General features: G+C 68.1%; 47 protein-coding genes, 1 tRNA gene and 2 pseudogenes (1 of these 50 cut by a window edge). 24 read left to right on the top strand and 26 right to left on the bottom strand.

Features of this window, described 5'->3' with window-relative positions; all coding sequences use genetic code 11:
• A protein-coding gene (locus HF877_RS08245; RefSeq protein WP_169620733.1) for a bifunctional GNAT family N-acetyltransferase/acetate--CoA ligase family protein crosses the window boundary here: on the top strand, positions 1-2,290 show its 3' portion. It extends 395 nt beyond the left edge of the window; the window shows 2,290 of its 2,685 coding nt (coding positions 396-2,685); the start codon falls outside the window, past its left edge; its stop codon occupies positions 2,288-2,290.
• Positions 2,291-2,379: 89 nt separating this feature from the next.
• Here the strand turns inward: HF877_RS08245 and HF877_RS08250 are convergent, their stop codons facing one another.
• The 3 genes from HF877_RS08250 to HF877_RS08260 all read right to left on the bottom strand — a co-directional run bounded on the left by HF877_RS08250 (position 2,380) and on the right by HF877_RS08260 (position 5,380).
• Positions 2,380-3,342, bottom strand: a complete 963-nt coding sequence (locus tag HF877_RS08250; protein WP_169620668.1) for a sigma-70 family RNA polymerase sigma factor — start codon at positions 3,340-3,342, stop codon at positions 2,380-2,382.
• A gap of 172 nt (positions 3,343-3,514) precedes the next feature.
• Entirely contained in the window at positions 3,515-4,993 is a 1,479-nt protein-coding gene (locus HF877_RS08255) for a class I SAM-dependent methyltransferase (RefSeq protein WP_169620669.1), read from the bottom strand.
• 27 nt (positions 4,994-5,020) lie between these two features.
• The gene (locus HF877_RS08260) at positions 5,021-5,380 is read right to left on the bottom strand and encodes a DUF3099 domain-containing protein (protein ID WP_169620670.1); all 360 of its coding nucleotides are present in this window, start codon (positions 5,378-5,380) and stop codon (positions 5,021-5,023) included.
• A gap of 73 nt (positions 5,381-5,453) precedes the next feature.
• Here HF877_RS08260 and HF877_RS08265 point away from each other — a divergent pair, with 73 nt between their 5' ends.
• Complete coding sequence (locus HF877_RS08265; RefSeq protein ID WP_169620671.1) at positions 5,454-5,693, top strand: DUF3039 domain-containing protein; 240 nt, start codon at positions 5,454-5,456, stop codon at positions 5,691-5,693.
• Here HF877_RS08265 and HF877_RS08270 read toward each other — a convergent pair.
• On the bottom strand, positions 5,663-6,958 hold the full coding sequence (locus HF877_RS08270) for a YihY/virulence factor BrkB family protein (RefSeq protein ID WP_240952122.1): 1,296 nt from the start codon (positions 6,956-6,958) through the stop codon (positions 5,663-5,665). The genes HF877_RS08265 and HF877_RS08270 overlap by 31 nt on opposite strands.
• Before the next feature lie 231 nt (positions 6,959-7,189).
• On the opposite strand from HF877_RS08270, the gene HF877_RS08275 reads away from it, so the two are divergent.
• On the top strand, positions 7,190-8,917 hold the full coding sequence (locus tag HF877_RS08275; protein WP_169620672.1) for a DEAD/DEAH box helicase: 1,728 nt from the start codon (positions 7,190-7,192) through the stop codon (positions 8,915-8,917).
• A gap of 98 nt (positions 8,918-9,015) precedes the next feature.
• Here HF877_RS08275 and HF877_RS08280 read toward each other — a convergent pair whose 3' ends face one another.
• Positions 9,016-9,216, bottom strand: coding sequence for a hypothetical protein (locus HF877_RS08280; RefSeq protein ID WP_169620673.1), 201 nt, complete (start codon positions 9,214-9,216; stop codon positions 9,016-9,018).
• A gap of 280 nt (positions 9,217-9,496) precedes the next feature.
• Between HF877_RS08280 and HF877_RS08285 the strand changes: the two genes are divergently transcribed.
• Positions 9,497-9,841 (top strand): DUF952 domain-containing protein, encoded by a 345-nt coding sequence (locus HF877_RS08285; protein WP_169620674.1) that lies wholly within the window; start codon positions 9,497-9,499, stop codon positions 9,839-9,841.
• Positions 9,842-9,940: 99 nt separating this feature from the next.
• Here HF877_RS08285 and HF877_RS08290 read toward each other — a convergent pair whose 3' ends face one another.
• Positions 9,941-11,314: an RNA polymerase sigma factor gene (locus HF877_RS08290; RefSeq protein ID WP_169620675.1), complete on the bottom strand. Its 1,374-nt coding sequence runs from the start codon at positions 11,312-11,314 to the stop codon at positions 9,941-9,943.
• A gap of 133 nt (positions 11,315-11,447) precedes the next feature.
• Positions 11,448-12,242 (bottom strand): polyphosphate--glucose phosphotransferase, encoded by a 795-nt coding sequence (gene ppgK, locus HF877_RS08295; protein ID WP_169620676.1) that lies wholly within the window; start codon positions 12,240-12,242, stop codon positions 11,448-11,450.
• Positions 12,243-12,409: 167 nt separating this feature from the next.
• On the opposite strand from ppgK, the gene HF877_RS08300 reads away from it, so the two are divergent.
• Positions 12,410-13,288 carry an inositol monophosphatase family protein gene (locus HF877_RS08300; protein ID WP_169620677.1) on the top strand — a complete coding sequence of 293 codons (879 nt, stop codon included), beginning with the start codon at positions 12,410-12,412 and terminating at the stop codon, positions 13,286-13,288.
• A 92-nt stretch (positions 13,289-13,380) separates the two neighbouring features.
• Here HF877_RS08300 and cei read toward each other — a convergent pair whose 3' ends face one another.
• Positions 13,381-14,064 (bottom strand): envelope integrity protein Cei, encoded by a 684-nt coding sequence (gene cei / locus HF877_RS08305; RefSeq protein ID WP_169620678.1) that lies wholly within the window; start codon positions 14,062-14,064, stop codon positions 13,381-13,383.
• A 381-nt stretch (positions 14,065-14,445) separates the two neighbouring features.
• On the opposite strand from cei, the gene HF877_RS08310 reads away from it, so the two are divergent.
• A complete protein-coding gene (locus tag HF877_RS08310) occupies positions 14,446-14,748 on the top strand; it encodes a DUF4193 domain-containing protein (RefSeq protein ID WP_169620679.1) in 303 nt (100 codons plus the stop codon).
• 148 nt (positions 14,749-14,896) lie between these two features.
• Here HF877_RS08310 and HF877_RS08315 read toward each other — a convergent pair whose 3' ends face one another.
• Positions 14,897-15,331 (bottom strand): DUF3093 domain-containing protein, encoded by a 435-nt coding sequence (locus HF877_RS08315; RefSeq protein ID WP_169620734.1) that lies wholly within the window; start codon positions 15,329-15,331, stop codon positions 14,897-14,899.
• 149 nt (positions 15,332-15,480) lie between these two features.
• Between HF877_RS08315 and dut the strand changes: the two genes are divergently transcribed.
• Positions 15,481-15,951 (top strand): dUTP diphosphatase, encoded by a 471-nt coding sequence (gene dut / locus HF877_RS08320; protein ID WP_169620680.1) that lies wholly within the window; start codon positions 15,481-15,483, stop codon positions 15,949-15,951.
• A 1-nt stretch (position 15,952) separates the two neighbouring features.
• The gene (locus tag HF877_RS08325) at positions 15,953-16,909 is read left to right on the top strand and encodes a DUF3710 domain-containing protein (protein ID WP_169620681.1); all 957 of its coding nucleotides are present in this window, start codon (positions 15,953-15,955) and stop codon (positions 16,907-16,909) included.
• Here the strand turns inward: HF877_RS08325 and HF877_RS08330 are convergent.
• The gene (locus HF877_RS08330; RefSeq protein WP_169620682.1) at positions 16,906-17,670 is read right to left on the bottom strand and encodes an alpha/beta hydrolase; all 765 of its coding nucleotides are present in this window, start codon (positions 17,668-17,670) and stop codon (positions 16,906-16,908) included. The genes HF877_RS08325 and HF877_RS08330 overlap by 4 nt on opposite strands.
• Before the next feature lie 133 nt (positions 17,671-17,803).
• On the opposite strand from HF877_RS08330, the gene HF877_RS08335 reads away from it, so the two are divergent.
• Together HF877_RS08335 and HF877_RS08340 are read left to right on the top strand one after the other, a co-directional pair.
• Positions 17,804-18,181, top strand: a complete 378-nt coding sequence (locus tag HF877_RS08335; protein WP_169620683.1) for an OB-fold nucleic acid binding domain-containing protein — start codon at positions 17,804-17,806, stop codon at positions 18,179-18,181.
• A gap of 81 nt (positions 18,182-18,262) precedes the next feature.
• Positions 18,263-18,931 (top strand): DUF3159 domain-containing protein, encoded by a 669-nt coding sequence (locus HF877_RS08340; RefSeq protein WP_169620684.1) that lies wholly within the window; start codon positions 18,263-18,265, stop codon positions 18,929-18,931.
• A gap of 21 nt (positions 18,932-18,952) precedes the next feature.
• Here HF877_RS08340 and eutC read toward each other — a convergent pair whose 3' ends face one another.
• The 4 genes from eutC to HF877_RS08360 form a co-directional block, all read right to left on the bottom strand.
• On the bottom strand, positions 18,953-19,726 hold the full coding sequence (eutC, locus tag HF877_RS08345; RefSeq protein ID WP_169620685.1) for an ethanolamine ammonia-lyase subunit EutC: 774 nt from the start codon (positions 19,724-19,726) through the stop codon (positions 18,953-18,955).
• Positions 19,723-21,135 carry an ethanolamine ammonia-lyase subunit EutB gene (locus HF877_RS08350; protein ID WP_169620686.1) on the bottom strand — a complete coding sequence of 471 codons (1,413 nt, stop codon included), beginning with the start codon at positions 21,133-21,135 and terminating at the stop codon, positions 19,723-19,725. The genes eutC and HF877_RS08350 overlap by 4 nt, the downstream gene beginning before the upstream one ends.
• A 148-nt stretch (positions 21,136-21,283) precedes the next feature.
• On the bottom strand, positions 21,284-21,937 hold the full coding sequence (locus HF877_RS08355; RefSeq protein WP_169620687.1) for a TrkA family potassium uptake protein: 654 nt from the start codon (positions 21,935-21,937) through the stop codon (positions 21,284-21,286).
• 34 nt (positions 21,938-21,971) lie between these two features.
• Positions 21,972-22,637 carry a TrkA family potassium uptake protein gene (locus tag HF877_RS08360; protein ID WP_169620735.1) on the bottom strand — a complete coding sequence of 222 codons (666 nt, stop codon included), beginning with the start codon at positions 22,635-22,637 and terminating at the stop codon, positions 21,972-21,974.
• Positions 22,638-22,817: 180 nt separating this feature from the next.
• Here HF877_RS08360 and HF877_RS08365 point away from each other — a divergent pair, with 180 nt between their 5' ends.
• The 5 genes and pseudogenes from HF877_RS08365 to dxs form a co-directional block, all read left to right on the top strand.
• Complete coding sequence (locus tag HF877_RS08365) at positions 22,818-24,815, top strand: APC family permease (RefSeq protein WP_169620688.1); 1,998 nt, start codon at positions 22,818-22,820, stop codon at positions 24,813-24,815.
• Positions 24,812-26,104, top strand: coding sequence for a TRAM domain-containing protein (locus HF877_RS08370; RefSeq protein WP_296551153.1), 1,293 nt, complete (start codon positions 24,812-24,814; stop codon positions 26,102-26,104). The genes HF877_RS08365 and HF877_RS08370 overlap by 4 nt, the downstream gene beginning before the upstream one ends.
• A gap of 128 nt (positions 26,105-26,232) precedes the next feature.
• Positions 26,233-26,697: a MarR family transcriptional regulator gene (locus HF877_RS08375; RefSeq protein WP_169620689.1), complete on the top strand. Its 465-nt coding sequence runs from the start codon at positions 26,233-26,235 to the stop codon at positions 26,695-26,697.
• Positions 26,698-26,759: 62 nt separating this feature from the next.
• The gene (locus tag HF877_RS08380; RefSeq protein ID WP_169620737.1) at positions 26,760-28,301 is read left to right on the top strand and encodes an MDR family MFS transporter; all 1,542 of its coding nucleotides are present in this window, start codon (positions 26,760-26,762) and stop codon (positions 28,299-28,301) included.
• Positions 28,302-28,458: 157 nt separating this feature from the next.
• A pseudogene (gene dxs, locus HF877_RS08385) lies at positions 28,459-30,333 on the top strand (1-deoxy-D-xylulose-5-phosphate synthase); the annotation flags it as partial.
• Positions 30,334-30,465: 132 nt separating this feature from the next.
• On the opposite strand, the gene HF877_RS08390 reads toward dxs, so the two are convergent.
• The 3 genes from HF877_RS08390 to HF877_RS08400 all read right to left on the bottom strand — a co-directional run bounded on the left by HF877_RS08390 (position 30,466) and on the right by HF877_RS08400 (position 35,410).
• Complete coding sequence (locus HF877_RS08390) at positions 30,466-31,863, bottom strand: sugar porter family MFS transporter (RefSeq protein WP_169620691.1); 1,398 nt, start codon at positions 31,861-31,863, stop codon at positions 30,466-30,468.
• 182 nt (positions 31,864-32,045) lie between these two features.
• Positions 32,046-34,187 carry a 3-hydroxyacyl-CoA dehydrogenase NAD-binding domain-containing protein gene (locus HF877_RS08395; RefSeq protein WP_169620692.1) on the bottom strand — a complete coding sequence of 714 codons (2,142 nt, stop codon included), beginning with the start codon at positions 34,185-34,187 and terminating at the stop codon, positions 32,046-32,048.
• 2 nt (positions 34,188-34,189) lie between these two features.
• Positions 34,190-35,410: a thiolase family protein gene (locus tag HF877_RS08400; RefSeq protein WP_169620693.1), complete on the bottom strand. Its 1,221-nt coding sequence runs from the start codon at positions 35,408-35,410 to the stop codon at positions 34,190-34,192.
• 353 nt (positions 35,411-35,763) lie between these two features.
• Here HF877_RS08400 and HF877_RS08405 point away from each other — a divergent pair, with 353 nt between their 5' ends.
• Positions 35,764-36,573 carry an oxygenase MpaB family protein gene (locus tag HF877_RS08405; protein ID WP_240952124.1) on the top strand — a complete coding sequence of 270 codons (810 nt, stop codon included), beginning with the start codon at positions 35,764-35,766 and terminating at the stop codon, positions 36,571-36,573.
• Complete coding sequence (locus tag HF877_RS08410) at positions 36,570-37,580, top strand: alpha/beta hydrolase (RefSeq protein ID WP_169620694.1); 1,011 nt, start codon at positions 36,570-36,572, stop codon at positions 37,578-37,580. The genes HF877_RS08405 and HF877_RS08410 overlap by 4 nt, the downstream gene beginning before the upstream one ends.
• A gap of 7 nt (positions 37,581-37,587) precedes the next feature.
• On the opposite strand, the gene HF877_RS08415 is transcribed toward HF877_RS08410, so the two are convergent.
• Genes HF877_RS08415 through HF877_RS08425 form a run of 3 tightly spaced genes read right to left on the bottom strand, consistent with a single transcriptional unit; the run spans position 37,588 to position 41,001 of the window.
• Positions 37,588-38,883 carry a ribonuclease D gene (locus HF877_RS08415; RefSeq protein WP_169620695.1) on the bottom strand — a complete coding sequence of 432 codons (1,296 nt, stop codon included), beginning with the start codon at positions 38,881-38,883 and terminating at the stop codon, positions 37,588-37,590.
• A 60-nt stretch (positions 38,884-38,943) separates the two neighbouring features.
• Positions 38,944-40,374 (bottom strand): wax ester/triacylglycerol synthase family O-acyltransferase, encoded by a 1,431-nt coding sequence (locus tag HF877_RS08420; protein ID WP_169620696.1) that lies wholly within the window; start codon positions 40,372-40,374, stop codon positions 38,944-38,946.
• A 54-nt stretch (positions 40,375-40,428) separates the two neighbouring features.
• On the bottom strand, positions 40,429-41,001 hold the full coding sequence (locus tag HF877_RS08425; protein ID WP_169620697.1) for a DUF3000 domain-containing protein: 573 nt from the start codon (positions 40,999-41,001) through the stop codon (positions 40,429-40,431).
• Between the two features lie 133 nt (positions 41,002-41,134).
• Between HF877_RS08425 and hemE the strand changes: the two genes are divergently transcribed.
• The 4 genes from hemE (at position 41,135) to HF877_RS08445 (ending at position 46,642) form a co-directional block, all read left to right on the top strand.
• Positions 41,135-42,232 (top strand): uroporphyrinogen decarboxylase, encoded by a 1,098-nt coding sequence (gene hemE / locus HF877_RS08430; protein ID WP_169620698.1) that lies wholly within the window; start codon positions 41,135-41,137, stop codon positions 42,230-42,232.
• Positions 42,229-43,587, top strand: coding sequence for a protoporphyrinogen oxidase (locus tag HF877_RS08435; protein WP_169620699.1), 1,359 nt, complete (start codon positions 42,229-42,231; stop codon positions 43,585-43,587). The genes hemE and HF877_RS08435 overlap by 4 nt, the downstream gene beginning before the upstream one ends.
• 5 nt (positions 43,588-43,592) lie before the next feature.
• On the top strand, positions 43,593-44,288 hold the full coding sequence (hemQ, locus tag HF877_RS08440) for a hydrogen peroxide-dependent heme synthase (RefSeq protein ID WP_169620700.1): 696 nt from the start codon (positions 43,593-43,595) through the stop codon (positions 44,286-44,288).
• A 62-nt stretch (positions 44,289-44,350) separates the two neighbouring features.
• Positions 44,351-46,642, top strand: a complete 2,292-nt coding sequence (locus HF877_RS08445) for a molybdopterin-dependent oxidoreductase (RefSeq protein WP_169620739.1) — start codon at positions 44,351-44,353, stop codon at positions 46,640-46,642.
• A 36-nt stretch (positions 46,643-46,678) separates the two neighbouring features.
• Here HF877_RS08445 and HF877_RS08450 read toward each other — a convergent pair whose 3' ends face one another.
• Positions 46,679-47,650 carry an L-lactate dehydrogenase gene (locus tag HF877_RS08450; protein WP_169620701.1) on the bottom strand — a complete coding sequence of 324 codons (972 nt, stop codon included), beginning with the start codon at positions 47,648-47,650 and terminating at the stop codon, positions 46,679-46,681.
• 90 nt (positions 47,651-47,740) lie between these two features.
• Between HF877_RS08450 and HF877_RS08455 the strand changes: the two genes are divergently transcribed.
• Positions 47,741-48,466 carry an HAD family hydrolase gene (locus HF877_RS08455; protein WP_169620702.1) on the top strand — a complete coding sequence of 242 codons (726 nt, stop codon included), beginning with the start codon at positions 47,741-47,743 and terminating at the stop codon, positions 48,464-48,466.
• Here the strand turns inward: HF877_RS08455 and msrB are convergent.
• From msrB to HF877_RS08470, 3 genes are all read right to left on the bottom strand, one after another.
• Complete coding sequence (gene msrB, locus HF877_RS08460) at positions 48,429-48,857, bottom strand: peptide-methionine (R)-S-oxide reductase MsrB (protein WP_169620703.1); 429 nt, start codon at positions 48,855-48,857, stop codon at positions 48,429-48,431. The genes HF877_RS08455 and msrB overlap by 38 nt on opposite strands.
• A 73-nt stretch (positions 48,858-48,930) precedes the next feature.
• Complete coding sequence (locus HF877_RS08465) at positions 48,931-50,181, bottom strand: glycosyltransferase family 87 protein (RefSeq protein ID WP_346765092.1); 1,251 nt, start codon at positions 50,179-50,181, stop codon at positions 48,931-48,933.
• Between the two features lie 73 nt (positions 50,182-50,254).
• Positions 50,255-51,814: an alpha/beta hydrolase gene (locus HF877_RS08470; protein WP_206036782.1), complete on the bottom strand. Its 1,560-nt coding sequence runs from the start codon at positions 51,812-51,814 to the stop codon at positions 50,255-50,257.
• A 224-nt stretch (positions 51,815-52,038) separates the two neighbouring features.
• On the opposite strand from HF877_RS08470, the pseudogene zapE reads away from it, so the two are divergent.
• Positions 52,039-53,053: pseudogene (gene zapE, locus HF877_RS08475) on the top strand (cell division protein ZapE).
• Positions 53,054-53,065: 12 nt separating this feature from the next.
• Here the strand turns inward: zapE and HF877_RS08480 are convergent.
• Positions 53,066-53,725 carry an N-acetyltransferase gene (locus HF877_RS08480; RefSeq protein WP_169620704.1) on the bottom strand — a complete coding sequence of 220 codons (660 nt, stop codon included), beginning with the start codon at positions 53,723-53,725 and terminating at the stop codon, positions 53,066-53,068.
• 346 nt (positions 53,726-54,071) lie between these two features.
• Between HF877_RS08480 and HF877_RS08485 the strand changes: the two genes are divergently transcribed.
• Positions 54,072-54,641, top strand: a complete 570-nt coding sequence (locus tag HF877_RS08485) for a 2-isopropylmalate synthase (protein ID WP_240952125.1) — start codon at positions 54,072-54,074, stop codon at positions 54,639-54,641.
• A gap of 114 nt (positions 54,642-54,755) precedes the next feature.
• Here the strand turns inward: HF877_RS08485 and HF877_RS08490 are convergent.
• A tRNA-Val gene (locus HF877_RS08490) sits at positions 54,756-54,830 on the bottom strand.
• Position 54,831 lies beyond the last annotated feature (1 nt).

Below are 54,831 nucleotides of genomic sequence, written 5' to 3' on the forward strand. Positions count from 1 at the left end.
CCTGCTCGAGCATCTCGCGGGTGCGGCAGCCGAGAACGGCCTGCACACCTTCGTCGCGGAGGTTCTCGCCGAGAACCGGCACATGATCACGGTGTTCCGCGAAGCGGGATACCAGGTCAGCCGCAGTTTCGAGGGCGGGGTGGTGCGACTCGAGTTCGCCATCGACCCCACCGAAGCGCTCGTCTCGGTGCGGAACGCCCGCGAACGCGCCGCCGAGGCGCGCAGCGTCCGCAACATCCTCGGCCCCGGCAGCGTCGCGGTGATCGGTGCGTCCACCGACAGCCGCAAGGTCGGTAATGCGGTGCTCGTGAACATGCTGCGCAGCGGGTTCACCGGACCGGTGTACCCGGTCAACGCGGAACACCGATCGGTGCGGGGGGTGCGCGCCTACCCCACGGTCCGCGACATCCCGGACGAGGTCGACCTCGCGATCGCCGCGGTGCCCGCCGAGTCCATCGACGCCGTACTCGACGACTGTCTCGCCAAAGGCGTCAAGGCGCTGCTCGTCGTCTCGTCCGGATTCGGCGAAACCGGGCCGGAGGGTCGCGACGCGGAACGGCGACTCGCCCTCGCCGCCCGCTCCCACGGCATGCGGCTGATCGGCCCGAACGCGCTCGGCGTGGCCAACAACGATCCGTCGATTCTGCTCAACGCGACCCTGGCACCGGTACTTCCGTCGCTCGGCAACGTCGGCTTCTTCTGCCAATCGGGCGCTCTGGGTATCGCCATCCTCGACGAGGCCGCGAAGACCGGGGTGGGCCTGTCGTCGTTCGTCTCCGCCGGCAACCGCGCCGACCTGTCCGGCAACGACCTGCTGCAGTACTGGGACACCGACCCGGCGACCGAGGTGGTGCTGCTGTACCTCGAGAGCTTCGGCAACCCGCGCAAATTCTCGCGGATCGCCCGCCGGGTGGCGCGCAGCAAACCGATCGTGGCGGTCAAGAGCGGACGCCATGCCGTACCGCCGGCCCTCGCGGCACGTACCGGCGAAATGGACGACACCATGGTGCGCAGTCTGTTCGAACAGGCCGGTGTCGTGCAGGTGGAATCCATTGCGCAACTGTTCGACTCGGCTCTGCTCTTCGGGTATCAGCCGCTCCCCGCCGGCCCGCGGGTCGCCGTCATCGGCAATTCCACGGCTCTCGGTGTGCTCGCGGTCGACGCCGCACGCGGTGAAGGACTCGTGGCACCGGAGTCGGTGGACCTCGGGCCGCAAGCGACCCCGGACGAGTTCGCCGAGGCCGTGGCGCACGCATTGGATTCGGCGAGCATCGATGCGGTGATCGCGGTGTTCGTGCCACCGGTCGCGGTGGACGTGCAACCGTTCGCCCAGGCACTGCGCGATGCGGTCTCCGGATCCGACAAGCCCGTGGTGACGACCTTCCTCGCCACCGAAGGCATCCCGGATGTTCTCGCCGTGCGCGATTCCGCCGGCAACCCCACCCGCGGGTCGGTGCCGTCGTACCCGGGGCCCGAGCGTGCGGCCAAGGCGCTCGCGCGGGCATGGCGTTATGCGAAGTGGCGCAGCAGGCCGCCGTCGCAGGTGGTGCGCCCGGCGGGGATCGATCCCGACCGGGCCCGCGCGCTCGTCCAGGGGTGGCTCGAGACCACTCCCGAGGGCAGGTACCTGTCCGACACGGAGGCGGCGCTGCTACTGGCGTGTTACGGCGTGCACGTCGCGGATTTCCGGGCGGTGACCACCGAGTCCGAAGCGGTCGCGGCGGCGAAGGAGATCGGTTTTCCGGTCGCCGTGAAAGCCACCGGGGCGCAGTGGCGCCATCGTCCCGACCTGAGTGGGGTACGGCTCGATCTCGTCGACGCGGAATCCGTGCGGATCGCGTACCGCGACCTTGCGGCGATGTCGGGCGAGCCGCTGCTGCACGTGCAGAAGATGGCGGTCAAAGGCATCGGATGTGCGATCCGCGTGCAGGACGATCCGTCGTTCGGCGCACTCATCTCGTTCGGCCTCGCCGGTGTCATCTCCGACCTTCTCGGCGACCGGGCGTACCGGGTGCTGCCCCTGACCGAGGACGAAGCGGCCGAACTGATCGACGCACCGAAGGCCGCACCGCTGCTCTCCGGCTACCGCAACGCGGCCCCGGTGCACAAGGCGGCGCTGGTGGATTTCGTCCAGCGGATCTCGGCTCTCGCCGACGATCTGCCCGAGGTGCGCGATCTCGTCTGTGAGCCGCTGCTCGCGTCCCCTGTGGGTGTGGAACTGACCGACGCCCACGTGCGGGTCGGCCCGGAACCGCACCCGCTCGATCTGGGGCCCCGGCGCCTGCGCTGACCGCCGATCCGCGGGGGCGCCCCACAGACAAGACGATCCCCGAGGACCCAGCCCGGTCCTCGGGGATCTTTTACCGCTGACGCGCCCGGTCAGCTGGCATATGCGCGAAGGCGATCTGCGCGTTCGCCCTCGCGAAGCTTGCTCATCACTTCGCGTTCGATCTGCCGGACCCGCTCGCGCGACAACCCGAACAGCTTGCCGATCTGGTCGAGCGTGCGGGGCTGTCCGTCGTCGAGGCCGTACCGCAGGCGGATTACCTGCTGCTCGCGCTCGTCGAGCGTGCCCAGCACGGTCCGGACGTCGCTGTGCAGCAGTCCCGCGATGACGGCGTTCTCGGCGGACGTGGCTTCGGCGTCTTCGATGAAGTCACCGAGCGGCGCCTCCTCGTCGTTGCCGACCGGCATGTCGAGGCTCACCGGGTCGCGGCTGTGGTCGAGCAGATCGGCGATCTTCTCGACCGCGATGCCCGATTCGCTCGACAGTTCCGCATCGGTGGCTTCCCGGCCGAGTTGCTGGTGCAACTCACGCTTGATCCGGGCGAGCTTGTTGACCTGCTCGACGAGGTGGACGGGCAGGCGGATCGTGCGGCTCTGGTCGGCCATGCCGCGGGTGATGGCCTGACGGATCCACCACGTGGCATAGGTCGAGAACTTGAAGCCCTTCGCATAGTCGAACTTCTCCATCGCGCGGATCAGGCCGAGGTTGCCTTCCTGGATCAGGTCCAGCAGGGGCATACCACGTCCGGTGTACCGCTTCGCGAGCGAAACCACGAGACGCAGATTCGCCTCGAGCAGATGGCTGCGGGCGGCCTGGCCTTCGCGAACGACGATCGACAGGTCGCGCTTCTTCGCAGCAGTGAGCCGCTTCTTGGTCTCGAGCACGTGCTTGGCATACAGACCGGCCTCGATCCGCTTGGCCAGCTCCACCTCGTCGGCTGCCGTCAGCAGAGCTGTCTTGCCGATCCCGTTCAGATAAACGCGGACGAGATCAGCGGCGGGGCTCTGGCTGTCGATGTCCGAATCGACGCGAGCGGTTGTTGCGGGGCGTGCCATGACGTGCCTCCTCATCGGTGGTGTCTTACAAGCTTCAACGCTCGGAAGCCCACCGATAGTTCCCGTAAGACTGTGAGCACGACCGCACTGACCTGCGGAAACCTGCCGCTCGTCCTGAGAAGTTCCTGAGAGATCGTCCAGGCGGAACCCGCCACCGCCGCAGACGCCGGAATCAGGCCGGTTCGACCAGTCCGTGCCGGACCAGACCCTGGACGAGCGAGACGGCGTGCGTTGTCAGCGCGTCCTCGTCTTCCCCGTGTGCGGCGGCAAGCAACGTCACCAGGTCCTCCAACGGCAATCCGTCGGCCCGGAATCCTGCGAGCAGCGCGGCGGCGAGGTCGTCGATCTCGTGTTGCCACCCGGGTCCGTTGCCGCGGTGCACGCGGACGACGGCTTCTTTCCAGCCCTCCGCGCCGGGAAGATAGACCCGCTCGAGGGCGGTGTCGGGCCGCAGAGTGAACCGCGCGCCGAGCACATCGTGGTTCCGGAGCCACTCGACGCGCCGGAAGTAGTCGATCGCCTCGTCCCCGAGGGAATCGGTGGATCCGTGCCGTAGGTCTTCGGCGAGCACGTCCGACGGGCTGTCGGTCCGCCTCAGATAGACGAATCCGAACCCGACGCCCTCGACGCCGTTGCGTTCGAAGTGGTCGAGCCACTGCTCGGCGAGGGCTGCACCGTCGGGGTCGCGCTCGTCGGCGTCGCCGTCGCGCAGCCACGTCCCCACGTAGAGCGCGGGGTCCGCGACGTCTCGCTGGACGACCCAGGCGTCGACGCCGTGCGCAGGGAGCCAGGAGGCGACGCGGACCCGCCAGTCCTCACCGTCGACGTGCACCCACGACGCGAGCATCGCAGCGGTTCCACCGGGGTTCAGATACCGGACCGCCTGCGAGACCATCAGCTTGCTGGCGCCGTCGAGATCCATCCCGGAGTCCCGGTAACTGTGCTCGACGTCGCCGGTGCTCACCACGAACGGCGGGTTCGCGACGATGCGATCGAATGTCCTGCCCGCGACCGGCTCGAACCACGATCCCTCGAGCAGTTCCAGGTCGATCTCGTTGAGCGCCGCGCCGGCGGCGGTGAGGGTCAGGCACCGCGGCGTGATGTCGGTTGCGGTCACCGTGTCCGCGTACTCGGCGGCGCGGATCGCCTGGACGCCACATCCGGTGCCCAGATCGAGCACCGATCCGACCCGGTCGGTGGGAGTGGCGTGGAGCAGCGACAGGGAGGCCTGCCCGACGCCGAGAACGTGGTCGGGGCGGGTGACGGTGGGGCGGAGAGAGCCGTCGAGGTCCGAGAGCAACCACCGCGTGCCGGTCCCGGCGTCGAACGGGCGGAGGTCGAGTGCGGCGCGCACGCCGTCACCGTCGCGTTCGAGTAGTCCGGCCCGGATCGCGGCGGCCGGGGACAGGGGAGCGAGCGCGCGTGCCACGTCGTGCTCGGGGCAGGTGTCCTGCAACAGGAACAGGCGCACGAGCAGGCCCAGATCACCGGCCCCGCGGGCCGCGCGGCGCGCCGGTACCGGCTCCCCGCGACCGTATGCGGCGTGCGCCTCGGGCCCGAGCAGTTCCCGCACGGCGTCGAGGTCGTAGCGGGATCGGTTCAGCGCCGTGCGCAGGGCAGGGCAGATCGACAGAAGCAGGTCGCGGTCCACCCCGGCATTCTCGCAGGGCGTCGTGCGTCAGCCGTCGATGACCCGGCGGTCGGGTGCCTCGATGGCGGGGTTCGTGTCGAAACGGCCGTCCCAGCGGCTCGGCTCGTCTTTGCTGCGCGGCGGCCGATCGTTGGCGATCAGCACGGCGACCCAGGGGAGCGGGATCGACAGGCCGATGATGGCCATCGATATCCAGGGGTTTTCGAAGACGCCGTACGCGATCGCCGCCAGGATGAGCGCGGGGATACGGAACGACATCAACGTGAGGTATTTGCGGACCCGCGCTCGGTGCTGGTCCTCGAGAGACGCCGACGCCTCCGTGATCAGAACCGGGTTATCGGGCGATCCGTGGTCGGGAGATCCACCGAAACCTGAAGTTCTTGCCATAGCCTCCACCTTCCCACGACAGGTCCCGAGATGCACACGCGCATCCTCGGCCGTCGTGCGGCATCATGGATACGTGAGCACGGATACCAAGGAACGGCCGGATACCACCCCCGACGAGACGACCGAGGACGATACTCCCAAGTTCTTCCACTACGTGAAGAAGGACAAGATCGCGGAGAGCGCGGTCATGGGAACCCACGTGGTTGCGTTGTGCGGCGAGGTTTTCCCTGTGACGCGATCGCCCAAACCCGGTTCGCCGGTGTGCCCCGAGTGCAAGAAGGTCTATGAAGGCCTCCGCAGAGGCGGCGAGTGAGCCTCGGGCTCGGTTCCGGCGCCCGGATCCAGCGGTAGTACATCGGCATCGTCGGCCGGGGGAGAACTCTCTTCCCCGGCCGCTTCTGCATATTCGGGTGCGGTGCTGTCCGGACGGGGCCGGTCGACTTTCGTGCCGCCCCGCTCGAGTTCCATGCACTCCCCGTCGGTGTCGGCTCGCTCGTGCCGGTCGATCGGGCACGCCTCGGGTTGCTGGTCTCCCGGGCGCAACAGATCGGAAATCCGGATCGGGCTGGCCGCGGTGAGCCGCCGCGTGAGGTTGGTGACCGGACCGAGTTCGGGTGACGGCACCTGATCGGCCTGCGCCGACAGCCACTCTTTCCACTGTTCCATCCTGGTCGCACGCGCCGGCCAGAACTCCTGAACGGTCGCGTTGAACTCGGCGCCCAGCACGACCGCGAATCCCAGGAAGAACGTGAACAGCAGGAACGCGATGGGCGCGGCCAGCGCTCCGTAGGTGTACCCGGTCGACGCGATGATCGTCAGGTACCAGCGCAGTCCCACGCTCGCGGCGATGAAGAACGCGCCGGCGACCAGCGCACCTCCGAGCAGTCGGTGCCAGGGCAGCGACTTCGGCAGGGCCACCTTGTAGAGCGTGGTGAGACCGAGGAGCAGCAGCAGTCCGACACCCGGGTAGTAGAACGTGTCGACGATGCTCGATCCGAGCGTGTACCAGGAGTCGGGCAGCAACCGGCCGATCATCGTCGGGCCCAGAGCGACGAGCGGCAGGGTGAACACCGCCAGGATGAGAAACATCACGTAGAGCAGCAGTCCGAAGATGCGCTGCCAGATCGGGTTGCGGTGGTTCTGCTGATGGTGGGCTTCCACGATCGAATCGACGAAGGTGGCAATCGCCGACGACCCCGCCCACAGCGACAGCACGAACCCGACGGACATCACGTCGGCGCGTCCGCGGTTGAGGACATCCTCGACCGTGGGCTGGATGATCTGGTCCACCACGCTGTCGCTGAACGCCGTACGGGTGAACGTGACGATCTTGGAGGTGATGATGTCCACCGTGTCGGGTCCGAACCATCCGCCCACGTAACCGAGGCTGCCGAGCAGCCCGAGCAGCAGTGGCGGCAACGACAGTGTCTGCCAGAAGGCCGCGGTTGCCGCCTTGCTGAAGATCGAGTGATTCCAGGACATCGCCAGGGTGTGGCCGATGACCTGCCCAGTCCGGCGTACCGCGTGCCGCAGGCGGCCGCGGGGCTGAGAGGTGGGGGATCGGGGTGTGTCGTTCATCTGCTTCCAGCATTCCCGACGACGTGCCGTCATGCGCGTAGCCGGGCCGGTAGGTGCAGGGAAAGTCTGCCACGATCCCGCCGGAGGTGATCGTCGGCGCGCGGTTCGTGACCGGGATCGGCGCGCGGAGACGTTAGGCTTCATGACGGTCGGCGTCCGGTCGAGGCGCACTGCGTCGCGGCACCGGCGGAGGTCGATCAGAGCTATGCGGACAAGGAGCACGAGAAACCGGTGAGCATCGAAACCGTCGGACAAGCTACGACCTCCGCCCCGGCGGGACAGCTGCGCGCCTGGCAGCGTCGCGCCCTGACCAAGTACCTGGCGACCAAGCCTCGTGATTTCCTGGCGGTGGCGACCCCGGGCGCCGGCAAGACCACCTTCGCGCTGCGTGTCGCGTCGGAACTGCTGCGCGACCGCACCGTCGATCAGATCACGGTGGTCGCGCCCACCGAACACCTCAAGCATCAGTGGGCGGCGGGTGCCGCGCGCGTCGGTATCGCCCTCGACTCGAATTTCTCGAACTCGACGGGCCAGACCTCGAGTGATTTCCAGGGTGTGGTCGTCACGTATGCACAGGTGGCCTCGCACCCCTTCAAACACCGGGTACGCACCGAAGCGCGCCGCACCCTCGTCATACTCGACGAGATCCACCACGGTGGTGACGCCAAGAGCTGGGGTGAGGGCATCCGTGAGGCATTCGGTGACGCCACCCGGCGTCTCGCGCTCACCGGTACCCCGTTCCGCAGTGACGACAGCGCCATTCCGTTCGTCACGTACGAGCCGAACGGTGACGGACTGATGCAGTCCAAAGCCGACCACTCCTACGGGTACGCCGACGCCCTCGCCGACGGCGTGGTGCGGCCCGTGGTGTTCCTCGCCTATTCGGGCGAGGCGCGGTGGCGTACCAATGCGGGGGAGGAGTTCACCGCACGCCTCGGCGAGCCGCTGAGCGCCGAACAGACGGCGCGAGCGTGGCGTACCGCTCTCGATCCCGAGGGCGACTGGATCCCGGCCGTCCTGCGGGCGGCGAACACCCGCCTGGAACAGTTGCGTGCCGGGGGGATGCCCGACGCCGGTGGGCTCGTCATCGCGACGGATCAGACAGTCGCCCGCGCGTATGCCCGAGCGCTCGAGGTCATCACCGGGGAGGCGCCCGCCGTCGTCCTGTCCGACGATCCCACCGCCTCGAAGCGGATCTCGGAGTTCAGCGCCAGCACCCAGCGCTGGATGGTCGCGGTGCGAATGGTGTCGGAAGGCGTCGACGTGCCCCGTCTCGCAGTGGGGGTGTACGCGACGAGCGCCTCCACCCCGCTGTACTTCGCGCAGGCGATCGGACGGTTCGTGCGTGCACGCCGCAAAGGCGAGACCGCCAGCGTCTTCCTCCCGTCCGTTCCGGTCCTCCTCGACCTCGCCAGCCAGCTCGAGGCTCAGCGCGACCACATTCTCGGCAAACCCCACCGGGTGAAGGAGGGGTTCGACGACGAGTTGCTCGCCGACGCCAACCGCCGTAAGGACGAGCCGGGGGAGGACGAGAAGGCGTTCCAGTCGCTCGGTGCCGACGCCGAACTCGATCAGGTGATCTACGACGGTTCCTCGTTCGGCACCGCCACGTTCTCCGGGAGCGACGAGGAAGCCGACTATCTGGGGTTGCCCGGCCTGCTCGACGCGGACCAGATGCGAGCCCTGCTGCGGCAACGTCAGGAACAGCAACTCGAGAAGCCGAAAGCGGTTCCCGCGCACGAACCTCCCCCTCAGGTCACGGAGCGGGTCGCGACCGCCGATTCGCTGGCGCAGTTGCGTCGTGAGCTCAATTCGCTCGTCGCGGTGGTACACCACCGGACCGGTAAGCCGCACGGGGTGATCCACGGGGATTTGCGCCGGCAGTGTGGAGGTCCGCCGACGGCGATGGCCAGTGTCGAGCAGTTGCGAGATCGGATCGCGATCCTGCGGACCTGGTGACAGACGGAGAGCCGGAACAGACGGAAGCGGGCGACCACATCTGCTGTGGTCGCCCGCTTCGGGTCGGATGTCGGAGCCGTGTGGCTCTCGACGGCGGATCAGACGGTCGCGTCGGATTCCTCTTCGGTGGCAATCGTCGCTCCGAGTTCACGGAGACGATCGGTGTGCTCGCTGGCGTGGTGGCCACAGAACAGCAATTCACCACCGGTCGGAAGGACGGCGCGCACGCGAGCGGCAGCATTACACCGATCGCAGCGATCTGCAGCGGTCAACTTCGGGCTGGTCAACGTACCGGGCATGACTCCTCCAAACTGGCTACCGCTGAAATCGGGTGCCTGGGGTCTGGTCCGCCGCGCCGGGGGTAGCGCGGTGGATCTACTCTGACAGACGTTTCGTTTCGATGCGTTGTTCCCCGGGGTGCCCAATGGTGGCGCGGTTCACGCATGGACCAGCGAAAAGGCCCCGACGTGGAGCTTTGTCCCAGGGTGTGTTCGCTGACAGCGCAGCGTCGAACCAGCGAGTCCCGGCAGCGCTGGGCTGCGGGGAGAGATTCGACACCGCTACGAGGACAATGAGCCGATGACCGACACTCTCCTCCACCTCTGCCCACGCGACGAGTGGGACCGGGCTCGGGACGCAGGCGCCCTGACGCCGCTGTCGCTGAGCGAGACCGGATTCGTGCACCTGTCGACGCCCGCGCAGGTGCATCTGCCCGCCAACCGGTTGTTCGCCGGCCGGACCGACCTGCTGCTGTTGCACGTGGACCCCTCGGCGCTCACCGACCCGGTGCGCTACGAGCCGGGTGTGCCCGAAGACCCCGAGTCGATGCGGTTCCCGCACCTGTACGGCCTGCTGCCGGTCGGTGCGGTCGTCGCCGTCACCGAATACCTGCCCGGCGCCGACGGCCGGTTCGCGCGACTGTGAGGGTCCGGCGTCGTCATCGGACTGCAGCGAGGGGCGTGCCGGAGTGAACAACGAGAACGAGGGCCACCCCGCGGGGTGGCCCTCGTTCTCGTTGTTCTGTCAGTCGAGGTAGTCGCGCAGTACCTGCGACCGGGACGGATGCCGCAGCTTCGACATCGTCTTCGACTCGATCTGGCGGATACGCTCGCGGGTCACGCCGTACACCTGCCCGATCTCGTCGAGCGTGCGCGGCTGCCCGTCCGTGAGGCCGAAGCGCAGCCGGACGACGCCGGCCTCGCGCTCGGAGAGGGTCTCGAGGACAGACTGCAGCTGGTCCTGAAGCAGCGTGAACGACACCGCGTCGACGGCGACGACCGCTTCGGAGTCCTCGATGAAGTCGCCGAGCTGGCTGTCGCCCTCGTCGCCGATCGTCTGGTCGAGCGAAATGGGCTCACGCGCGTACTGCTGGATCTCCAGCACCTTCTCGGGCGTGATGTCCATTTCCTTCGCCAGCTCTTCCGGCGTGGGTTCGCGTCCCAGATCCTGGAGGAGTTCGCGCTGGATGCGGCCGAGCTTGTTGATGACCTCGACCATGTGCACCGGGATACGGATGGTGCGGGCCTGGTCGGCCATCGCACGCGTGATCGCCTGCCGGATCCACCACGTGGCGTACGTGGAGAACTTGTAACCCTTGGTGTAGTCGAACTTCTCGACCGCGCGGATGAGACCGAGGTTGCCTTCCTGGATCAGGTCCAGGAACGCCATTCCGCGGCCGGTGTAGCGCTTGGCGAGCGAGACCACGAGTCGCAGGTTCGCCTCGAGGAGGTGGTTCTTCGCGCGGTTGCCGTCGCGGCAGATCCAGTTCATGTCGCGCCGCTGCGCGACGGGCAGCTTCTCGCCCTTCTCGGCGAGCTGTTGCAGACGGTAGACGGCGTAGAGGCCTGCCTCGATCCGCTTGGCGAGCTCGACTTCTTCCTCGGCGTTGAGCAGGGCGACCTTGCCGATCTGCTTCAGGTACGCGCGCACCGAGTCGGCAGAAGCGGTGAGTTCGGCATCCTTACGGGCCTGACGAAGCGCCTCGGACTCCTCTTCGTCCCAGACGAAGTCACCGGACGCCTTGTCCTTCTCGGTGGGCTCTTCCTCTTCCACCACGACATCCTCGGTGGTGGCGAGTTCTCCCTCGGAGATCTCGAGGTCGGCGAGATCGGCAACGCTGGTCGCGTCGAACTCTTCCTCGCCGGCCGCTCCGGCGGCCTTCTTCGCTGCGGCCTTCTTGGCGGGAGCCTTTTTGGCTGCGGCCTTCTTGGCAGGAGCTTTCTTCGCTGCGGCCTTCTTGGCGGGAGCCTTCTTTGCTGCGGCCTTCTTCGCTGGCGACTTGGCGCTCGGCGCGGTATCCGCGGCGGTGCCGTCAGCGTCGGCGGCGGCGCCCGAGGCGCCTGCAACGGGTGCGGATTCGTTCTCTGAATCAGCGGTGTGGATGTCGGTGGCTGCCACGTACGCCCTTTCGTGACGAGGTAGTGCGGCGTCGCGCCAGAGGTGTTCCGGCGGAGAGGTCTGTCGGGATCAGGCCGGTTCCGGCCGGCTGAGGACCATTGTAACGATTCCGTCCGGGGAGGATGAGCGCGACTCAGGGTGTTACGCCGGTTTTCGCTGCGTATGCGGCTCCGACGATCCCCGCCGCGTTGCGCAGTTCGGCGGGAACGACCGGAGTTCGGTTGGTCAGGAGCGGGATCCACTTGTGATGTTTACGGCTGATCCCGCCTCCCGCGATGAACAGGTCCGGCCACAGCAGCGCTTCGTAGTGCTCGAGAACGCGGGAGACTTCCTTGGCCCACTGCTTGTACGACAGACCGAGCTTGTCCTTGACCGAGGACGCCGCGATGTGTTCGGCCTCGCGCCCGCCGATCTCCATGTGGCCGAACTCGGTGTTGGGGAGAAGGACGCCGTTGTGCAGCACGGCCGAGCCGATGCCCGTACCGAAGGTGAGCAGGATGACCACTCCGTCGGTGTCCTTCGCCGCGCCGAAGCGATCTTCGGCGATCCCGGCAGCATCGGCGTCGTTGAGGATGGACACGTCCTGCCGTCCGAGTGCGCCCGTGAACAGTTCGTGCGCATCGGTGCCGATCCAGGACGAGTCGATGTTGGCGGCGGTGCGCACGACTCCCCCCATCAGGACCGACGGCAGGGTGACACCCACCGGGCCGGACCATCCGGCCTGGTCCGCGATTTCGGCAACCGTCGCGGCGACCGAATCCGGTGTCGACGGCTGCGGAGTGAGGATCTTGATGCGTTCACCGACGAGTTCCCCGGTGTCGAGGTCCACCACCGCACCCTTGATGCCACTGCCTCCGACGTCGACACCGAACCCCAGGTTCGACGACTGCACCGATTTCGACGAAACCGTCGGGGTGTCCTGGGTCATCACGTGTTCCTCTCGCTCGGATCGGCCCGGGGGAATCCGGACTGCGCCTGTGTCGCAACGATAGTGTGGTCCGTCGCGGCGCGGGGTCGCGAACCGGTGCATCTCCGTTTCCGCGGGCCGCGAGTGGTGCGCTGGTGTCCTGCGTGCGGGTGTGTTCGGATGAGGAGATGCCTGCCGAGCGAAACGCCACCCCATCGGAATTGTCCGCCCTGCGCGAGGTGGCCGTCACGGTTGCCCGGGAGGCCGCCGACCATGTCCGGGCCCGTCGCGGTGAACTCTTCGGCCCGCCCGGATCCGACGGCACCGATTCGGTCCGCACGAAATCCACGCATACCGATCCCGTCACCGTGGCGGACACCGAGAGCGAGGACCTGATCCGTGCCCGCTTGCGCGAGCTGCGACCCGGGGACGCGTTTCTCGGCGAGGAGAGCGGGAGCAGCGAGGTGGCCGGCACGGGGGAGACCGGAGTGTGCTGGGTGGTGGATCCGATCGACGGCACCGTCAACTTCGTCTACGGCATCCCGGCGTCCGCCGTCTCGGTCGCCGCGCAGGTGGACGGCCGATCGATCGCGGGGGCGGTCGTCGACATCACGTCCGGCGACATGTACTCGGCTGCCCTGGGCGCGGGCGCGACCCTCACGGACGCGCGCGGCACGGAGACGCCGCTGCGATGCAACCCGGTGACCGACCTGGGGATGTCGCTCGTGGCGACGGGCTTCTCCTACACTCCGGGCCGGCGCGCTCATCAGGGCGCGATAGTCGCAGCGCTCCTGCCGCGGGTCCGCGACATCCGGCGGATCGGCGCCGCAGCGCTCGACCTGTGCATGGTGGCCGCGGGTCGCGTGGACGCGCACTACGAGCACGGCCTCAATCCGTGGGACTGGGCGGCGGGTGCGCTCGTCGCGGCCGAGGCGGGCGCGACGGTACGGGTGCCCGAGGGTTTCGGCGACGCCGGAGAGATCACCGTCGCGGCGGCGCCGGGTATTGCGGTCGCTTTCAACGAGTTACTCGCCGAATTAGGCGCAAATGACGCCGCGCCGAATTGAGTATTCCGCCCGGTTCACCCGAATATGCTTTGTGTCGCGTCACGTCGAAATAGTGAGCGGCGTCCCCTTTTGCACTCGAAGTGAAAAAGTGATCAGCAACGGGCGTCGCGCGCGGCGGTGAGAAGGTCGATGTCGAGGGGCGCCGAACCCTCTCCGGCCGGGACCTCGCGGAGGGTCCGCAGGACCTCTTCCGCGTCCGCAGAGGGGGAGAGGTCCTTGAAGTACGTCCCGAGGGCGAAGTCGACGGTGTCGTCCCCGCGCTCGTCCAGGACCAGCTCGGCGCACGGTGCGAGCAGCCAGACCGCGCTCGCCGCGGCCTTACCGGACTCCCCGAACCGGATCTGTCCCTGGCACTGCATGTTCTGATCCAGGTACACGGGGTCGTTGCCGGCCTGAACATCCGGCGCGCTGGCGAAGCCGTAGTCGCTCAGCTGCGCAGCGACGTGTGTCGCCTGGCCACGCTCGCCGTTGGCGTTGAACACGCGAACGCGGGTGGCTGCGAGGGGCGCGGGCTCGACGTCGAGCAGAGTGGACCGATCGACGACGTCTCCGAGAGGTGCGGGCTCGGCGCCGTCCGGGCCTGATGCGCCGAGGGCCGGAGCGTTGCATGCGACGGTGGTGGTCACCGGCTCGACCGAGCTGAACACCGAGGTCCAGACGACGATGGTCGCGGCCGCGAGGACTGCCGCGGCGATCGCTGCCGGGAGTGTCCGGCGGTGACGGAACGGCCGGCCGCGCTTGTCGGTAGCGGTGCCTTGGGTGATCAGGGAAACCACGCCGCCCTGCCTCTCGTGTTCGTGCCGGTGATGGTGCGCACTCACTCTAGAGGGCGGCGCCTTCGGAAGGTGGAGGCCTCCGGAGGTGTCTGCCTTCGCGGGGAGGGAATGCCACGGGTTTCTGTGGTGTTGGTGACAATTGCTCGACAATTCCGGGCGGGCGGCGAAATTGATTGCATATTTCGGGTCCGCGTCGGCTATTGTTCGGCGGCCCGAGTCGTAGGAGTTGCACGACGCGGGTTCGAATGCACGTATTCGGGTATGTCCGGGGTTCCGGACTTATCCCAGGGAACTTCATGACACCGTCGAGCGTTGCCTTGGCCGGGAGCACCTTCGGTGCTTCTGCTGAGCGCCCGCACGAAGATTAGAAGGTAAGAGGACATGGCGACTGACTACGACGCACCGCGGCGGACCGAAAGTGACGAGGTGTCGGAGGATTCACTGGAGGAACTGAAGGCGCGGCGCAACGAAGCGCAGTCCGCTGTGGTGGACGTCGACGAATCGGATACCGCCGAGTCTTTCGAGTTGCCCGGTGCCGATCTGTCCGGCGAAGAGCTGTCGGTGCGCGTCGTGCCCAAGCAGGCCGACGAGTTCACGTGCTCGAGCTGCTTCCTGGTGCACCACCGCAGCCGACTGGCAACCGAGGAGAACGGCGTCCTGATCTGCCGCGACTGCGCAGCATGAGATCGCCCCGCGACTGCGCAGCCTGAGGTCGCCGCGCGGCCGCTCGGCATGACCATGCCGCGCGGCCGCTCCGTGTGACGACCTCAGGGCGCTGCGGCGACCGGGTGGTTGCGACCTGATGGTTGCTTCCCGCGGGTGCTCCCTGTGGCTACTTTCCTGTGGAAACGTCGCAGCCCAACGCTTCGAGCAACTCGGCGGGACGCCGGGTACTGATCAGCCAGTAGGGCGTCGGGTCGTCGGGATCGTCGAGTACAACCATCGCCATCGTCCCGACCCACGGCCGGTGCTGGACGAATGCGGCCGGATCGAGCTGGCGGCCGAGCGCAGCGCTCTTCGCCGACGCCGGAACCACCACACCGCGTGAGATGACCTCCACCGGTAGATGTGCGCGTCCCACGACCAGCTCCCCGTCGACCACTTCGACCTTGCTGCGAGAGAGCCAGATCAGAGCCCAGATCGGGAAGGGCAGCAGCAGCACGTACGGCAGCCACGCGTAGAGGCCCGGCGCTCCCATATGGAGTTCCGCCGCGAGCAACGCAGCGATGCCGAGCCCGATGGGCCACCACCACCACGGCACCCACATCTGTTCGGAGAAGGTCGGGGTGCCGGTGGTCCGGCCGGGGGTCGCTCCGGAGCGAGAGGATCGAGACACAGGCCCAGGATAGTCGCCCGTATCGGACGGCCTCGCGCCCGCAGCGGGGGACAGGCATCCGCAGAGTAACCTCGGTCCACGTGACCGACCTTCCGCGCATCCCGCTGCGTCGCCTCGACCCCGGGATCCCTGTGCCCACCCGTGCTCACCCCGGTGACGCAGGTGTCGACCTGTGCACGACCGCCGACCTGACTCTCCAACCGGGCCAGCGAGCTCTCGTGGGGACCGGCATCTCTGTTGCCCTGCCGATCGGTACCGTCGGGCTCATCCATCCGCGGTCCGGACTCGCAGCGAAGTTCGGTCTGTCGGTGGTGAACACCCCCGGGACGGTCGACGCCGGATACCGTGGAGAGATCAAGGTGTGCCTGATCAACCACGACACCGAAAACGCCGTCGAGCTGCGCCGCGGTGACCGGATCGCCCAGTTGCTGGTCCAACGCGTCGAACTCGCCGAGTTCGTGGAGGTCGACGAACTCGACGACACCGCACGCGGAAGCGGCGGATACGGATCGAGCGGCGGACACGCCGGTCTCGTGAAGGAAGGTTCCTGACATGTTCGGACGTCGCAAGAATCGTGGACCGGATACCGGTGCCGATCGCGCTGAGCAGTCCTACGCGGACGACGGCAGCTTCGGTGATGCCGGGTACGACGAGGCCGGGTACGACGAGGCCGGTTACGGCACTGGCGCGTACGACGAGGCGGGATACGACCACGCGACCGGTGCCGCCGGCGACGAAGGGCCCTTCGACATCACCGAGATCGACGAAGAGGACCTCACCGGTTCCCGTCTCGATCTCGGCTCCGTGCTGGTGCCCCTCCCGCAGGGAAGCCAGATCCAGGTCGAGATGGCGCAGAACGGTGCGCCGCAGAACGTTCACCTCGTCACCCGGTACGGGCGGATCACCGTCTCGGCGTACGCGGCGCCGAAGTCGCCGGGTCAGTGGCGCGAGGTCGCTGCGGAACTGTCCGAGACCCTGCGCAACGACAACGCGACCGTGAGTATGGAATCCGGTCCGTGGGGTAGGGAACTGCACGGTGTGACGCCGAACGCGGACCTCCGGTTCATCGGTGTGGACGGCCCTCGCTGGATGATTCGGTGTGTTGTCGCCGGTCCGGCCGGAAACGCCGGCGGGGATTCGGAACTGGTAGCACTCGCGCGATCCGTCGTCGCGGGGACTGTGGTGCGACGAGGAGCAGAGCCGTATCCGGTGCGCACGCCGTTGCCCGTCGTCCTTCCCGAAGCACTCGCGCAGCAGCTCGCTGCGGCAGCGCAGCAACAAGCCGCGGCGCGACAGCAACCCGCTCAGCAGCAACCCGTTCAGCAGGGAGCCGCCCCACAGCAGCAACGCGGTCCGCAAGGCGCCCCGGCTGCGCCTCCGGCGCCGCGTCAGGGTGGACCCGCACCGCAGGCGCGCGCAGGAACGAACCCGCCGCCGCCGAGCACGCGGCAGCCGCAGCCGCCTCGCCGCGGCGAGTCCGGCTCCGCTATGCAGCAGCTGGGCTTCTAGCCCGTACCGCCGGTCCGGTCCTCACGCGGGGCCGGGCCGGCGCACGCCTGGTCGAGCGCCGTCAGGCACATCGTGCCGAGCCGGCCCGGATCCGCGCCGATGTCGGCCAGTCGGAGGCTCCCCAGCGCGGCACGCGGAATCTCCCGCGCCCATTGCTCCGCCGTCTCGAACGGATGGACCGCATCGTCGACGGCCGCAGCGATCCCGACCGGCACCTCGAGAGCGCGCAGCCTGTCCACGTCGAGCGCGTGCATACCGGCGGCTTCCTCGAGCGCCGACGGCAGGTCGGGCCACTGAGCCTTCCAAGATCGGGTCAGCTCTGTGGCAAGCCAGGAAGGACTCGACGCCGCCATCGCGGCCGTCACCGCGTCCAAACCGTGAGCACGGAGTTCCGACGCAGTCCATCGCGCGCTCGCCGCGGCAGGCGCCGCGGCAGGATCGCCGGTCCACGCGGGCAGGGCCGCGAGCACTCCCGCAGCGAGATCCGGATGCTCCGCCGCCCACTGCAGGGCGACCGCGGCCCCGATCGACACTCCACCGACCAGGATCGGGCCGCTGCGCGCGGCAGCATCCATGGCGCGGACGTAGCTGCGCACGACTCCCCGAGGGTCGGGATCGACCGCCACGACGTCGATTCCCCGGGAACGCAGCGCGCCCCGGAAGACGCGGCCGACGAAGTTCGCATCCGAGCCGGTGCCGGGCAGAACGACGGCGACGGTGACAGTGCTGAGATCGATGGTGGAGGGCACAGTGCGGGGCATGTCACAATCCTGCCGAATGCTCGAAACCGGACCACAACTCGGTGTGCTTGTGCTTGCCCGGAATCGGTCTACAGTGGCGGTCGAACGACAACTTCGGGCACGCACATGTGCCCACCGTGTACAGGAGCGCGCCATGCCACCCGCCGCGGCCGGTTACCTACGCCGGCTCACTCGTCGGTTGACCGAGGATCTCGAGGAACTCGACGCAGAAGAGATGGCCGAGTCGTCTCATTCGACCGGCGCGCTTCCTGTCGTCAAGTGCACCCGCGGCCAGGAAGTGACCATGTTCGGCCGGCTCCGCAGCGTGGAGTCCTGCTCGAAAGCAGCCGCCCCGACAGTGCAGGCGGAGTTGTTCGACGGCACCGACTCCATCCTTCTGGTCTGGATCGGACGCCGCCGTATCCCGGGTATAGAAACCGGCAAGACCCTGCTCGTACGGGGGCGAGTCGGTGAACGCGACGGGCGACGGGTGATCTACAACCCCTACTACGAATTGCGCGGCCCGGCCTGACCGGGCGCGGACCGTGAGGCGCGAAGGGGCTCCGCACGTCCGCGACCGGGGTAGCCCCGGGAATATGGCACTCTCGTAGGAGTGAGCGACATCAGGCAGCAGACGATGCTGGAACAACTCGGTGGCATCAGCGGGTTGGTGTATTCGACGCTGCCCGTCCTGGTGTTCGTGCCGGTGAACAGTTGGTGGGGCCTGACGGCCGCGATCTGGGCGGCCGTGGCTGTCGCCTGCGGTGTCCTGGCGTGGCGGCTGATTCGAGGCACCCCTATTCAGCCCGCGATCTCGGGTTTCATCGGCGTCGCGGTGTGCGCGTTCATCGCGTATCGCACCGGTGATGCCAAGGGGTACTTCCTCTTCGGGATCTACGCCAGCCTGATCTACGGCGGAGCATTCGTCGTATCGGTGCTGGTCCGCAGGCCGCTCGTGGGCGTGGTCTGGGGGATGCTGAACGGGCAGGGCTCACGGTGGCGGTCGCACAAGGACGCCGTCCGTGCGTACGACATCGCGACCGTCGCGTGGGCACTGGTGTTCCTGGCGCGCTATCTGGTCCAGAACCACCTCTACGACGCCGACGAAACCGGCTGGCTGGCCGTGGCCCGCATCGGAATGGGCTGGCCGCTCACCGGCCTGGTATTGCTGGTGACCTTGTGGGCGGTACGCAAAGCCGACCGTCTCGTCGAGCCGGCTCCCGAAGCCGAGGAACCGGGGGAGACCCCGATTCCTCCCTCGGGCCGCCACCGCGAGGTGTGACTTCGCCCGGACGAGACAGCGCTACAACGCGCGGTGTTCTCCGTCGGGCAACGCCGGACCGCGGGAACCGTCCTTGAGCATGACGCCCGAGGCGCCGAGCCGCCGCGCACCGTCCACGAGTGCAGCAATCACCCGCGCGGCCCCCTCACATGTCATCCCGCCGGGCGGATGGATGTTCGACACACAGTTCCGCTCGGAGTCGCGGCGCCCCGGCTCGGGGTGATGCGTGAGGTAGACGCCGATACTGTCGGCGCTCGACAGTCCGGGGCGCTCACCGATGAGCACCAGCATGGTCGTGACGCCGAGCTGTGCGCCGATGTGGTCGCCGAGTGCGACCCGCGCCTGCGTGGCGATGACCGGCGGCGCGAAAGTCGGCCCGGGAAGCGCACGCACGATCGCTGCGACGAGCGCGGGGCCGTGGGCCAGGAGCGCGGTCGACGACAGGCCGTCGCACAGAGCGATCCCCACGTCGGCACCGCTGTGGGGAAGTGCGGTCCCGTCCTCTGGCCGGCGTCCCAGGTCGGGGCGGCGGAGATAGACGTCCCGGGTGGCGGCCGCGCTGCGCACCGTCAGAGGCGCACCGAGACGCGGGCGTCCGGGCAGATCATCGAATTCGAGCGCCTCCAGCTGCTGTGCGAGGGACTCCACGTCGAGAGGTGCATGAACGGCATCGCGGGCCGCCGCATGCGCCGCGACGAACTCGAGGTGCCGCCGCGTGGGCAAGCCGTTGCCGGCCCGTCCCAGTCCGATGCGGGCCTGCGTGTGGCGCCGGAGTGCCTCCCACGCGTCCGTCACAGCGCCCCTCCGAGTGCTCGCAGCGGCGAGGCCGCCATATCGACGGGCAGGATGCGCCCGGAATCGTCGGCCAAGCCCTGTGCCCGCAGCCGTTCCTCGAATTCGGGGCTGGGCCGCAGACCCATGACCTCCCGCGCATACAGCGCGTCGTGGAACGAGAGCGACTGGTAGCCGAGCATGACGTCATCCGCTCCCGGCACCGTGATGACGAACGCGGTGCCCGCGACGCCCAGCAACGTGAGCAGGGTGTCCATGTCGTCCTGGTCGGCCTCGGCGTGATTGGTGTAGCAGACGTCGACTCCCATGGGCAGGCCGAGGAGCTTGCCGCAGAACTGGTCCTCGAGCCCTGCCCTGATGATCTGTTTGCCGTCGTAGAGGTACTCGGGTCCGATGAAACCGACGACGGTGTTGACCAGGAGAGGATCGAGCTCACGCGCCACCGCGTACGCGCGGGCCTCCAAGGTCTGCTGATCCACTGGGCGTCCGCCGGCGCCCAGGTGTGTGCCCGACGAGAGCGCCGAGCCCTGACCGGTCTCCAGATACATCACGTTCTCGCCGACCGTTCCGCGGCGCAGCGCCCGCGCCGCCTCGTTGCCTTCACGCAGGAGGGCGAGATCGACTCCGAATCCGCGGTTGGCGCCTTCGGTGCCCGCGACCGACTGGAAGACCAGATCGACCGGCGCGCCCTGCGCCACCAGGTCGATGGTCGTCGTGATGTGGGTGAGTACACACGACTGGACCGGGATGGAGAACCGCTGCCGGATGTCGTCGAGCAACCGCAGGAGGTCGCCCACCGCGCGCGGGGAGTCGCTCGCGGGGTTGATGCCGACCACCGCGTCACCGCATCCCATCAGCAGGCCGTCGAGCACCGCCGCCGCGACACCGTGCGGGTCGTCGAGCGGATGGTTCGGTTGCAACCGGGTCGACAGTCGTCCCGGGAGGCCGATGGTGGTGCGGAAGGCACTCGTGACGGTCGCTGCCCGCGAGACCGCGATCAGGTCCTGGTTGCGCATGATCTTGCTCACCGCCGCGACCATCTCCGGGGTCAGCCCCGGCGCGAGTGCCCGCAGCGCGGGGGCAGGGTCCGGCTGCGCCGCGACGGTGAGCAGGTGGTCGCGGAAGCCGCCGACCGTCAGATGCGCGACGGGCGCACACGCGTCGGCGTCATGGGAGTCGATGATCAGACGGGTTACCTCGTCGGTGTCGTACGGAACGATCGCCTCGGTGAGAAATGCCGACAGCGGCACGTCCGCGAGCGCCCACTGAGCCGCCGCACGCTCGGCGTCGGAATGCGCGGCGCACCCGGCGAGTTCGTCGCCCGACCGCCGCGGCGACGCTTTCGCCAGGAGATCCACGAGACCCTGGAATTCGTATGCGACACCGGCGATCTGCTGCCGATACACGGTCATGGTTCGGTCACCTCCGAAGTCCCTCGGTCACGCCTCGGCGGCATGGTCGGCACAGCGTACCGAGGTGCGCCGTGCAGCGCCGGTCGGGTGAGGGCCGGAACCGGGACCAGGCACGGGAATCGTCCCGGGGTCCCGGCGGAGTGGGAGGCTAGACGCCGACGGCCGCGCGCAACTCGTCTTCGACATCCTGCGCAGCGACGAACAGCAGTTCGTCTCCCCCCTCGAGTGGGTCGTCGGGTTGCGGCACGATGACTCGTTCACCGCGAAGAATCGTCACCAGCGCGACGTCCCGCGGCAACTGCAGCTTGCGCACCGGCTTGCCTGCGAGCGCGGTGGTGTCGGGCAAGGTGATTTCGACGAGGTTCGCACCCCTTCGCAATGTCATCAATCGCACCAGATCGCCCACGGTGACGGCCTCCTCGACCAGCGCCGCGAGCATGCGAGGGGTCGACACCGCCACGTCGACCCCCCACGACTCGTCGAACAGCCATTCGTTGCGGGGGTCGTTGACGCGGGCCACGACGCGCGGCACCCCGAACTCGGTGGTGGCGAGAAGGCTCAGCACGAGGTTGACCTTGTCGTCGCCGGTCGCTGCGATCACCACATCGTAGTTTTCGAGACCGGCAGCCTCGAGCAGACTGAGCTCGCACGCGTCGGCGTGCACCCACTCGGCCTCCGGCACGGCAGCGGGTTCGACGTGGTCGAGTTTGCGCTCGAGCAGCATGACCTCGTGGTTGTTGCGCACGAGTTCGCGGGCGATCGACCGTCCCACGGCTCCCGCGCCTGCGATGGCGACCTTCATCGACGGATCCTCTCGGTTGACGGGGTCATCGTGCTCAGTTGTCTTCCGCCGGAGGGTTCTCGGCCAGTGCGATCGCCTCGGCCGCAGAACCGGAAACGGCAGCGATGTAGACCAGATCGTCTGCCTGGATCACGGTCCTGCGATCCGGCAGCAGGCCGGTGCCGAACCTGATGAGGAACGCGACGCGGGAACCGGTCGCTTCCTCGAGTTCGGTCACGCGCCGACCTACCCAGCCTTCGTGGACGTCGACGCCGGCCACTGCGACCGAGCCGGTCGGATCCCGCCACCGCGTCGCCTCGCTGTCGTGGGTGAGCGCGTGCAGGAACCGGTCCGTGGTCCACGGCACGGTGGCGACGGTGGGGATGCCGAGGCGCTCGTAGGCGGCCGCGCGCTTCGCGTCGTAGATCCGCGCGACCACACGATCGACCCCGAAGATCTCGCGGGCCACACGCGCCGAGATGATGTTCGAGTTGTCACCCGACGACACCGCGGCGAACGCGTCGGCCTGCTCGATGCCGGCCCGGATCAGCACGTCCCGATCGAATCCCATCCCCACGACCGTGTGGCCGGGAAAACCCGGTCCCAGCCGCAGGAATGCGCTCGGGTCCCGGTCGACGACCGCCACCTCGTTGCCGAGTCGCACGAGCGCGGTGGCCACGGACGAACCCACCCGGCCACACCCCATCACCACCACGTACACCGTGGACACTCCGTTTCGTCGATCGTCGAGGAGGCGACCACGGTCGGTGGTCGCCGAACGGAACCGTACCGCCCGGCGGTCGGGCGCGCGGTCGGACTCGGCGAAGCGTCGGTGGCGTGCGGAAACGGACACCGGCGTCCGATGCAGTGTTCCACCAGGCGGACGGCTTAGGCTTTGCAGGTGTCCAAGCTTTCCACCGCCACGAAACGGCTCCTGCTGGGTCGCCCGTTCCGCAGCGATACTCTCGGGCACGATCTGCTGCCCAAGCGGATAGCCCTGCCCGTATTCGCCTCCGACGCATTGTCCTCGGTGGCATACGCGCCGGAGGAGATCTTCCTCGTCCTGTCCATCGCCGGCTTGTCCGCATACGCGTTCTCGCCGTGGATCGGCCTCGCAGTCGCCGCCGTTCTCGTGATCGTCGTGGCGAGTTACCGGCAGAATGTGCGCGCCTACCCCTCGGGCGGCGGCGACTACGAGATCGCGACGAAAAATCTCGGGGCCACCGCAGGTCTGACGGTCGGCAGCGCCCTCATGGTCGACTACGTGCTCACCGTCGCGGTGTCGTTGTCGTCGGCCGCGGCGAACATCGGTTCGGCGGTGCCCTTCGTCGCGCAGCACAAGGTGCTCTTCGCTATCGCCGCCATCGCGATACTCGCCGCGGTGAACCTGCGGGGGCTACGGGAGGCGGGCAAGGCCATTGCCTTCCCGACGTACGCGTTCGTGGCCTGCATGCTCGCGATGCTCGGGTGGGGGCTGGTTCAGATCTTCGTCCTGGGGGAGGACCTGCGAGCGGAATCGGCGGAGTTCGAGCTTGTCGCCGAGCAGACGGACCTCACCGCGATCGCCTTCATCTTCCTTCTCGCGCGGGCCTTCTCGTCGGGCTGCGCGGCACTGACGGGTGTCGAAGCGATCAGCACCGGGGTACCGGCTTTCCGTAAGCCCAGGGCCCGGAACGCCGCGACCACACTGTTCATGCTCGGAGCGATCGCCGTGACGCTGTTCCTCGGGGTGGTGTTCCTCGCCCAGCGTCTGGGCGTGGTGGTGGCCGAGAATCCGGCGACCCAGCTCCGGGGTGCCCCCGAGGGATACGAGCAGAAAACCCTCGTCGCGCAGCTGGCCCAGACGATCTTCAGCGACGTTCCGGCGGCGTTCTTCCTGATGGCGGTCGTGACGGCGGTGATCCTCGTGCTCGCCGCGAACACCGCCTACAACGGGTTCCCCGTGCTCGCCTCGGTACTCGCACAGAATCGGTACCTCCCGCGTCAGCTGCACACCCGCGGCGATCGCCTCGCGTTCAGCAACGGCATTGTGTTCCTGTCCGGTCTGGCCATCGTGTTCGTGTGGGTCTTCGACGCAGAAGTGACCAAGCTCATCCAGCTCTACATCGTCGGCGTGTTCGTCGCCTTCAGTCTCGGACAGGCCGGAATGGTCCGGCACTGGACCCGATTCCTTGCCACCGAGACGGACCCGGCGAGCCGGGGCCGGATGCAGCGTTCACGGTCGGTCAACGTCATCGGCTTCGTGGCGACCACGGCCGTGCTGCTGATCGTGCTCGTCACGAAGTTCACCGCGGGCGCGTGGATCGCGGTCGCGACGATGGTGGTGATCTTCGGTGTGATGAAGGCGATACGTCGTCATTACGACACCATCGCGGCCGAACTCGAAGGTGTGGAGTGGGACGGTGTTCTGCCCAGCCGGACCCACTCGATCGTGCTCGTGTCGACCCTCCACCTGCCGACATTGCGCGCCCTGGCGTACGCGCGGGCGACCCGGCCCGACACTCTCGAAGCGATCACCGTGAACGTCGACGAGGAGGACACCCGCAAGCTGGTCCGGGAATGGGAGCGCAGCGACCTCACCATTCCGCTGAAGGTCGTCGAGTCGCCGTATCGTGAGATCACCAGGCCCGTGCTCGACTACGTCCGGCGTGTCCGGCGTGACTCGCCGCGTGACGTCGTGACGGTGTTCATCCCGGAGTACGTGGTGGGTCACTGGTGGGAGCAGATCCTGCACAACCAGAGTGCGCTACGTCTCAAAAGCCGTCTCCTCTTCCAACCCGGGGTGATGGTCACGAGCGTGCCCTGGCAGCTGCGCTCGTCGGCAGCGGTGGGACGAGAACGGATCGATTCGGCGCCCGGAGCGGTGCGCCGGGGTCTCGACAAGGAGGAACAGCAGTGAGTCGGCAGGAACGACAGGGCACGCGCACGGATTGGTCCGGACGCCGGGTAGAGGTGATCTTGGGTAACCCCGCGCACGGCGGTTTCTGCGTCGCCCGGTTCGAAGGCCGGGTGATCTTCGTCCGCCACGGCCTTCCGGGGGAGCGGGTGTTCGCGTCGATCACCGAGGACCGCGGCGGCTCGTTCTGTTTCGCCGACGCGGTGGAGATCCTGGAAGCCTCCGAGGATCGGGTCGATCCGCTGTGCCCGGTGTCCGGGCCGGGCGGTGCGGGCTGCTGCGACATGTCACACGCTTCCGTGCCCGCGCAGCGCCGCTTTGCCGCCGCGGTGGTGAGCGAACAGCTGCGGAGACTCGGCGGTGTCGAGCGCGACATCACCGTCGAGGAAATCCCGGGCGGGTCGCCGAACGGCACCTTGTGGCGGACCCGTGTCCGGCTCGCGGTCGACGCCGCGGGCAGCCCCGGGTACCGGCGGTACCACAGCAACGACGTCGTTCCCGAGCTTGCGTGCCCACAGATAGACGCCGCCGCCTACCGGGGTTTGCCGGACCAGGTGTGGCGTCCCGGCGCCGAACTGCAGGTGGTGCTGGATGCGAACGGCGACCGGCACATCGTCGAGATCGCACCTCCCGTGATTTCGGGTACCGGTCACAAGAGCCCCGGCCGCCGCGGCGCCGCCGCGCGCCGGGCTGCGACGAGTGCGCCTCGCGCGGAGAAGGTCGTCGAGGGATCGGGACGACCCGTCGAACGGGTCGGCGATCGCGAGTGGACCGTCGCGGCAACCGGTTTCTGGCAGGCCCATCGAGGGGCGCCGACCACGTACTCGGGGGTCGTCGCGGAGTGGGCGCAGGCGTCGGAGGGAAGCACCGTCTGGGACCTGTACGGCGGAGTCGGTGTCTTCGCCGCCTCGCTAGCCGGACAGGTGGGAAGCCGGGGGAGTGTGATCTCCGTGGAGTCGTCGCGGACCGCTGTGGAGGACGGTACGGCTGCGCTGGCGGACCTGGACCAGATCTCGTTCCGGCACGGACGCGTGGAGCGCCTCGTCGGCGAGCTTCCGGCTCCGGAGGTCGTCGTGCTCGACCCGCCGCGCGCCGGTGCGGGCAAGGAGGTCGTGAGTGCCATCGCGGAGGCGGGGCCCCGCCGGGTCATCCACCTCGGATGCGACCCCGCGGCATTCGGCCGTGACGTGGGCCTGTACCGCGCACAGGGTTTCGAGCTCGCCGAAGTCCGCGCGTTCGCGGCGTTCCCGTCGACTCATCACGTGGAGTGCCTCGCGCTGTTCACCCGGTGAGCAGGGTCTCCTGAGCGGCCGGTGACGCCGCTGGGAGGTTCGTCCGTTTCGTGAAGTATTTGGTTACAGCAAGCAACTATATGTTATAGTTGCATGTCGTAACCAAATACTTTTCTTCGGAGGTTTTCGTGCCGGTTCGGACCGAGACGGCGCACGAACTCGTGGACGCCATCTTTCTGCTGGGTAGAACGATGCGCTCGGCGCTCGCGCACAACGAGACCGCAGTGCTTCCCAACACGCTCGTCGGGGTGCTGATCCTCCTCGCGAGAGCGGGGGAGTGCCGACCCAGCGAACTCGCCGCGGAGATGTGCGTCAGTCAGTCCTCGCTCAGCCGGCAGATCGGTGAACTCGTCGAACGGGGGCTCGTCGAAAGACGCCCGGACCCCGGTGACCGGCGAGCACACACCCTCCGATGTACGCGGAAGGGACTGGACGTTCTCGAGTCGGTCCGCGAACTGCGCACCGAGCGATTGTCCGCCGAACTCGCCGACTGGGATCAGCAGCAGGTCGACGACGCGATCGCAGTTCTCCGCCGGCTCAACGCTTCATTGCTTCCGATAGCTACCGCCACCGCCCAAAGGACTTCTTCATGACCACCACCGACTCCAGGCGCGGCGCTTTTCCGCCAGGTCCTGAGGCAGAGGCCGATGCGCCGATGACGCACCGCGAGATCCTCGTCGTTCTTTCCGGTCTGCTCGCCGCGCTCTTCACCGCGCTGCTGAGCAGCACGATCGTGTCGACGGCGCTGCCCACGATCATCGCCGACCTGAACGGGACCCAGACCCAGTACGCCTGGGTGATCACCACTGCCCTGCTCGCGAACGCGGCATCCACCCCGATCTGGGGCAAGTTCGCCGACCTGTTCAACAAGAAGCTCCTGGTACAGCTGTCGATCCTGGTATTCGTGGTCGGGTCGGTGCTCGCCGGCGTCGCGCACAACGTGCCGATCCTGCTGGCTGCTCGTGTGGTGCAGGGCATCGGCATGGGCGGTCTGACCGCCCTCGTGGTGGCGATCATCGGCAGCATCATCCCGCCCCGAGAGCGCGGTCGCTACTCCGGATACATGGGCGCGGTCATGGCCGTCGCGATGTCGGGCGGTCCCGTCCTCGGCGGCGTCATCGTCGACACCCTCGGCTGGCGCTGGTGCTTCTACGTCTGTGTACCGATCGCCGTCGTGGCCCTCGTCCTGCTCCAGCGCACCCTGCACATCGAGACCGTGCGCAAGCAGAACGTCAACATCGACTGGCTCGGTGCGACCCTCATCACCGCTGCGGTGAGCGTGCTGCTCGTCTGGGTGTCCTTCGCCGGGAAGGCCGGCTACTACGAGTGGATCTCCGCCGAATCGGCGCTCTACGTCGGCGTGGGATTGGCGCTGCTCATCGCGACGATCATCGTCGAGACGAAGGTTGCCGACCCGATCATCCCGCCGAAGATCGTCTCCGAGCGCACCACGGCGCTCGCGATCATCGCGTCCATCGCCGTCGGTGTCGGCCTGTTCGGCGCCACCACGTTCCTCGGTCAGTACTTCCAGACCGCACGCGGATACAGCCCCACCGAGGCGGGTCTGCTCACCATTCCGATGGTGGCGGGAACCCTGGTCTCCTCGATGCTGTCCGGTCAGCTCATCACGCGTTTCGGTAAGTGGAAGGGCTTCCTCATCGGGGGTGCGGTCCTGCAACTCGTCGGCTTCGCGCTGCTCGGGACCATCGACCACACCACGTCGCTGCTCGCCATCAGCGGATACATCGCGATCGTGGGTCTCGGCACCGGCATGCTGATGCAGAACCTCGTGCTCGCCGTCCAGAACACCGTCAGCGTGCGCAACATCGGGGCGGCCAGTAGCTCCGTCGCGTTCTTCCGCACCTTCGGTGGCGCGATCGGCGTCTCCGTCCTGGGCTCGATCCTGGCGTCGCGAGTCGCCACGATCTCGGCCGAAGGATTCGCGAAGCTCGGCATCGATGCCGGGGCCGGCGGCGGAGGCAGCCTCGACCTGAGTGTGCTGCCCGCGCCCGTCGTCGAGATCGTGCAGCACGCCTACGGTGACGCCACCGGCACGCTCTTCCTCGTGGCCGCAGGCTTCGCAGTGATCACGTTGCTCGCAGTCGCTGTCATCCCCAACCGGGAACTGCGCACCACCATCGACCTCGTCGAGGAGCCGACCGGTGACGAGCGCACCAAGGACACGACCGACGTGTGACGCACGTTGCGGACGGGGCCCGATGTCGTGTGCATCACGACATCGGGCCCCGTCTCTGCGGAGTGCGCTCACCCCCTTGTTGCAATCGCTCCGTAGACTGGTGATCACTTGCTCGCGCGGCCACGCGCGAATCCCGAGCCGGAGGGAGTTTCTCCAGGTGGGTGTCTTGTCCCGCATACAGTCCCCCGACGATCTTCGTCGGTTGACCCCCACCGAGATCACGCAGCTCGCCGGGGAAATCCGCAATTTTCTGGTCGAGAAGGTGGCTGCGACCGGGGGACACCTCGGGCCCAATCTCGGCGTCGTGGAACTGACCATCGCGTTGCATCGGGTCTTCGACTCGCCGCGCGACCCGATCCTCTTCGACACGGGCCACCAGGCCTACGTCCACAAGATCCTCACCGGACGCAGAGATCGGTTCGACACCCTGCGCCAGCGCGGGGGGTTGTCCGGATACCCGTCCCGGTCCGAGAGCGAGCACGACTGGATCGAGTCGTCTCATGCGTCGGCGGCGCTGTCGTACGCCGACGGCCTCGCCAAAGCTTTCGCGCTGACCGAGGAACCCGACCGCACGGTCGTCGCGGTCGTCGGCGACGGAGCGCTCACCGGCGGAATGTGCTGGGAAGCGCTGAACAACATCGCCGCCGGTGCCGACCGATCGCTGGTGATCGTCGTCAACGACAACGGTCGTTCCTACGCACCGACGATCGGCGGACTCGCCGACCATCTCGCGGTGCTGCGCCTCAAGCCCGGATACGAACGTGCCCTCGACAACAGCCGCCGGATCGTCAAGCGGCTTCCGGTGGTCGGTCCCACGGCGTACTCGGTGCTCCACGGCATGAAGGCCGGCGTCAAAGACGCGGTCAGCCCGCAGGTGCTGTTCACCGATCTCGGGATCAAGTACCTCGGACCGGTCGACGGCCACGACGAGCCGGCCATGGAGGCGGCTCTGCGTCGCGCCAAGGCCTACGGCGGCCCCGTGATCGTCCATGCCGTGACCCGCAAGGGTGCCGGATACGCACCGGCCGAGAATCATCTGGCCGATCTGATGCACGCGACCGGAATCATGGACCCGCGCACCGGTGTGGCCACATCGTCGTCGTCCTCACCCGACTGGACGTCGGTGTTCTCCGAGGAACTCATCGCCCAGGCGGAAGGACGCAACGAGGTCGTCGCCATCACCGCGGCGATGCCCGGCCCGACCGGACTCTCGAAATTCGCCGAGCGGTTCCCCGACCGCACCTTCGACGTCGGTATCGCCGAGCAACACGCCGTGACGTCCGCCGCCGGCCTCGCGCTCGGTGGCCTGCATCCCGTCGTCGCGGTGTATTCGACGTTCCTCAACCGCGCCTTCGACCAGTTGCTCATGGATGTCGCGTTGCTGAAGCAGCCCGTCACGATGGTGCTCGACCGAGCGGGCGTGACCGGCTCGGACGGCGCGAGCCACAACGGGATGTGGGACTTCTCCCTCCTGGGCATCGTCCCCGGCATTCGCGTGGCTGCGCCGCGCGACGCGGCGACCTTGAGAGAAGAGCTTGCCGAAGCACTCGACGTCTCCGACGGCCCCACCGTGCTGCGCTTTCCGAAAGGCTCGGTCGGGAAAGACATCCCGGCCGTCGAACGCATCGACGGAATCGTCGACGTGCTGCGGATGCCCGAGGAACGCTCCGGCGACGTGCTCGTCGTCGCGGTGGGTGCATTCGTGCGACTCGCACTCGACGCCGCCGAGGTTCTCGCGGAGCAGGGGATCAGCGTCGCGGTCGTCGATCCGCGGTGGGTGCTCCCGGTCCCCGAATCGATCACCGAACTGGCGCGCGCATTCCGGCTCGTCGTGACGATCGAGGACAGCGGTACACACGGCGGTGTGGGGTCGGCGGTGGCCGCTGCGCTCCGCGACCGCGACATCGACGTACCCCTGCGCGCCCTCGGGGTGCCGCAGCGGTTCCTCGATCACGCGTCGCGCTCCGAGATCCATCAGGAACTCGGGCTCACCGTCGAGGACGTCGTGCGCCGTGTGACGGGATGGGCTGCCACCCCGCACACCGTCGCGTCTCCCAAGGCGGCCGCACACGGCACTGCGTCGGCCGGAAACGGCAACGGTGTTGCCCCGAAGAAGGGCACGGAAGCGGAACTCGAGCGGGAGGTCGGCTGATCCCCCCGGGGATCAGGTCTGCATGTCCTCGAGTTCCATTCCCTTGGTCTCCCGAATCTTCGACTTGACGAAGAAGAACGACAGCAACGCGAAGAACGCGAACAATCCGTAGAGGAACCACAGGCCCACAGCCGATGTCAACGGCGGGAAGGCCAGGGTCACGGTGAAATTCGCGATCCAGTTCGCGGCCGTACTGATACCGAGCGCGACAGCCCGCATTCGGTTCGGGAACATCTCGCCCAGCATGACCCACATGATGGGTCCCCAGGTGGCGGCGAAGAAGATGACGAACGCGTTCGCGCCGACGAGTGCCACGGCACCCCACGGTGCCGGCAGCGACACGTCGTCGCCTCCGCCCTCGGCTTGGGAGAACGCGATCGCGGCCAGCAACAGGCTGACGAACATCCCGAGGGAACCGGTCATCAGCAGCGGTCGCCGGCCGATCTTGTCCACGAACAGGATCGCCACGAAGGTCATCACCACGTTGATCAGGGCGGTGATCACCGAGGTCGTGAACGACTCGTTCTCGGTGAATCCCACCGACTGCCACAGTGTCGTCGAGTAGTAGAAGATCGCGTTGATGCCGACGAACTGCTGGAAGATCGCCATCGTGATGCCGACCCAGACGATCGATTGCAACCCGAAGACCGGGCCTCGGATATCTCCGAACGACGCCTTCGTATCGCGCCGCAGTGTCAGCCGGATCTCGCGTACCCGTTCTTCCGGTTCCAGTTCACCGGTCACGTTGGCGAGGACCTCGGCGGCTTCCTCGTCGAGATCCTGCCCCACCAGGTATCGCGGCGACTCGGGGATCAGCACCGCGAGTATGCCGTAGACCGCAGCGGGGACGACTCCGACGAGGAACATCCATCGCCAGGCCTCGAGTCCCCACCACAGGTCGTTCGACGCACCGCCTGCGGCGTTCTGCAACACCGCGTCGGACAGCAGAGCCGCGAAGATGCCGAGGGTGATGGCGAGTTGCTGCAGCGAGGCGAGACCGCCGCGGTACCGGGCCGGTGCGATCTCGGAGATGTAGGTCGGCGCGATGACCGACGCGATGCCGATGCCCAGTCCGCCCAGAACCCGCCAGAGCATGAGGTCGGGGACGCTGAACGCGAGGCCGGAACCGGTCGACGAGACCAGGAACAGGATCGAGCCGAGCACCATGACTCGCTTGCGGCCCCAGCGATCGGCGAGCCTGCCCGCGAACCAGGCACCTACCGCGCAGCCGAGCAGCGCGATCGCGACCGCGAACCCGGTGACGAACGAACTGAGCGCGAAATTCTGCTCGATCGAGTCCACAGCGCCGTTGATGACGGAGCTGTCGAACCCGAACAGGAATCCGCCCACTGCAGCGGCGACGGTAACCGCGATGACCTTGGCAGCGTGTGCGGACGACGGTTGCGTCATGAAAGCTCCTGCTGACGTCGTGCACCACCCGGGGGCGCTGCTCGGTCGGAAAGCTACGGCAATTGCTCATCGGGGACACTACGCCGCGGCAGGTTGCGGGGGACGATCTTCACACGAAGAAAGGCGTGCCGCCCCAGGGGGGCGACACGCCTTCTTTTCAGGTGCGCCGAGCGCAACCGGTGCTACGCGACGTCGGCGACGCCCGGGGCCAGGAAACGCTTGCCGTTGACGGCCTCCGACGTTCCGGTGCGATCCAGGTACGGCGTGATGCCGCCGTTCCAGAACGCGAAGCCGCCGCCGAGGATCAGGCACAGGTCGATGTCCTCGGGTGCTGCGACGACACCTTCGTCGAGCATGATCGCGATCTCCTCTGCGAATGCCCGGCGGGTGCGCTCGAGCACCTCCTCCGCGGTGGACGGGGAGTCACCCTGAGGCCACAGTGCGGCGACCTCGGGATCGACGACCTGCTGCCCGTCGGCGTACGACCACACGCCGGGCTTACGGGCTTCCACCAGCGCCTCGAGGCCGGGCGACGACACGAAGCGGTCGGGGTACGCGGCCTGCAGGGTCTCCCCGGTGTGCAGGGCGACGGCGGGCCCGACCAGCGCGAGCAACGTGAACGGCGACATCGGCATGCCGAGCGCGCCGACGGCGTTGTCCGCCACCTCGAACGGGGTGCCTTCGTCCACAGCGGTCATGACCTCACCGAGGGTGCGGGTGACCAGGCGGTTGAAGACGAAGCCGGGCTTGTCGCCGCACAGCACGGCGGACTTCTTCAGGGACTTGGCCGTCGCGAATGCCGTTGCCAGCGTGGCGTCGTCGGTCTTCTCGCCCCGGATGACCTCGAGCAGCGGCAGCACGGCGACCGGGTTGAAGAAGTGGAATCCCACGACCCGCTCGGGATGCTGAAGGCCCGAGGCCATTTCGGTGATCGACAGCGACGAGGTGTTCGTGGCGAGGATCGTCTCGGGCGTGACGTGCTGCTCGAGCTCGCCGAACACCTGCTTCTTGACGTCCATGTTCTCGAACACGGCTTCGATCACGAAGTCGGTCTTCGCGAACGCGGCCTTGTCGAGCGAACCGGTGACGAGCGCCTTGAGGCGGTTCGCGGCGTCGGGCGACAACCGGCCCTTGCCCTGCAGCTTGTCGATCTCGGTGTGGACGTAGCCGACACCCTTGTCGATGCGATCCTGGTCGATGTCGGTCAGGATCACCGGCACCTTGAGCTGACGGACGAACAGCAACGCGAGCTGGCTGGCCATCAGGCCCGCGCCCACGATGCCGACGCCGCTGATCTTGCGGGCGAGGGACTTGTCCGGAGCGCCGGCGGGGCGCTTGGCGCGCTTGTTGACCAGATCGAATGCGTACAGACCCGCACGCAGTTCGTCGGACATCAGCAGGTCGGCGAGCGCCTCGGTCTCGGCGTCGAAGCCCTTGCTCAGCGACTCGGGATCGGAGATGTCGGTGGTGCGGGCGAGTTCGAGGAGCTCGATCGCACGCTCGGCGGCGGGGGAGAAGCCGCGGGTCTTTCCGGCGACGAGGGCCTTGGCGCGTGCCATGGCGGCATCCCAGCCGGCCCCGCGGTCGATCTCCGGACGCGCCGGCACGATCTCGCCCGCGAGCACCTTCGACGCCCACGCGAGCGACTGCTCGAGGAAATCGGCCGATGCCAGCACGACGTCGGCGTAACCGAGCGCCTCGGCCTGCTTGGCCTTGATGGTGCGGCCGTTGTTCAGCGGATTCTCGAGAATCAGGGTGACCGCGTTGTCGGGGCCGACGATGTTCGGGAGAAGCTGTGTGCCACCCCAACCAGGGACCAGGCCGAGCATCGTCTCGGGCAGGCCGAGCGCCGGAACGTTGTCGGCGACCGTGCGGTAGTGCGTGTGCAGTCCGACCTCGAGTCCGCCGCCGAGCGCCAGACCGTTGACGAAGGCGAAGGTCGGGATCGACGTGTCGCGCAGACGGCGGAACACGTTGTGTCCCAGGGTTCCGAGCTCCACGCCCTGTTCACGGCGCGTGACGGCGGGAACGCCCTTGAGATCGGCGCCCGCTGCGAAGATGAACGGCTTGCCGGTGACGGCGATCGCGGCCGGGTTGGCGGCGAACGCCTCGTCCAGCGCCTTGTCGAAGGCGAGCAGTCCCGCGGGACCGAACGAGTTCGGCTTGGTGTGGTCGAAGCCGTTGTCCAGCGTGATCAGGGCTACCGGGCCCTCGATGCCGGGGACGGAAAGCAGCTTGGTGTACGCGTGGGTGACGACCTCGTCGGCGAACGCGGACGCGATCCCCGTCGCGTCGGTCGCCCCGTGTGCGGTGTCCGATGTCATGGTTATGCGGCTCCGGATTCGTAATCGGCGTGGTTCGGGTTCTCCCAGATCACGGTGCCGCCCATGCCGAGACCGATGCACATGGTCGTCAGGCCGTAGCGGACCTCGGGATGCTGCGCGAACTGGTGCGACAGCTGGGTCATCAGGCGGACGCCCGACGAGGCGAGCGGGTGGCCGCACGCGATCGCACCGCCCCACTGGTTGACGCGCGGGTCGTCGTCGTCGATGCCGAAGTGCTCGAGGAACGCGAGCACCTGCACGGCGAACGCCTCGTTGATCTCGAACAGACCGATGTCCTCGATGCTCAGGCCGGTGCGGGCGAGCAGCTTCTCGGTCGCCGGGACGGGGCCGATGCCCATGACCGCGGGATCGACGCCCTGGAAGGAGAAGCCGACCATGCGCATGCCGACGGGCAGACCGAGCTCACGCGCGGTGTCCTCGCCCGCGAGAATTGCGGCCGTCGCGCCGTCGTTGAGACCCGCTGCGTTGCCCGCGGTGATACGGCCGGCGGGGCGGAACGGCGTCTTGAGCTTTGCGAGATCTTCGATCGTGGTGCCCGGGCGGGGCGGCTCGTCCTCGGTGGCAAGGCCCCAGCCGGTGGCGGAGCGGGTCGCGACGGGAACCAGCGTGTCGGCGATCCAGCCGGCCTTCTTGGCGGCGTCGTACTTGTTCTGGCTGTTGACCGCGTAGGCGTCGGTGCGGTCCTTGGTGATGCTCGGGAACCGGTCGTGCAGGTTCTCGGCGGTGTTGCCCATGACGAGCGCGCTCGGATCGACCAGCTTGTCGGCGAGGAAACGCGGGTTGGGGTCGGCGCCCTCACCCATCGGGTGGCGGCCCATGTGCTCGACACCACCGGCGATGACGACGTCGTACTGACCGAAGCCGATCCCTGATGCCGTGGTGGTCACGGCCGTCATGGCGCCTGCGCACATGCGGTCGATGGCGAAGCCGGGCACGGTTTCCGGCAGGCCCGCGAGAATCGCGGATGTCCGGCCGATGGTCAGGCCCTGGTCGCCGGTCTGTGTGGTGGCCGCGACTGCGACCTCGTCGACACGGGAGGGGTCGAGCTGCGGATTGCGGCGCAGCAGTTCACGGATCGCCTTCACGACGAGGTCGTCGGCACGGGTCTCGGCGTACATGCCCTTGGGGCCGGCCTTACCGAACGGAGTCCGGATTCCGTCGACGAAGACGACGTTGCGTTGTGTTGAGGTGGTGGGAGCCACGCGGATTCCTCCTGATGGAGCGATTACTCGCCGACACGTGCCGTGGCGAGGAGTGCTCGATCGCCAGACGGCGACCGGCCTCGCGGACAAGCCTACATTGTCATTACCGGTGAGTAACTTAATACCTGCGATTTCGCGCCGGCATGCGGGTCACCCCGGCGCACGCCTGTGAGCAGTGTGTTCTCGCTCCCCGCGGTGCCCGTACACGCCGACTGACGTGGTGCCGCCGGATGCACGCGTCAACCCTCGGCAAGTTAACGGGCATTCCCACCGACCGGCGACACGGGCGCATAGGCATCGCCATCGGGCTCGTTCCTCTTGACACCGCTTGATCTGCGGATACATTGCACTCCATGATGCGACGTCGGCCCGACCCCACGGTGCAGGGCGTGGTAGGTGAGGCAGTGTTCCTACTCAGTTCCCCTCGACGCTTCCTTACGGAGATTGCACTTCCCCCGGTCGGGCGCGGAGTAGCCGAGCACAGCAAGGCCCTCACCGACCCGATTGCTCGTTTCCGGAACACGAGCGCGTACATCTTCCTCGTGGCGTTCGGCAGCGACGAGGAGCGGCGCGCGGTGGTCCGGTTCGTCAACCGTGCTCATGCGCCCGTCCGGGCAGAGGGATACAACGCCTTCGACCCGAAGTTGCAGTTGTGGATCGCGGCGGTCATGTTCCGCGGTGGCCGCGACATCTACGAACGCTTCTTCGGGCCTCTCGACCGTTCGGAGGCCGAGCGGATGTACCGGGAGTTCGCGGTCTACGGCACCGCGCTCCAGGTTCCGGCCGAGTTGTGGCCGGCCGACCTCGCGGCATTCGAGGACTACTGGGACAGCGTCGTCGCAGATCTCGTCGTCGACGACACCGTCCGTGCCTACGCGCACGCACTGCTACGCGGCGGGCACGCGCCGTGGTACATCCGCGCGGGTATGTCACCCGCCCGCTTCCTCACCGTCGGTCTTCTCGATGCCCGCATCCGCGACGCCTACGGCCTCCTCTGGACGGACCCTCAGCAGCGCAGGTTCGACCGCGCCATGCGGGTCGCCGCGCCGCTGTACCGGGCGCTTCCGCTCCGGGTGCGCCACCTTCCCGCGTCGCTCGTCCTGCGCGACGCGCGTCGCCGGTTCGGGGCACGTTCGGCCACGGCGGACGGGGCGCCGGCGTGACCCGTGTGCCCGTCGGGCCGGTAAGCGGCCGTGACGACGAGGGGCGCGCCACCGTCGCCGTAGTGCCTCCCGGGCGCGGGAGCCGCCGTAGCCGGGCCCTCGCGGCCGTCCTCGCCGTGAGCGCCCGGATCCTCGCGGACGTCGTCCCGCTCGGCCCGGTGCCGCTCGGCGGTCTGCGTCTCGGATTGTCGGTCGCCGGTCGCCTCGACCTCGCGCGGGGCACACGCGTCGCGCGCGACCGCACCGGACCGGTCCCCGGCCGATGGGTGGTCCCGCCCGGGACCGGCGACTCGCCGCACGTTCTCTACTACCTGCACGGGGGAGGCTTCGTGATGGGGTCGTCCGCGTCGCACATCGACGTCGCCGCCCGAATCGCCCGTGCCGCAGGAGTCCCCGCATTCCTGCCCGATTACCGTCGCGCACCGGAAGCACCGTTCCCGGCAGCGCCCGACGACGTCCGCGCCGGGTTCGACCACCTCCGGATACGTGGCTACGCTGCCCGCGACATCGTGATCGCCGGAGATTCCGCCGGCGGCCACCTCGCCTACGGACTCGTCGTCGAACTCGACCGGGAAGGCGCAGATCTGCCCGCCGGGGTCGCACTCGTCTCTCCGTGGCTGGACCTGTGGCTCCGCACCGGCTGGGAACGTGAAGCGGCCCGGCGTGATCCGTTCCTGTCGGTGAAGTTCGCAGACCGTGCGCGGCGCGCCTACGCCCCGGACGGCGACCCGGCCGATCCTCGCCTCGATCTGCTTGCCGCGACTCCCGGGTCGCACTGGCCGCCGTTTTTCGTCCAGGGCGGGGAAACCGAAGCGATCACCGGCGACACGCAGGCCCTCGAGGAGGCTCTCGCCGCGGCGGGAGTGCCCCACGAACTGCAGATCTGGCCCGGACAGGTACACGTGTGGCACGCATTCCACCCGCTCGTCCCTGAGGCGGCCGCTGCGGCCCGGCACCTCGGACACTTCGTGCGCGACGCTCTCGCACGAGGAGCAGATCCGTCCTGACCGGTCGCTACTCCGCCGGCGCGAGAGCTTTCGCGAGCCGCGGTGCCGTCAGCGCCCGCTGCCACGGCCGGGCACCTCCGGCCGCGAACTTCTCCTCGATGTAGGCCTCGGCATCCGACCCGGGCGTGACGTCCCAGTCCCAGCACAGGCGCCGAACGAGTTCGGGGCTCACCAGATTCTCGACGGGAACCGACACCTCCTCGCTCAGCGCTGCGAGTTCGGCGCGCGCGGCCGTCAGTCGTGCGGCAGCCTCGGGATGGTGCCGGGCCCACCGGCCCACGGGCGGAGGACCGGTGAACGGCGGGGTGACCGGAGGCAGTTCCGACGTGGGCAGGGCGCGGGCACGATCGATCGCCGACAACCACAGCCGCGACGACCGCCGCTGACGAGGTCCACCGAAGACCGGGAGGGCGCGCAGGTCGGTGAGGGTGGCCGGCGCGGCCTCCGCAGCCGCAATGATCGCCGAATCCGGAAGGATGCGGCCCGGCGCGATATCCCGGTTCGCGGCGATCTCGTCCCGGGTGATCCACAACTCGCGCACGATCGCGAGACGGCGCGGGTCTTTGAGCGTGTGGATCTTCGACGTTCGCCGCCAGCGTTCGGGCTTCGGTGCGGGTGGTCCGGCCAGCCGGATGTGTTCGAACTCCTGCGCGGCCCACTCCGTCTTGTTCTGCCGTTCCAGTTCCTCGGCCATCGCGTCGCGGAGTTCGACGAGGATTTCCACGTCGAGCGCCGCGTAGTTCAGCCAGGAGTCGGGCAGCGGACGCGTCGACCAGTCCGCGGCCCCGTGCCCCTTCCTCAGTTCGAACCCCAGCGTGTCGGCGACGATCGCAGCGAGCCCGACCCGCGGGAACCCGGCGAGCCGGCCCGCCAGTTCGGTGTCGTACAGCACAGCGGGGTGCAGGCCCAGTTCTGCCAGGCCCGGAAGATCCTGGTCGGCCGAATGCAGCACCCACTCGAGGTCGTTGATCACTTCCGCGAGCGGCGCGAGGTCGGCTGCCGTGGGGATCGGGTCGAGAAGCACGGTGCCGGCGCCGTTGCGCCGCAACTGGACGAGATAGGCCCGGGCGGAGTAGCGGTAGCCGGAGGCCCGTTCCGCGTCGACGGCCAGCGGTCCGTGCCCGCGGGCGAGCAGCGCAGCCGCCTCGGCGACACCCGCGGCGGTGGTGACCACCTCGGGTACGCCCTCCCGCGGCTCGAGGAGCGGCACCGTCGCCGCGGGCGGGTGCTCGTTCGGGGAATCACCGCCAGTGGGAGAGCTGTGCTCGGGCGCTACCGTCTCGTGGTCCTGGCCTGCAGACATGGGCGTGACTCTAGCGGCTGTCCTGGGAAAGCGAGATTGTGCCGCGCGCAGAACGGGCGCTCATCGGCTCACGCCGTCGATGCTCGAGTCCTCGTCGTCCGATGACCGGGCCTGCTCCGCGGCGGCCAGCAACTCGTCGAGCGCCGGCGCCAGACAGTCGGTCAGTACCCACAGGTCCGGGACCAGTTCCGGGCAGGTGATGAGGCCGACGTCGAGTTTGTCTTCGAGCGAGATCACCGTGATGTTGAGTCCGGCTCCGTGGAAGAGCGGGCCGAACGGGTACAGCGCGGTCACGTGCGCTCCGAGGAAGTAGAGCGCCTGCGGGGGACCGGGCACGTTGGAGATGACCAGGTTGTGGATCGCAGGGTGTTTGTCGGCGAGCCGCAATGCGGCGTACGTGCGCATGGCTGCGCCGAACACCGCAGCTCCCATGAACTGCGACCAGTCCTGCAGCATGTTCGCGCCCAGCTCGGCGTTGTGGTCCTTGGCCACCTCGTTCGCGTCGGCGAGTGCGCGCAGGCGCTCGACCGGATCTTCGATGTGGGTGTGCAGGCCCGCGAACATCGCCGACACCTGGTTACGTCCCGGCCGGTGGGACTCCTCGTGGACCGAGACCGGCACCATCCCGACGAGCGGACTGTCGGGGAGTTCGCCCCGGCCTGCGAGGTAACTGCGCAGCGCACTCGCCACGAGGGTCATCACCACGTCGTTGACCTTGACGCCGAACGCGTTCTTCACGGCTTTGACATCCGCGAGTTCGAGTTGGGCGAACGCCACGGCCCGGTGGCCGGTGATCGTCGAGTTGAACGGGGTCCGCGGCGCGGTGAAGGGGGCCGGCATGGCGTCTCCACGGCGCGCTCGTGCCACCCAGGACGCCACCGAGGTCACGGCGGACGGAAGTATCCGGGCCAGGTGCAGGGGACGCAGGGCGACGTTCACCGCGCCGGCGACCGCCATGTAGATCTCGTTTCCGCCGCCGACGCCGGGGGCGATCGTGTCGGGGCGCGGTGCCGCCGGGTCGAGGCTGCACAGCTGAGCGATCATCGCCGCACCCGACACCCCGTCCACGCCTGCGTGGTGCATCTTGAGGATCACCGCGATCGAACCGTCGTCGAGTCCTTCGACCACCCACATCTCCCACAGGGGCTTCGCACGGTCGAGCGGCTGCGCGGCGATGTGGCCGCACAGGTCGGCGAGTTCGGTCCGCGAGCCGGGAGACGGTACCGCGACATGATGCAGGTGACGGTCGAGGTCGAAGTCCTTGTCGTCGACCCAGACCGGATGGTCGAGATTGAAGCGGCTGTCGGCGAGCTTCATGCGGAAGGCGGGGACCGCGTCGAGGCGTGCGTCCAACTCCCGGCGGACGGCCCGATAGTCGTATCCGTCCGGCACCGTGGAGGGATCGAGGACGAGCAACCCGCAGATGTGCAGGTGCTGGCTGGGGGTTTCGAGGTAGAGGAAGCCGGCGTCGAGACCACTGAGGCGCTGCATGCCCCTCAGGCTAGAACTCGACCGTCTCCCGAAGGCCCGAATCGGGCGTATCCGTCAGGACCGCAGTTGCGCTACGCCGGTAGGCGGAAGACCCGCGGCGTATGCGAGGACATCGCAGAAGGCTTCGACGTGCGGGGCGAGCACGTCGGAGCGAGGAGTCCACGACGCGCGAAGCTCGAGTTGATGCGCTCGCGGAGGGCCGGCGATGTCGCCGAACCGCACCGAACTCGTCGCCGTCACGGTTCCGCCGAGCGCGGTCAACGGCTCGCCGTGCGCTTCGAGGGCATCGACCAGCCAGCTCCAGGCCACATCCGGAAGCAGCGAGTCGGCGGCGAGTGAGGCGTCGACGTCGGCCTGGATGTACGCGACGAGCCGAGTGGTGCCGTGCCAGGCTTCGTCACCGTTCGGGTCGTACAGGAGGATGAGGCGGCCGAAGGCATCGCCTTCGGATTCCTCGGGGACACCGTCGGACTCGTCGTGCAGGACCTCGGCGCCCAGCGCGAAACTGTGCGGTGCCAGTCGCTGCGGTGGTCTGATCGGTGCCACTTCGATCTCGCTGCGGACGGTGGCCGCCTTCATCGATTCGACGGCCGCGCGGAAGCGGGCCGGCTCGGGTGAGGTGGTCACGACAGCGGACGTTAGCGCCGGTGACGCAGTGCACGCGGGAGGCGCGCCGGTTCCGGCGGGGCGGGTGAGCGTGGCAGCATGGGCTTCGAACCGGGGTCCGACCGAACCCGACGAGACCGAAGAACGAGGATCGATGACCGGCTTGGAAAACACGAACGTCGCTTCCGCGGTGCCCGCGGAGTACCCGTCGCGCAGAGCGTTGCCGGAGGCTCCGTTGCTGGCTGCGGCCCGGGGGATGCAGCCGTCGCACCGCCCGGTGTGGTTCATGCGCCAGGCGGGGCGTTCGCTGCCGGAATACCGGGAGATCCGCGCGGGCGTCGGCATGCTCGAATCGTGCTTCGACCCCGAACTCGTCTGCGAGATCACGATGCAGCCGGTACGCCGGCACAAGGTCGATGCCGCAATTCTGTTCTCCGACATCGTGGTTCCGCTCAAGGCTGCGGGAATCGATCTCGACATCGTCGCCGGAACCGGGCCGGTTGTCGCCGACCCGGTGCGCACCGCTGCCGATGTCGCCGCCCTTCCGCACCTCGAAGCCGAGGAAGTGGGCGCGGTCGCTCGCGCCGTGACGTTGCTGACCAAGGAACTGGGCACCACTCCGCTGATCGGTTTCGCGGGAGCCCCCTTCACGCTCGCGTCCTACCTGGTCGAAGGTGGCCCGAGCCGCAACCACGAGCGCACCAAGGCGCTCATGCACTCCGATCCGGCAACCTGGCACTCGCTGCTCGGGCGTCTGACCGACATGGCCATCACCTTCCTGCGCGCCCAGCTGGCAGCCGGCGTCGACGCGATCCAGCTGTTCGACTCGTGGGCCGGGGCGCTCCCGTTGTCCGACTACCGCGAATACGTGCTCCCGCACTCCGAGCGCGTGTTCGCAGAACTCGCTGCCGCCCAGGTACCGCGGATCCATTTCGGTGTGGGCACAGGCGAATTGCTCGGCGCGATGGGCGAGGCCGGAGCCGACGTCGTCGGAGTCGACTGGCGCATCCCGCTCGATGTGGCGGCGCAGCGGGTCGGGCCGGGTAAGGCTCTGCAGGGCAACCTCGATCCCGCCATCCTGTTCGCCGGCTGGGACGTCATCGAACGCGAGGTCCGGCGCGTGGTCGCCGAAGCGGACCGCGCACTCGCGGCCGGTGCGACAGGCCACATCTTCAACCTCGGCCACGGTGTGCTGCCCGACACCGATCCCGACATGCTCACCCGCGTCGTCGAGCTGGTGCATTCGTTGTGACCGACCCTGTCGTCGCCGTCGTCGGTGGTGGCATCAGCGGCCTCGTCGCCGCCTACCGCTTGCGCGGCGCACTCGGCCCCGATGCCCGAATCGTCGTACTCGAACGGTCCCCGCGACTCGGCGGCAAACTGCACACCGTGGACCTCGCGAACGGGCCCGTCGACGTGGGCGCGGAAGCCTTCATCGCGCGTCGGCCCGAGGTTCCCGCTCTGCTCGACGAACTGGGCCTGAGCGACCAGATCGTCCATCCGTCGGGCGCGCGGCCACTGCTCTATGCCGGGGGCCGGCTCCGGCCGTTGCCCGCGGGGACGCTCATGGGTATCCCCGCCGACGCCCGTTCCGTCGAAGGACTCGTCGACGACGAGACGCTGCAGCGCATCAGCGACGAACCGGGCGTGCCGCTCAACTGGGATCGGACCGGCGACATGTCGGTTGCCGCGCTCGTCGGCTCGCGTTTCGGCGAGCAGGTCGTCCGCCGCAGTGTCGACCCGCTCCTGGGCGGGGTCTACTCGGGACTGTCCGACACCGCCGGTGTCCGCGCCACTGTCCCGGCGCTCGCCGCCGCACTCGACGCCGGTGCGACGAGCCTGACCGCCGCGGTCGCGGCGGCACTCCCGGCACCGTCGCACACCCCCGTCTTCGGCACTCTGCGCGACGGCTACGGGGTGCTGCTCGCAGCGCTCGAGCGTGCGGCCGCGCCCGAGATCCACCTGGAGACCACCGCGGGCGGGCTGCGCCGCAGCAACGGACGATGGTCGCTCGACCCCGTCGGCGAGGTCGACGGAGTTGTGCTGGCGGTACCCGCCACCGAGGTCGCCGCGCTTCTGGCCGAGGCGGTGCCGACGGCCGCGGACCTTGCGGCAGAGATACCCCTCGCGTCGTCGGTCGTCGTCGCTCTCGCTCTCCCCGGCGGTTCGGCGTTGCCGCAGAACTCCGGGATTCTGGTGGCCACCGGAGAAGAGCTCGCCGCGAAGGCGTTCACCCTGTCGAGCCGGAAGTGGCCACATCTCGCGCAGCGTGACGTCGCGCTCGCCCGGGCGTCGTTCGGGCGCTACGGCGACGACGCGCTGCTCTCCGCCTCCGACGAGCAACTCGTCACCCTCGCCCGCGCCGACCTCGCCGCCGTGACCGGAGTCGAGGACGAGCCGGTGGCTTCCTACGTGCAGCGCTGGCACGGGGGGCTTCCGCAGTATCGGTCCGGGCACAACGATGTCGTCGGCGCGCTCGATGCCGCAGTCGCGGACGTCGACGGACTCGAAATCGCCGGCGCGATGCTGCACGGCGTCGGCGTCCCCGCATGCGTCGCGTCGGGAACCACCGCGGCGGCACGACTCGCCGCACGAATGGCAGGATGAACGGTATGGCACGTCTCGATTACGACAAACTCAATTCCACCCTCCGCTACACCATGTGGTCCGTCTTCCAGGTGCAGCCGGGCGTTCTCGACGACGACCGCGCAGCGGCGATCAAGAACGCGAAGGAGTTCTTCGCCCAGTTCGACGACACCGATGTCACGGTCCGCGGAATCTACAACGTCGCCGGCACCCGCGCGGATGCCGACTTCATGATCTGGTCGCACGCCGAGCGGCTCGAAGACCTCCAGAAGCTCTACGCCGATTTCCGGCGCACCACGGACCTGGGCCGGGCCAGCGCGCCGGTGTGGTCGAATGTTGCCCTGCACCGCCCCGCAGAGTTCAACAAGAGCCACGTGCCGGCGTTCATCGCCGGTGAGGAGCCGGGCGCCTACGTGTGCGTCTACCCGTTCGTCCGCTCCTACGAGTGGTACCTGCTGCCCGACGCCGAGCGCCGGACCATGCTCGCCGATCACGGCAAGGCAGGACGCGGCTACCCCGACGTCCGCGCGAACACCGTGCCTTCGTTCGCACTCGGCGACTACGAGTGGATCCTCGCGTTCGAGGCACCCGAACTCGACCGGATCGTCGATCTCATGCGCGACCTGCGTGCGACCGAAGCCCGGATGCACGTGCGTGAGGAAACTCCCTTCTTCACCGGTCCGCGCGTCGAGGTCGAAGCGCTCATCGAGTCGCTGCCCTGACCGTGACCGGCCCGATCGGTACGGACGGCGGCCCCGCGCTGCCCGGAGCGCGCTTCTCCCAGATGGCGCACTGGGGTATGTACTCCGCGGAGGTGCGTGACGGCGAAGTCGTCGCCGCGCACCCCTACGCGGGGGACGCCGACCCGTCGCCGATCCTGCAGAACATTCCGGGATCGGTGCGGCACCGCTCCCGGATCACGGGTCCCGCGATCCGGCGCGGATGGCTCGAACACGGGCCGGGACCGAGCACCGACCGCGGCAGCGACGAATTCGTCGCCGTCTCCTGGGACGAACTCACCGAGTTGCTCGCCACGGAACTGACGCGAGTAGCGGAGCGTCACGGCAACCGCGCGATCTTCGGTGGATCGTACGGATGGTCGTCGCCCGGACGTTTCCATCACGCACAGAGCCAGGTGCACCGTTTCCTGAAGATGTTCGGTGGATACACCCGCTCGGTGCACAGCTACTCGCTGGGCGCGACCGGCGTGATCATGCCGCGAGTGGTCGGGGCCCACTGGAAACTGTTCGCGCGTTCCACCAACTGGGACGTCATCGCGCGTGAGACCGACCTGCTCGTGTGCTTCGGTGGTGTGCCGCTCAAGAACACCGGCGTCAACGACGGCGGCACCAGCGACCATCCGACGCGCGGCGCCCTCGACCGGATGCGCGCCCGCGGAGGACGCATCGTGTCCATCACCCCGCTGCGCGACGACGTCCACGGCGAGCACGAATGGCTGGCCCCCCGCCCGGGCACCGATGTCGCGATCATGCTGGCGCTCGCCTACGTCCTCGCGCGGGAAGGTCTGGCCGATCGCGAGTTCCTGGACCGCTACTGCACCGGATACGACCGGTTCGAGGCGTACCTGCTCGGCCGCACCGACGGTGTTCCCAAGACACCGGAGTGGGCTGCGGAACTGTCGGGTCTGCCGGCCTCCACCCTCGTCGATCTCGCTCGCCGGATGGCCTCCGGCCGGACGCTGATCTCGGTGACGTGGTCGCTGCAGCGGGTACGACACGGTGAGCAGGCACCGTGGGCCGGTATCACCCTGGCGGCCATGCTGGGTCAGATCGGTATTCCCGGTGGGGGATTCGGCCACGGGTACGGATCGATGAACGAACCCGGCCGCGCGCCCGTGCCCTACCCGCTGCCCACGCTGTTCCAGGGCAACAACGACGTCGAGGACTTCATCCCCGTCGCCGCGATCTCCGATCTTCTGCTGCATCCGGGAGAGCAGTTCGACTACGACGGCCGACGGCTGACATTTCCGGATACCCGTCTCGTCTACTGGGCGGGCGGCAATCCGTTCCATCACCATCAGCATCTCGCCCGCCTGCGCCGCGCATTGACACGGCCGGACACGATCGTCGTCCACGACCCGTACTGGACGCAGATGGCCAAGCACGCGGACATCGTTGTGCCGTCCACCACCGCGCTCGAACGCGACGATCTGTCGTGCACGCGCAACGATCCGCTGCTCGTCGCAATGCAGGCGGCCGCACCCCGTTTCGCCGACGCCCGCGACGACTACGACACCTTCTCCGCCCTCGCGCACCGACTCGGATTCGGTGAGCTGTTCACGGAGGGGCGCACGTCGGCACAGTGGCTCGAGCACCTGTACGGGCAGTGGCGCGGCTACGTCCTCGCCGACGAGCGCCGGCTCGAGGACCCGCCACCGTTCGCGGAATTCTGGCGTCGCGGCCACGTCCGCATGCGCACCGAGGACGACCTCACGCTGTTCGAGGAGTTCCGCGCCGACCCGGAGCACAATCCGCTCCGCACACCGAGCGGGCGCATCGAGATCTTCTCGGCGGACATCGACGGCTTCGGATACGACGACTGCGCGGGCCACCCGACGTGGTACGAACCGGAGGAGTGGCTCGGCGGTGAGCGGGCACAGACGTTCCCACTGCACTTGATCGCGAACCAGCCCAAGAGCAGATTGCACAGCCAGCTCGACCATGGTGCGACCAGTCAGAAGAGCAAGGTCCACGGCCGCGAACCGATCCGGATCCATCCGCAGGACGCGGCCGAGCGCGGAATCACCCCCGGCGACGTGGTGCGCGTGTACAACGACCGGGGTGCGTGCCTGGCCGGTGCGCTGCTCGACGAAGGACTGCGCCGCGGGGTCGTCCAACTCGCGACGGGAGCGTGGTACGACCCGCTCGACCCTGCCGATCCGGAGTCCATGTGCGTGCACGGCAACCCGAATGTTCTCACTCCCGACACGGGCACGTCGTCGCTGGCGCAGGGATGCACGGGTCAGCACGTGCTCGTCGAGATCGAACGGTTCGAGGGGGAGTTGCCGCCCATCCGCGCGTACGACCCGCCGACGATCAGGCCCCGCCGACCGTGACGTGAGGAAACGCGCGGTCTACAACCCGAGCGATTTCTACAACCCGAGTGATTTCTGCACGTTGTGCAGGGTCGCGGCGGATTCGGCCAGTCCGGCCGCTTCGTCTTCCGAGAGCGGCACCTCCAGAACTCTGTCCGCGCCGCCCGCGTCGACGATGGTCGGCAGCGACAGGCACACGTCGCGCATGCCGTGGATCCCGGTCTGCAACGAGGACACGGGCAGCACGCGCCGCTGGTCGCGCAGCACTGCCTCGACGATCCGGGCCGTAGACAGCCCGATCGCGAGGTTCGTCGCACCCTTGCCCTGGATGATCTCGTAGGCGCTGCGCACCACTTCGTGGAAGATGTCTGCGCGGGTCCGGGCATCGAACACGACGCGATCGTCGACCGTGTACGAGTCGATGGGAATGCCACCGACGGACGCTCCCGACCACAGCGCGAGTTCGGAATCGCCGTGCTCGCCGACGACGAACGCGTGGGTGTTCTCGATCGCCACCCCGGCACGCTCGGCGATGAGATAGCGCAGACGACCCGAGTCGAGAACCGTGCCGGACCCGAAGATCCTGCCGTCGTCGACGCCGGTCACCGCGATGGCCGCTGCCGTGACGATATCGACGGGATTGCTGACGAACAGAATCACCGCGTCGGGAGACTCCGCCAGCAACCGGGGCGTGACCGACTGTGTGATCGCGACGTTGGCCGCTGCGAGATCGAGCCGGGACTGACCGGGCTTCTGTTTCGCGCCCGCGGTCACGACAACGAGGTCGGAATTTGCGGTCACGGAAATATCGTCGCTGCCTTCGATGCGGCAGGCCGGAGTGAACTGGGTGCCGTGATTGAGGTCGAGAACCTCGGCGCGCACCCGAGCCGCGTTGGTGTCGAACAACGCGATCGTGTTCGCGGTGCCGCGGAGCAGGCACGCGTATGCCACCGCCGCTCCGACGCTGCCGACGCCGACGATGGACACCTTCGCTGTGCCGATCCGGGGCCCGCTGCGCGTTGTCGCCATGGTCCGATCATGGCCCCATAGCCACGACGGCGCCACCCGGCGGGTTCGCGTCGCACAGCGGGGCAGTCGGTGAGTCGATAGCCTCGGACCATGAGCGCGCGACCGTTCGATGCTGTTCTGTTCGACTTTTCCGGCACGCTGTTCCGGCTCGAAGAGGACGAGAGCTGGATGGCCGGCATCACCGATGCACGAGGTGGGGCCTTCGACGTGAGCCGGCAGGCCGAACTGATGCGGCGGCTGACCGCTCCTACCGGACAGCCTGTGGAGATGGACGCGGAGGAGCATCACGCCTGGATCAATCGCGACCGTGACCCGCGCCGGCATCGGGAGGCGTATCTGACCGTGCTCTGCAGATCCGGTGTCGAGGACCCGCAGCAGGCTCAGACGCTGTACGGAAAGGTGGTCGATCCGACGAGCTGGACGGTGTACCCGGATACCGTGCCCGTGATCGAAGCACTCGCGGGCGACGGCATCGCGGTGGGGGTCCTGAGCAACATCGCATTCGACATCCGGCCTGCCTTCGCCGCACTCGGCATCGACGACCTGGTCTCCGTGTTCGCGCTGTCCTTCGAGATCGGTGCGGTCAAACCGGAGCCCGAGATCTTCCGTTATGCCGTCGAAGCGCTCGGGGTCGAACCCGAACGCACCCTGATGATCGGCGACAGTGTGGAAGCGGACGGCGCCGCTACAGAGATCGGGTGCGCGTTCCGCCTCGTCGAGCCACTCCCGACGACGGAGCGGCCCGACGGGCTGTGGAGCGCCTTGAAGGACGCGGGGGTTACGTTGTCGGAACCAGGCGCAAGGAAATCGAATTGATGCAGTAGCGCTGGTCGGTGGGGGTCGGGTAGCCCTCGCCCTCGAAGACATGGCCGAGGTGACTGTGGCACGAGGCGCACAGCACTTCCACGCGGCGCATCCCCAGCGAATCGTCGGTCCGCAGGATCACGGCGTCGGAGTCGGCGGGATCGAAGAACGACGGCCAGCCGCAGTGCGACGGGAACTTCTCGCTGCTGCGGAACAGTTCGGCGCCACATGCCCGGCATTCGTAGACACCCTCGGACTCGGTGTCGGTGTATTCACCGGTGAAGGGCCGTTCCGTGCCGGCCTGACGCAGCACCGCATACTCGGCGGGAGTGAGCTTGTCGCGCCACTCGTCCTCGCTCAGCACAACCTTGGGAGCGGGTTCGGATCGGGGAGTGGAAGTCATGTCCCCACGCTAGTCGCGCTCCGAGACCGCCGCCACGACGCACCCCGTCCCGTCCTGCCGTGCCCGGTACGTCTCAGGCCCGTGCGGCGACCTCATCGGTGTGCTCCGCGGCGGGGAGCAGGTGTGACGGCTCGATACCGTCGTCGAGCCGCCCTTCGCGGCGCGCCGCGAGGTAACGGTCGAGGAGCACCGCGAAGATCACGATGATGAGCAGCGACCACCCGAGCGTCGTCTTCATGTACTCCGCCGCGCGGCCCGCCTCCACCCAGCGCCCGGACAACCAGGAGTCGTAGCTCATGAATCCGTACACCGCCAGCCACGCCGGCCAGTTCCGCATCACGGAATTGGGCAGCAGCACGGTCATGAGCAGCGGGAACAGCATCATCGAGTAGTACATCTGGCCGAGCGATCCCAGCAGGAACGACGCACTCAGGAGCACACCGGTGGCGGTGCACACGAAGAAGACCTCGTCGTTGCGGCAGTAGCGGTAGAGCAGCCAGAGCGACACCGCCACGAGCACGGCGAGCACACCGCGCAGGCCCAGGACCAGCCAGCCGGGCAGCCCGTAGTACATCCCGTTGCCGACGATCGCGCTGTTGAAGTAGTCGCGGGACTCGAGCAGGTACGGCACCGTGAGTTCGACGAAATCCCACGCGTCGACCGACAGTGGCCACGCGATGATGTTCAGTGCGATGGGCACCCCGGCGGCGGTGAGGAACACCTTCCACTGGCCGCGTACGAGTGGAAGGAACAGCAGAGGCGCGAGGATCGGTTTGACCGCGAACGTGAGTCCCAGCATCACGCCCGCCCAGAGGTCTCGGCGTTTGAGCAGGAGCACCAGGAACGCGACTTCTCCCAGCAGCACCAGTCCGTTGATGTTGGTGAAGACCAGCGTGTTGGTCACCGTCTCGGACGCGAACGCACCCAGCACGAGGATGGGAGCGATGGGCGAGTCGAGCCGCAAGCCGAACATGCGCAGCAGCAGGTACAGCGCGATCAGGATGGCGACGGCGTTCGCAATGATGAACAGCCACCGGGATCGTTCGGGGTCGATCACGGCGATCGGCGAGATCAGCAGCGTCCCGGACGGGGGATAGAGGTAGTGCGGGTCGACCCATTGGAAGTTCGCGGTATAGACCGGAAGCCGGTTGAGGAACGCGAGCGCCGCGTTGTAGACCGGGGTGAAATCATCGGTCCGGAAACCGTTGACTGCTTTGATCACCACCCGGTGAAGAACGGTCAGGACCGCCAATGGCCACACCACGGCCTTGACCACGTCTGCGGTGGTTCGTGCCGTCCGGGGTTCGAGACTGCTGAGGAACACTACGGCACGGTACCCCGTCCGGGATCGGGACCGCGCACGTCCCCCGGCACGCAGGGGAACGGCGCGTCGCGTCTCACGCCGGGCAGAGACTTCCGTTCGGCGGCAGCTCTCCCGTACTCAGGTACCGCTCGATGCGGCCCTGAATGCACGTCGAATGCAACGAGGCGGAATAACCGGCACCCTGCCAGGACACGGTCGACCATGCGATCGCGCCGGCGGTGAGCGCGCCGGTCACCGATTCGACTCCCACGCTGCCGACAATGGGATCCGCAGCGCCGCCGGTGACGAGTACAGGGGTGTCGAGGGCTGCGGGCAGGGGTGGAGCGGGCAGGGTGGGCCAGGCCGCGCATGCGGTGGTAGCCGCGGCCGTGTCCGCACCGAACAGGGGATAGAGCGTCGCCCAGTTGCGCTGGAGATCGGCCGCGCGGGTCGGCGTCGGCCATCGCTGGCCGTCGCTGCACCGCGAGACGAACTGGCCGTCGGAGGCGAGCATCTGTTCGGCGGTGCCCACCAGATCGAGCAGTGGCACCACATCGCCGTCCCGCGCGGAAGCCAGCGTGTCGGACAGTTCGCGGATCCGGCTGGGAAGATCTCCGCGCGGTGTGCCGAGATACGCGGTGATCACCGTCAGCAAGGCATTGGAGGACACCGGTGCCAGAGCGCCGCTCGAGGCCTGTGCGTGGAGGTCTTCGAGAGCCTGCCGGGGGTCGTCACCGAGCGAGCAGTCGAGCGCTGCGCACTGCCGCGAGAACGCGTCCACCGCGGACTCGGCGCCGCGGGCGCGCGACTCCGCGATCTGTTCTGCGTCGCCCGATGCGGCGACGGGGGAGTCCAGCACGAGCCGTCCCACGGCACCCGGGTAGGCCGCGGCATATGCGAGACCCACCGCCGCGCCGTTTCCGATGCCGAGGAGGCCCACGCGCTCGACGTTCCATGCCTGCCGCAGCCGGTCGATGTCGCCGGCCGCGTGGGACGCGCTGAACATCAACTCCTGGGGCTGAAGATAGTCGGTGCAGGAGATGGTGGCCTGGCGGCCGAGTTCGGCCACTCGCTCCGGCGCGGACCCGCTGCGACCGAACTGTCCCAGATCGGCGAGGGCGCGACGGTCGGCGCCGAACACACAGTCGATGGCCAGCGACATCCCGATGCCACGACGATCCACCGCGACCACCGGACGCGTCGTCAGCACGCCCGAGAGCGGGCCGGTTGCGAGTGCGGCGAGGGCGCGCGTCGACGGCATGTCGCTGCCGGTCGTGAGGACCAGTGGTGCGACGTCGTCCGGGGTGTCCGGGAGCTGCGCCCGGAGCACGGCAAGCGGGAAGGTGCCGGGAACAGCACCGGAGGGGTCGATCGGCGTCGGCACTTCGGCGCATTCGAGCGACAGACCCGTCGGCCCCGACGAGAGCGAGTAGGACGCCACGGTGTCGGAAGTGCAGTCGCGCCACGTGAGGTCCGTTTGGGGAACGGGCAGTTCGGGCGCCGCGTCCTCGTCTTCCTGGACGGTCGGTTCGCTGCTATCGACTCCTTCGCGCACCACGGCGACGTCGGGCCGGACCGATGGTCCCGCTCCGCACGCGGCGGCCACTGCGGCCACCGCGATCCATCCCACCGCGAGCACACCGGTTCTGCGCATGGGGACAGCCTGCCAGGTGTCACCGATCGGGGAGTGCACAGGTGTCGACGTGAGCGGCCGTCCCGAGGCCCGGACATGATCCCGGTAAGAGTGAAATCGGCGCCGCCTCGCGGGGCAGTGGATTGTCCTCGCGACTCGTGAACACATGGTGAACGTTCTGTGAAGTAGGTCGCATTCCGCTTGGGCGGTGCTACCCACTCACTCTGCGGCCTTACGCTGGATGAATGCACGAACGCCTCGTCGACCGCAACCCGGTGGTGCCCGCAGATCAGTTGGTGGCCCAGCTGGTGCCGCCCGCGATGTTCGACGAGGTGAGTTTCGCGTCGTACATCCCCGATCCTGCCGAGCCGAGCCAGGCCGCGGCGGTCAAGGCCGCCGAGGAGTTCGTCGGCAAGGTCGAGAAGATCCGGGGGCGGCAAGCGCGGCCTGTTCGGCCGTAAGGCCCCGGCCCAGGGAGCGGGGCTGTACCTCGACGGCGGTTTCGGCGTGGGCAAGACCCACCTGCTCGCCTCGATCTTCCACAGCGCACCGTCCCCGAAAGCCTTCGGCACCTTCGTCGAGCTCACCCACGTCGTCGGAGCGCTGGGGTTCAACAAGGCCGTCGAGGAACTGTCGAGTCACAGCGTCCTGTGCATCGACGAGTTCGAACTCGACGATCCGGGCGACACCATGCTCATCTCCCGGCTGCTCACCGAATTGTCGGCACGCGGAGTGTCGATCGTGGCCACGTCGAACACACTGCCGGGCCAGCTCGGCGAGGGTCGCTTCGCGGCCCAGGACTTCCTGCGCGAGATCAAGAAGCTCGCCTCGATCTTCGAGACGATCCGCGTGGACGGACCCGACTATCGCCACCGCGACCTGCCGCCGGCCCCCGATCCCATCGAGTCGGAGGAGCTCATCGAGCGTGCGGACCAGGTCTCCGGCGCGACGCTCGACGACTTCGACGAATTGTGCGATCACCTGAGCACCCTGCACCCGTCCCGGTACGGCAAGCTCGTCGAAGGAGTGCCCGCGGTCTTCATCAACGGGGTGCACCCCGCGCGCGATCAGTCGGTCGCTTTGCGTCTCGTGGTCTTTGCGGATCGCCTCTACGACGCGAGCATTCCGGTGACGGTCGCCGGCGCACGGCTCGACGAGATCTTCACGCCCGAGATGCTGTCGGGCGGGTACCGCAAGAAGTACCTGCGTGCCACGTCGCGTCTGCTCGCCTTGTCCCGTTTCGAGGTTGCCGCCGGCTGACCGGCGGGGCGGTCACAGCACGCGTTGCATGAGGAAATCGTCGTGTGTCTGTGAACCGACAACGAAGGTTCGCGTACCGACGACCTCGAAGCCGTGCTTCTGGTAGAAGCGACGGGCACGCGTGTTCTCCTGGTTCACACCCAGCCACAGCCCGGCACGCCTGCGCTCGGCGGCGCGCTCGACGATCGCGTCCATCAGCGCGGCGGATACTCCGGCGCCGTGATGTCCCGGAAGTACGTACAGCTTGCTGATCTCGATGGCGGGTCGTGCGGTGACCACGTCGGGTACGGCGTACGCGTCCGAGTTCTGACTCGCGGGGTCCACCGAGTTCTCACTCGCGGGGTCCACCGAGTTCTGACTCGCGGGGTCCACCGAGTTCTCACTCGCGGGGTCCACCGTGGTCTCACTCGCCGGATCTACGGCCATCAGATAGCCGACGATCTCGTCGTCGACGCAGGCTTTCAGCACGATGCGGCGAGGGTCGGTCAGGTACTCGCTGAAGTTCTCTGCGCTGAGGGTTTCCTCGACGAACGCCGCGATGTCCTCGGACCCGGCCCCTGGAGGGCACGCGAGCGGAAACGTGGTGGCGGCGACTCCGGCGATGGTCTCGGCATCCCAGATGCCTGCCGGACCGACGGAGACGGACTCTTCGAGTGACGACGACGTGGGCATGGATCCAGTGAAGCACCGAGTGGTCGGGGCGGGAAGTTCCGGGCCCGGAAATGGCTGAACCCCAGCCTTGGATGGGGGGTCATGGCTGGGGTCCAATACCATCGGGGGGGATGGCACGTTCCACGCTACCCGAGTGTTTTCGGGGAGTTCCACCTGCTGCGGTCACGTTTCCGTCACATCGTGCACAACTCATTGTTGCGGAACGTTCACAAACCCTTTAAGGTCGGCACCTATGAAGCGCGTACTCGTAGTTCACCGCCGTAGCGGGGTCTGATTCGGACCGACCCCTCGCTGCGGGTCGTTGAGCTATGCGTCGGTCCTTCCTTCTCGCGGAAGACCTCCCGAAATGAACGCCTTCACTTCTTTCATCTCCTCCGATTTCGATGCTGCCTTTGCGCGTCCGTCGGATTCTCGTCGAACCGCTCTGCGTGCCGCACCGGCGTGCGCGCCCGGCAGTGCTACGCCCCTCGATCCTTTCGCTGCGCGGTACGGCCGCCCGCTTCCGCTCCCGCTGCGTGCCGAAGCCGCCGGAATGTCGTGGCCGGAGTTCCTCGCGGTGTACGCCTCCGAGCGCGGTCCCCTTCGATTGGGTGACTGGTCGGCCACCACGTTGCCGGCGGGCCGATCGGCGTTCGAAGCGACGATCGCGGTGGGCGATACGATCCACTCCGCGTCCGCGCTCGCGTGTGGTCCCGTCGCGGGGATGACGGCGATGCTCTACGACCTCGGTTTCGGCATCGAGATCCACTCGTTCCACCGGCACGATCTCGGCGACCTGCACGTGACGTTCCTGCTCTGCGGGTCCGGCGCACGTCGCACGTGGGTGATGGGCATGGGGGAGAGCGGCGTGGAATCGACTCTTCGCGCGATGATCGCCGGAATCAACCGGACCCACACGGCGGCGGCGGGCCGGTAGTCCGCGGGCCCTCGACTCGGATGCGACGCCGGTCGCGTTCCTGATCGAGGGCCGCGTCCACCGGACGGATACGACGAAGGCCCCCTTCCTGAGGAAGGGGGCCTTCGTCGTTCCTGGTGCGCGATACTGGGATTGAACCAGTGACCTCTTCCGTGTCAGGGAAGCGCTCTCCCGCTGAGCTAATCGCGCG

The sequence above is a fragment of the Rhodococcus sp. BL-253-APC-6A1W genome (assembly GCF_012843405.1).
In the GTDB taxonomy this organism is placed as follows: Bacteria; Actinomycetota; Actinomycetes; order Mycobacteriales; family Mycobacteriaceae; genus Rhodococcus.

What these genes read in the sequence shown, in the direction of transcription:
- HF877_RS08250 (WP_169620668.1), bottom strand. Translation starts at nt 3,342, where the DNA reads ATGGCACGCCCCGCAACAACCGCTCGCGTCGATTCGGACATCGACAGC.
- HF877_RS08260 (WP_169620670.1), bottom strand. Translation starts at nt 5,380, where the DNA reads ATGGCAAGAACTTCAGGTTTCGGTGGATCTCCCGACCACGGATCGCCC.
- HF877_RS08270 (WP_240952122.1), bottom strand. Translation starts at nt 6,958, where the DNA reads ATGAACGACACACCCCGATCCCCCACCTCTCAGCCCCGCGGCCGCCTG.
- HF877_RS08280 (WP_169620673.1), bottom strand. Translation starts at nt 9,216, where the DNA reads ATGCCCGGTACGTTGACCAGCCCGAAGTTGACCGCTGCAGATCGCTGC.
- HF877_RS08285 (WP_169620674.1), top strand. Translation starts at nt 9,497, where the DNA reads ATGACCGACACTCTCCTCCACCTCTGCCCACGCGACGAGTGGGACCGG.
- ppgK (WP_169620676.1), bottom strand. Translation starts at nt 12,242, where the DNA reads ATGACCCAGGACACCCCGACGGTTTCGTCGAAATCGGTGCAGTCGTCG.
- HF877_RS08300 (WP_169620677.1), top strand. Translation starts at nt 12,410, where the DNA reads ATGCCTGCCGAGCGAAACGCCACCCCATCGGAATTGTCCGCCCTGCGC.
- HF877_RS08310 (WP_169620679.1), top strand. Translation starts at nt 14,446, where the DNA reads ATGGCGACTGACTACGACGCACCGCGGCGGACCGAAAGTGACGAGGTG.
- HF877_RS08315 (WP_169620734.1), bottom strand. Translation starts at nt 15,331, where the DNA reads ATGTGGGTGCCGTGGTGGTGGTGGCCCATCGGGCTCGGCATCGCTGCG.
- HF877_RS08325 (WP_169620681.1), top strand. Translation starts at nt 15,953, where the DNA reads ATGTTCGGACGTCGCAAGAATCGTGGACCGGATACCGGTGCCGATCGC.
- HF877_RS08330 (WP_169620682.1), bottom strand. Translation starts at nt 17,670, where the DNA reads ATGCCCCGCACTGTGCCCTCCACCATCGATCTCAGCACTGTCACCGTC.
- HF877_RS08335 (WP_169620683.1), top strand. Translation starts at nt 17,804, where the DNA reads ATGCCACCCGCCGCGGCCGGTTACCTACGCCGGCTCACTCGTCGGTTG.
- HF877_RS08350 (WP_169620686.1), bottom strand. Translation starts at nt 21,135, where the DNA reads ATGACCGTGTATCGGCAGCAGATCGCCGGTGTCGCATACGAATTCCAG.
- HF877_RS08355 (WP_169620687.1), bottom strand. Translation starts at nt 21,937, where the DNA reads ATGAAGGTCGCCATCGCAGGCGCGGGAGCCGTGGGACGGTCGATCGCC.
- HF877_RS08380 (WP_169620737.1), top strand. Translation starts at nt 26,760, where the DNA reads ATGACGCACCGCGAGATCCTCGTCGTTCTTTCCGGTCTGCTCGCCGCG.
- HF877_RS08390 (WP_169620691.1), bottom strand. Translation starts at nt 31,863, where the DNA reads ATGACGCAACCGTCGTCCGCACACGCTGCCAAGGTCATCGCGGTTACC.
- HF877_RS08395 (WP_169620692.1), bottom strand. Translation starts at nt 34,187, where the DNA reads ATGACATCGGACACCGCACACGGGGCGACCGACGCGACGGGGATCGCG.
- HF877_RS08405 (WP_240952124.1), top strand. Translation starts at nt 35,764, where the DNA reads ATGATGCGACGTCGGCCCGACCCCACGGTGCAGGGCGTGGTAGGTGAG.
- HF877_RS08415 (WP_169620695.1), bottom strand. Translation starts at nt 38,883, where the DNA reads ATGTCTGCAGGCCAGGACCACGAGACGGTAGCGCCCGAGCACAGCTCT.
- HF877_RS08420 (WP_169620696.1), bottom strand. Translation starts at nt 40,374, where the DNA reads ATGCAGCGCCTCAGTGGTCTCGACGCCGGCTTCCTCTACCTCGAAACC.
- hemE (WP_169620698.1), top strand. Translation starts at nt 41,135, where the DNA reads ATGACCGGCTTGGAAAACACGAACGTCGCTTCCGCGGTGCCCGCGGAG.
- hemQ (WP_169620700.1), top strand. Translation starts at nt 43,593, where the DNA reads ATGGCACGTCTCGATTACGACAAACTCAATTCCACCCTCCGCTACACC.
- HF877_RS08445 (WP_169620739.1), top strand. Translation starts at nt 44,351, where the DNA reads ATGGCGCACTGGGGTATGTACTCCGCGGAGGTGCGTGACGGCGAAGTC.
- HF877_RS08450 (WP_169620701.1), bottom strand. Translation starts at nt 47,650, where the DNA reads ATGGCGACAACGCGCAGCGGGCCCCGGATCGGCACAGCGAAGGTGTCC.
- HF877_RS08455 (WP_169620702.1), top strand. Translation starts at nt 47,741, where the DNA reads ATGAGCGCGCGACCGTTCGATGCTGTTCTGTTCGACTTTTCCGGCACG.
- msrB (WP_169620703.1), bottom strand. Translation starts at nt 48,857, where the DNA reads ATGACTTCCACTCCCCGATCCGAACCCGCTCCCAAGGTTGTGCTGAGC.
- HF877_RS08470 (WP_206036782.1), bottom strand. Translation starts at nt 51,814, where the DNA reads ATGCGCAGAACCGGTGTGCTCGCGGTGGGATGGATCGCGGTGGCCGCA.
- HF877_RS08480 (WP_169620704.1), bottom strand. Translation starts at nt 53,725, where the DNA reads ATGCCCACGTCGTCGTCACTCGAAGAGTCCGTCTCCGTCGGTCCGGCA.
- HF877_RS08485 (WP_240952125.1), top strand. Translation starts at nt 54,072, where the DNA reads ATGAACGCCTTCACTTCTTTCATCTCCTCCGATTTCGATGCTGCCTTT.